The 57,671-nt window shown below is 62.6% G+C and carries 48 protein-coding genes (2 of these 48 only partly in view); 17 read left to right on the plus strand and 31 right to left on the minus strand.

Annotated features, from left to right (window positions below; genetic code table 11):
* Positions 1-1,204, plus strand: partial view of an IS256 family transposase gene (locus H045_RS10080; protein WP_015372286.1) — the 3' portion only. The gene continues 56 nt to the left of window position 1, outside the view; the window shows 1,204 of its 1,260 coding nt (coding positions 57-1,260); its start codon lies beyond the left edge, outside the window; it ends in the stop codon at positions 1,202-1,204.
* 100 nt (positions 1,205-1,304) lie between these two features.
* Here H045_RS10080 and H045_RS10085 read toward each other — a convergent pair whose 3' ends face one another.
* From H045_RS10085 to H045_RS10130, 10 genes are all read right to left on the minus strand, one after another.
* Positions 1,305-3,008 (minus strand): long-chain-fatty-acid--CoA ligase, encoded by a 1,704-nt coding sequence (locus H045_RS10085; protein ID WP_003238176.1) that lies wholly within the window; start codon positions 3,006-3,008, stop codon positions 1,305-1,307.
* 31 nt (positions 3,009-3,039) lie between these two features.
* Positions 3,040-4,338, minus strand: coding sequence for an acetyl-CoA C-acetyltransferase (locus H045_RS10090; RefSeq protein WP_015372287.1), 1,299 nt, complete (start codon positions 4,336-4,338; stop codon positions 3,040-3,042).
* Positions 4,335-5,225: a MaoC/PaaZ C-terminal domain-containing protein gene (locus H045_RS10095; protein WP_015372288.1), complete on the minus strand. Its 891-nt coding sequence runs from the start codon at positions 5,223-5,225 to the stop codon at positions 4,335-4,337. Before H045_RS10095 ends, H045_RS10090 begins: the two co-directional genes overlap by 4 nt.
* Before the next feature lie 3 nt (positions 5,226-5,228).
* Positions 5,229-6,572 carry a 3-oxoacyl-ACP reductase gene (locus tag H045_RS10100; RefSeq protein ID WP_015372289.1) on the minus strand — a complete coding sequence of 448 codons (1,344 nt, stop codon included), beginning with the start codon at positions 6,570-6,572 and terminating at the stop codon, positions 5,229-5,231.
* Positions 6,573-6,818: 246 nt separating this feature from the next.
* Positions 6,819-9,371, minus strand: a complete 2,553-nt coding sequence (locus H045_RS10105; protein ID WP_015372290.1) for an acyl-CoA dehydrogenase — start codon at positions 9,369-9,371, stop codon at positions 6,819-6,821.
* A gap of 154 nt (positions 9,372-9,525) precedes the next feature.
* Positions 9,526-10,935, minus strand: a complete 1,410-nt coding sequence (locus H045_RS10110; protein WP_003238166.1) for an outer membrane protein transport protein — start codon at positions 10,933-10,935, stop codon at positions 9,526-9,528.
* Positions 10,936-11,058: 123 nt separating this feature from the next.
* Positions 11,059-11,562: an alkane oxidation protein activator PraB gene (praB, locus tag H045_RS10115; RefSeq protein ID WP_032871525.1), complete on the minus strand. Its 504-nt coding sequence runs from the start codon at positions 11,560-11,562 to the stop codon at positions 11,059-11,061.
* Between the two features lie 133 nt (positions 11,563-11,695).
* The gene (gene praA / locus H045_RS10120) at positions 11,696-12,190 is read right to left on the minus strand and encodes an alkane oxidation protein activator PraA (protein WP_003238160.1); all 495 of its coding nucleotides are present in this window, start codon (positions 12,188-12,190) and stop codon (positions 11,696-11,698) included.
* Between the two features lie 58 nt (positions 12,191-12,248).
* Entirely contained in the window at positions 12,249-13,529 is a 1,281-nt protein-coding gene (locus H045_RS10125) for an alkane 1-monooxygenase (protein ID WP_015372291.1), read from the minus strand.
* Positions 13,530-13,711: 182 nt separating this feature from the next.
* A complete protein-coding gene (locus H045_RS10130; protein ID WP_015372292.1) occupies positions 13,712-14,752 on the minus strand; it encodes an alpha/beta fold hydrolase in 1,041 nt (346 codons plus the stop codon).
* 200 nt (positions 14,753-14,952) lie between these two features.
* Between H045_RS10130 and H045_RS10135 the strand changes: the two genes are divergently transcribed.
* From H045_RS10135 to H045_RS10175, 9 genes are all read left to right on the plus strand, one after another.
* Entirely contained in the window at positions 14,953-16,491 is a 1,539-nt protein-coding gene (locus H045_RS10135) for a flavin-containing monooxygenase (RefSeq protein WP_015372293.1), read from the plus strand.
* Positions 16,488-17,378 carry an SDR family NAD(P)-dependent oxidoreductase gene (locus tag H045_RS10140; RefSeq protein WP_003238153.1) on the plus strand — a complete coding sequence of 297 codons (891 nt, stop codon included), beginning with the start codon at positions 16,488-16,490 and terminating at the stop codon, positions 17,376-17,378. Before H045_RS10135 ends, H045_RS10140 begins: the two co-directional genes overlap by 4 nt.
* 15 nt (positions 17,379-17,393) lie before the next feature.
* Positions 17,394-18,242: a metal-dependent hydrolase gene (locus H045_RS10145; protein ID WP_003238151.1), complete on the plus strand. Its 849-nt coding sequence runs from the start codon at positions 17,394-17,396 to the stop codon at positions 18,240-18,242.
* Between the two features lie 160 nt (positions 18,243-18,402).
* The gene (locus tag H045_RS10150) at positions 18,403-18,684 is read left to right on the plus strand and encodes a peptidylprolyl isomerase (protein ID WP_003238149.1); all 282 of its coding nucleotides are present in this window, start codon (positions 18,403-18,405) and stop codon (positions 18,682-18,684) included.
* A 126-nt stretch (positions 18,685-18,810) separates the two neighbouring features.
* The gene (locus H045_RS10155; RefSeq protein WP_041931488.1) at positions 18,811-20,670 is read left to right on the plus strand and encodes an extracellular solute-binding protein; all 1,860 of its coding nucleotides are present in this window, start codon (positions 18,811-18,813) and stop codon (positions 20,668-20,670) included.
* A complete protein-coding gene (locus H045_RS10160; RefSeq protein ID WP_015372295.1) occupies positions 20,670-21,728 on the plus strand; it encodes a microcin C ABC transporter permease YejB in 1,059 nt (352 codons plus the stop codon). The genes H045_RS10155 and H045_RS10160 overlap by 1 nt, the downstream gene beginning before the upstream one ends.
* Positions 21,728-22,750, plus strand: a complete 1,023-nt coding sequence (locus tag H045_RS10165; protein WP_015372296.1) for an ABC transporter permease — start codon at positions 21,728-21,730, stop codon at positions 22,748-22,750. The genes H045_RS10160 and H045_RS10165 overlap by 1 nt, the downstream gene beginning before the upstream one ends.
* A 10-nt stretch (positions 22,751-22,760) precedes the next feature.
* Entirely contained in the window at positions 22,761-24,332 is a 1,572-nt protein-coding gene (locus H045_RS10170; RefSeq protein ID WP_015372297.1) for an ABC transporter ATP-binding protein, read from the plus strand.
* Positions 24,333-24,559: 227 nt separating this feature from the next.
* A complete protein-coding gene (locus H045_RS10175; protein WP_015372298.1) occupies positions 24,560-25,333 on the plus strand; it encodes a 3-hydroxybutyrate dehydrogenase in 774 nt (257 codons plus the stop codon).
* Between the two features lie 37 nt (positions 25,334-25,370).
* On the opposite strand, the gene H045_RS10180 is transcribed toward H045_RS10175, so the two are convergent.
* Complete coding sequence (locus tag H045_RS10180; protein ID WP_041931489.1) at positions 25,371-28,403, minus strand: hypothetical protein; 3,033 nt, start codon at positions 28,401-28,403, stop codon at positions 25,371-25,373.
* Entirely contained in the window at positions 28,400-30,037 is a 1,638-nt protein-coding gene (locus H045_RS10185; RefSeq protein WP_041931490.1) for a hypothetical protein, read from the minus strand. The genes H045_RS10180 and H045_RS10185 overlap by 4 nt, the downstream gene beginning before the upstream one ends.
* 214 nt (positions 30,038-30,251) lie before the next feature.
* On the opposite strand from H045_RS10185, the gene H045_RS10190 reads away from it, so the two are divergent.
* Both H045_RS10190 and H045_RS10195 read left to right on the plus strand, forming a co-directional pair.
* A complete protein-coding gene (locus H045_RS10190) occupies positions 30,252-32,789 on the plus strand; it encodes a PAS domain-containing hybrid sensor histidine kinase/response regulator (RefSeq protein ID WP_015372299.1) in 2,538 nt (845 codons plus the stop codon).
* 43 nt (positions 32,790-32,832) lie between these two features.
* On the plus strand, positions 32,833-33,108 hold the full coding sequence (locus H045_RS10195; protein ID WP_003174397.1) for a peptidylprolyl isomerase: 276 nt from the start codon (positions 32,833-32,835) through the stop codon (positions 33,106-33,108).
* A 108-nt stretch (positions 33,109-33,216) separates the two neighbouring features.
* On the opposite strand, the gene H045_RS10200 is transcribed toward H045_RS10195, so the two are convergent.
* From H045_RS10200 to H045_RS10235, 8 genes are all read right to left on the minus strand, one after another.
* Complete coding sequence (locus H045_RS10200) at positions 33,217-34,125, minus strand: sugar kinase (protein WP_015372300.1); 909 nt, start codon at positions 34,123-34,125, stop codon at positions 33,217-33,219.
* A 117-nt stretch (positions 34,126-34,242) separates the two neighbouring features.
* Complete coding sequence (locus H045_RS10205) at positions 34,243-35,451, minus strand: amino acid deaminase (RefSeq protein ID WP_003238131.1); 1,209 nt, start codon at positions 35,449-35,451, stop codon at positions 34,243-34,245.
* A gap of 10 nt (positions 35,452-35,461) precedes the next feature.
* A complete protein-coding gene (locus H045_RS10210; protein ID WP_003238129.1) occupies positions 35,462-36,226 on the minus strand; it encodes an IclR family transcriptional regulator in 765 nt (254 codons plus the stop codon).
* A 5-nt stretch (positions 36,227-36,231) separates the two neighbouring features.
* Entirely contained in the window at positions 36,232-36,621 is a 390-nt protein-coding gene (locus tag H045_RS10215; RefSeq protein ID WP_003238127.1) for a RidA family protein, read from the minus strand.
* 16 nt (positions 36,622-36,637) lie between these two features.
* Complete coding sequence (locus H045_RS10220; protein ID WP_003238125.1) at positions 36,638-37,420, minus strand: amino acid ABC transporter ATP-binding protein; 783 nt, start codon at positions 37,418-37,420, stop codon at positions 36,638-36,640.
* Positions 37,417-38,079: an amino acid ABC transporter permease gene (locus H045_RS10225; protein WP_003238123.1), complete on the minus strand. Its 663-nt coding sequence runs from the start codon at positions 38,077-38,079 to the stop codon at positions 37,417-37,419. Before H045_RS10225 ends, H045_RS10220 begins: the two co-directional genes overlap by 4 nt.
* An 11-nt stretch (positions 38,080-38,090) precedes the next feature.
* Entirely contained in the window at positions 38,091-38,753 is a 663-nt protein-coding gene (locus tag H045_RS10230; protein WP_015372301.1) for an amino acid ABC transporter permease, read from the minus strand.
* Between the two features lie 52 nt (positions 38,754-38,805).
* The gene (locus tag H045_RS10235) at positions 38,806-39,654 is read right to left on the minus strand and encodes a transporter substrate-binding domain-containing protein (protein ID WP_015372302.1); all 849 of its coding nucleotides are present in this window, start codon (positions 39,652-39,654) and stop codon (positions 38,806-38,808) included.
* A 320-nt stretch (positions 39,655-39,974) separates the two neighbouring features.
* On the opposite strand from H045_RS10235, the gene H045_RS10240 reads away from it, so the two are divergent.
* Together H045_RS10240 and H045_RS10245 are read left to right on the plus strand one after the other, a co-directional pair.
* Positions 39,975-40,223 carry a hypothetical protein gene (locus H045_RS10240; protein ID WP_003238117.1) on the plus strand — a complete coding sequence of 83 codons (249 nt, stop codon included), beginning with the start codon at positions 39,975-39,977 and terminating at the stop codon, positions 40,221-40,223.
* A gap of 90 nt (positions 40,224-40,313) precedes the next feature.
* Positions 40,314-40,667 carry a thioredoxin family protein gene (locus tag H045_RS10245; protein WP_015372303.1) on the plus strand — a complete coding sequence of 118 codons (354 nt, stop codon included), beginning with the start codon at positions 40,314-40,316 and terminating at the stop codon, positions 40,665-40,667.
* On the opposite strand, the gene H045_RS10250 is transcribed toward H045_RS10245, so the two are convergent.
* From H045_RS10250 to H045_RS10260, 3 genes are all read right to left on the minus strand, one after another.
* Entirely contained in the window at positions 40,627-42,192 is a 1,566-nt protein-coding gene (locus H045_RS10250) for a TerC family protein (RefSeq protein ID WP_015372304.1), read from the minus strand. The genes H045_RS10245 and H045_RS10250 overlap by 41 nt on opposite strands.
* A 535-nt stretch (positions 42,193-42,727) precedes the next feature.
* On the minus strand, positions 42,728-43,561 hold the full coding sequence (gene yghU, locus H045_RS10255) for a glutathione-dependent disulfide-bond oxidoreductase (protein WP_003238110.1): 834 nt from the start codon (positions 43,559-43,561) through the stop codon (positions 42,728-42,730).
* A gap of 90 nt (positions 43,562-43,651) precedes the next feature.
* Entirely contained in the window at positions 43,652-44,419 is a 768-nt protein-coding gene (locus H045_RS10260) for an SDR family NAD(P)-dependent oxidoreductase (RefSeq protein ID WP_003238108.1), read from the minus strand.
* Positions 44,420-44,556: 137 nt separating this feature from the next.
* Here H045_RS10260 and H045_RS10265 point away from each other — a divergent pair, with 137 nt between their 5' ends.
* Positions 44,557-45,705, plus strand: a complete 1,149-nt coding sequence (locus tag H045_RS10265; protein ID WP_015372305.1) for an aldose epimerase family protein — start codon at positions 44,557-44,559, stop codon at positions 45,703-45,705.
* Between the two features lie 54 nt (positions 45,706-45,759).
* On the opposite strand, the gene araH is transcribed toward H045_RS10265, so the two are convergent.
* Genes araH through H045_RS10300 form a run of 7 tightly spaced genes read right to left on the minus strand, consistent with a single transcriptional unit; the run spans position 45,760 to position 54,095 of the window.
* Positions 45,760-46,728: an L-arabinose ABC transporter permease AraH gene (araH, locus tag H045_RS10270; protein WP_015372306.1), complete on the minus strand. Its 969-nt coding sequence runs from the start codon at positions 46,726-46,728 to the stop codon at positions 45,760-45,762.
* Positions 46,729-46,737: 9 nt separating this feature from the next.
* Complete coding sequence (gene araG, locus H045_RS10275; RefSeq protein ID WP_041931491.1) at positions 46,738-48,240, minus strand: L-arabinose ABC transporter ATP-binding protein AraG; 1,503 nt, start codon at positions 48,238-48,240, stop codon at positions 46,738-46,740.
* Positions 48,237-49,241: a substrate-binding domain-containing protein gene (locus H045_RS10280; RefSeq protein WP_015372308.1), complete on the minus strand. Its 1,005-nt coding sequence runs from the start codon at positions 49,239-49,241 to the stop codon at positions 48,237-48,239. Before H045_RS10280 ends, araG begins: the two co-directional genes overlap by 4 nt.
* A gap of 44 nt (positions 49,242-49,285) precedes the next feature.
* Positions 49,286-50,149 carry an SMP-30/gluconolactonase/LRE family protein gene (locus tag H045_RS10285; RefSeq protein WP_015372309.1) on the minus strand — a complete coding sequence of 288 codons (864 nt, stop codon included), beginning with the start codon at positions 50,147-50,149 and terminating at the stop codon, positions 49,286-49,288.
* Positions 50,150-50,171: 22 nt separating this feature from the next.
* On the minus strand, positions 50,172-51,752 hold the full coding sequence (locus tag H045_RS10290) for an aldehyde dehydrogenase (NADP(+)) (protein WP_015372310.1): 1,581 nt from the start codon (positions 51,750-51,752) through the stop codon (positions 50,172-50,174).
* Between the two features lie 13 nt (positions 51,753-51,765).
* Positions 51,766-52,758 carry an AraD1 family protein gene (araD1, locus tag H045_RS10295; protein WP_015372311.1) on the minus strand — a complete coding sequence of 331 codons (993 nt, stop codon included), beginning with the start codon at positions 52,756-52,758 and terminating at the stop codon, positions 51,766-51,768.
* Complete coding sequence (locus H045_RS10300; RefSeq protein ID WP_015372312.1) at positions 52,749-54,095, minus strand: MFS transporter; 1,347 nt, start codon at positions 54,093-54,095, stop codon at positions 52,749-52,751. The genes araD1 and H045_RS10300 overlap by 10 nt, the downstream gene beginning before the upstream one ends.
* 192 nt (positions 54,096-54,287) lie before the next feature.
* On the opposite strand from H045_RS10300, the gene H045_RS10305 reads away from it, so the two are divergent.
* Positions 54,288-56,024: an IlvD/Edd family dehydratase gene (locus tag H045_RS10305; protein WP_003232000.1), complete on the plus strand. Its 1,737-nt coding sequence runs from the start codon at positions 54,288-54,290 to the stop codon at positions 56,022-56,024.
* A gap of 48 nt (positions 56,025-56,072) precedes the next feature.
* Positions 56,073-56,795 (plus strand): FadR/GntR family transcriptional regulator, encoded by a 723-nt coding sequence (locus tag H045_RS10310; protein ID WP_003232002.1) that lies wholly within the window; start codon positions 56,073-56,075, stop codon positions 56,793-56,795.
* 213 nt (positions 56,796-57,008) lie between these two features.
* Here H045_RS10310 and H045_RS10315 read toward each other — a convergent pair whose 3' ends face one another.
* A protein-coding gene (locus H045_RS10315; RefSeq protein ID WP_015372313.1) for a TonB-dependent siderophore receptor crosses the window boundary here: on the minus strand, positions 57,009-57,671 show its 3' portion. 1,470 nt of this gene lie beyond the right edge of the window; the window shows 663 of its 2,133 coding nt (coding positions 1,471-2,133); the start codon falls outside the window, past its right edge; it ends in the stop codon at positions 57,009-57,011.

Below are 57,671 nucleotides of genomic sequence, written 5' to 3' on the forward strand. Positions count from 1 at the left end.
CCAAGAGCTGATCGACCAGTTCGTCAGCGGCCCGATGAGTGCCGAAGCCATTCAGGATGCCTCGATGGCGTTCAAAAAGGCGCTGATCGAGCGAGCTCTTGGTGCCGAGTTGGGCCACCACCTTGGCTATCCTCAGGGCGCGGAGCGCCCTGAGGAATCGAGTAACCAGCGCAACGGCAAGAGTGGCAAGACGGTGCTAACCGATGACGGCCCGTTGCGTCTGGACATTCCCAGAGACCGTGATGGAAGCTTTGCTCCGATTCTGATCCCCAAACACGAACGGCGTTTTACCGGCTTCGATGACAAGATTATCGCGATGTATGCCCGAGGCATGACGGTTCGCGAAATCCGGGCGTTTCTCTCTGAACAGTACGGAACAGACGTCTCTCACGATTTCATCAGCTCCGTCACTGACGCAGTTTTGGAGGAGGTTACCGCCTGGCAACAGCGACCGCTTGAACCGATGTACCCGGTAATTTTCTTCGATGCATTGCGAGTCAAAATTCGCGACGAAGGCCTGGTTCGCAACAAAGCGATCTACTTGGCACTGGGAGTATTGCCGGACGGAACGCGAGATATTCTGGGCATTTGGATTGAAACAACCGAAGGCGCCAAATTTTGGATGAAGGTCTTTAACGACCTGAAAACCCGAGGCGTCGAAGACGTCTTGATCGCCGTAACTGACGGTCTCAAAGGCATGCCCGAAGCGCTGAGTGCTGTGTTTCCTGAGACGACGTTGCAGACCTGCATCGTCCACCTGATCCGTAACAGCCTCGATTACGCCCCGTGGGATAAGCGCCGTGAGCTGGCCAAGGCACTGAAACCGATCTATCAAGCACTCAATGCTGACGCCGCAGAACAAGCGCTACTGGCTTTCGAAGCCGGGCCTTGGGGTAAGCAATATCCGACAGTCGTATCGGCTTGGAAGCGTGCTTGGGATCGAGTTATCCCGTTCTTCGTGTTTCCCCCGGCGATACGCAAAGTGATCTACACAACCAATGCCATCGAGAGTATCAATGCCCAGTTGCGCAAGGTCATCAAAACGCGAGGCCACTTCCCAACGGATGAGGCCGCGACAAAGCTAATCTGGCTGGCATTACGAAATATCACCGCGAACTGGGGCAGTGCGGCTCATGATTGGAAGAAGGCAATGAATCAATTTGCGATTCTGTACGGAGATCGATTTATCAGGCCGACCTGGTAAAGATAGGGCCTGCCTGACGGCAGGCCTTAACCGGCCCGAACACAAAAAATCTGACACTCTCAATAACGGATATGTACCCGTAAAAAACCAGCCAAAAATCTCACCGCAAAGCCCTGCGCAACACCTTCCCCACCGTAGTCTTGGGCAACTCCGTACTTCGAAACTCCACATACCTGGGCACCTTGTACCCCGTCAAATACTCCCGACAATGCGCAAGAATCTGCGCCTGGCTCAGGCTGGGATCCTTGCGCACCACAATAATCTTGACCCTCTCCCCGGTAACCCCGTCCTCCACCCCAATGGCCGCCACTTCAGCCACCCCCGGATGCATCGCTACCACGTCTTCGATCTCGTTGGGATACACATTGAAACCCGAGACCAGAATCATGTCCTTCTTGCGATCCACCAGACGGATATACCCACGCTCATCCATCACCCCGATATCTCCGGTCGACAGCCACCCCTGCGCGTCCAGTACCTCTGCCGTTTCCCTGGGCCGTTTCCAGTATCCCTGCATCACCTGCGGGCCGCGCACTTGTAGTTCGCCCTGCTCGCCAATCTCGGCAATTTCGCCGTCTGCACGCACGAACCGCACCCAGGTCGACGGCAGCGGCACGCCGATGCTGCCGGTGAATTCCATCTCGCGCATGCGCGAAATATCGATGGGGCTGATGCTCACCACCGGCGAACATTCGGTGAGGCCGTACCCCTCGATGATCGGCAGCCCGGTGACTTCTTTCCAGCGCCTGGCCACCGCTGTGTGGGTGGCCATGCCGCCGGCGATCACCAGGCGCAAGGCAGAAAAATCCCGCGCACAGAAATCCTTGTTTTCCAGCAAACCGTTGAACAGCGTGTTCACCCCGGCTATCCCGTTGAAGCGTTCCTTGCGCAGGATCATCTGCACACGCTTCACGTCTCGAGGATTGGCGATCAGGATATTGCGCCCGCCCAGGCACATGAACATCAGGCAGTTCACCGTCAGCGAAAAGATGTGGTACAGCGGCAACAGGGTCACGTTGCTTTGCTGCTGCTCCTGGTCCAATTGATCGCCGACCCAGGCCTTGGCCTGCAACAGGTTGGCGATGATATTGCGGTGGCTGAGCATCACGCCCTTGGCATCGCCCGTGGTGCCGCCGGTGTATTGCAGGAAGGCCAGGTCATCCCGCTGCGTGGGCACCGGCAGGAGATTGAGCGCCCGTCCCTGCTTCAGCACCTGGTTGAAACGCACCGAACCGCGCAGGTTGAACGCCGGCACCTGCTGTTGCACACGGCGCAGGATGAAGTTCATCGCCGCGCCCTTGAAGGTGCCAAGCAGGTCGCCGATGGCCGCCACCACCACGCGTTTGACACTGCTGCCCTGCATGACTTTTTCCAGGGTGTGGGCGAAGTTTTCGAAGATCACCACGGTCTCGGCGCCGCTGTCCTTGAGCAGGTGCCTGAGTTCATGGGAGGTGTACAACGGGTTGACGTTGACCACCACCGCACCGGCCAGGATCGTGCCTAACAGGCAGATCGGGTACTGCAAGCAATTGGGCATCATCAGTGCCACGCGGTCGCCCTTTTTCACCCCCTGGCCCTGTAGCCAGGCAGCAAACGCAATGCCCTGCGCCTGCCAGTCGGCATAAGTCATCTCGGTGCCGATGCTGACGTAGGCCACGCGCCCGCTGAATTTTTCCAGGTGTTCGAGGAACACTTCGCGCAACGACGGGTAGGCCTCGATACCGGCCTCAATGTCTGCCGGAACCCCGGGCAGGTAAGCGTTCAACCAGATGCGTTCGGTCTGTTCCAGGCTGATAGCGTTCATGGCAGTTTCCCTGTTGTTGTTATGAGTAGCGCTATTTTTCAACGATGGCGGTGATGCCCAGGCCGCCCGCTGCGCAGATCGAGATCAGGCCGCGCCCGCCGCCGCGTTCATCAATGGCCTTGGCCAGCGCGGCGAGTTGCCGGCCTCCAGTGGCGGCGAAGGGGTGACCGCAGCCCAGCGAGCCGCCGTTGACGTTCATCTTCGCGCGGTCGATGGCGCCCAACGGAGCCTCCAAGCCCAGTCGTTCGCGGCAATAGTCGGGGTCTTCCCAGGCCTTGAGCGTGCACAGCACCTGGGCGGCGAATGCTTCGTGGATCTCGAAGAAATCGAAATCGGCAAAGCCCAGCCCTTCACGCTTGAGCATGCGCGGTACGGCGTAGGCCGGGGCCATCAGCAGGCCTTCGCTGCCGTCGACGAAATTCACTGCCGCGGTCTCGCCGGTACGCAGGTAGGCCAGCACCGGCCAGCCATTGGCGGCGGCCCAGGCTTCGCTGGCCAGCAGCACCACCGAGGCGCCGTCGGTGAGCGGCGTGGAGTTGCCGGCGGTGAGAGTGCCATGCTCGCGGTCATAGGCCGGCGCCAGGCCGGCGAGCTTTTCCAGGCTGGTATCGGCGCGCAGGTTATTGTCGCGGGTCAGGCCGCGATGGGGGCTGATCAGGTCGTCGAAAAAACCACGCGCGTAGGCGGCATCGAGACGCTGATGACTGGTGAGGGTCAATTCGTCCTGGGCCAGGCGCTTGATCTGCCAGCGCCTGGCCATTTCTTCGCAATGCTCGCCCATGGACAACCCGGTGCGCGGCTCGCCGTTGCGTGGCAGCAATGGCTTGAACAGCATCGCCGGGCGCACCTTGCGCAGCGCCTTCAGCTTGTCGCCCAGGCCTCTACCGCGATTGGCCGCCAGCAACACATGGCGCAGGGATTCGTTGATGCCGATGGGCGCGTCGGAGGTGGTGTCGGCGCCGCCGGCTATGCCCACCTCGATCTGGCCGAGGGCGATTTTATTCGCCACCAGCAACGCCGCTTCAAGCCCCGTGCCGCAGGCCTGCTGCACATCGTAGGCAGGCGTTTCAGGGGACAGCATGGTCGACAGTAACGACTCGCGCGCCAGGTTGAAGTCCCGCGAATGCTTGATCACCGCGCCTGCGGCAAACTCGCCGAGGCGCTGGCCGTGCAGGTTGTAGCGATCCACCAGGCCTTGCAGCGCGGCCACCAGCAAATCCTGATTGCTCTCGAAGGCATACACCGTGTTGGAGCGGGCGAACGGGATGCGGTTGCCGCCGATGATAGCCACGCGGCGGGTCGGCGCCGGGTTGAAGCTGTAGTCACTCATGCCAGGTTCTCTTTCCAGATAAACAGCCCGCGCATGTGCGGCTTGTCGCCCGCGACGTTGCGCACTTCGAATGCCCGGCGCGGGCCGCTCGCCGGATGGCTCCATAACGCGACCTGGCCGGGCAGAAAGATCGGCAACTTGAAGTCGCAATGGGCCTCGGCCGCCGCCAGCCCGCCCGGTGGTTGCCCGGCGGCCAGTGCCCGGCCCAGGGTCCACATGCCGTGGGCAATGGCGCGGCGAAAACCAAAGAGCTTCGCGCCGATCAGCGAGGTATGAATCGGATTGAAGTCCCCCGACACCCTGGCAAAACGGCGCCCCAGATCGGCGGGCAATACCCAGCGCTGGGTGCGTAACAGGCTTTCTTCCGGCAAGGGCAGCGCGTCGTCCCACGGCTCGCCGACGGGGTTTGCCACCTCGCGGCGCAAGTAAAGGCTGTCGCTTTCCCACACCAGGGCGTCTGCGCCGTAGGCGCGAGTGGCGATGCTCAGCGCCTGGCCCTTGGGGTGGGCCACCCAACGTTCGCAATACACTTCCAGGCGCAAGGCCTGGCCTTCGTGCAAACGCTGATGCTGACGGATGCGGTTGGCCAGGTGCACCATGCCGCCGGCCGGGTACGGAAAACTCGGCCGGGTCAGCAGCATCAGGTGCAAGGGAAACGCCAGTACGTGGGGATAGGACAGCGGCACGCCCTGCTCGCGTCGGAAACCACAGGCACGGCCATAGGCGCCGATGCCGACAGGCGACAGTTCCACTGCCGAACGCACCAGGCGCTGAGTGGGCAACGGCGGCGCGCCGTCGAGCGCCGGCTTGCGCAGGGCGCGCACCCCGTCCAGCAGCAGCCGGCTGCGCGACGGTGGCGGGTCGATGATCTGCGTCACGTAATCCATGGTTCAGGCTCCCAGCAGGCTTTGGCCGCACACCCGCACCACCTGGCCATTGACCCCGCCCGAAGCAGGATGGGCCAGCCAGGCGATCGTCTCGGCCACGTCGATGGGTTGACCGCCTTGGGACAGCGAATTCATGCGCCGCCCCGCTTCGCGGATCATCAGCGGAATCTTCGCAGTCATCCGGGTTTCGATAAACCCGGGCGCCACCGCATTCACCGTCACCTGCTGCGCCGCCGCCCGGGGTGCCAACGCCTGCACCAGCCCGATCACACCCGCCTTGGAGGTCGCGTAATTGCTCTGCCCCAGGTTGCCGGCGATGCCGGAAATCGACGACACGCAGACGATGCGCCCGCCGAGGTTCAGGCCCTGCTGGTCGAGCAGCGCCTGACTCAATTGCAACGGCGCTTGCAGGTTGACCGCGAGCACGCTGCGCCAGGCGTCCTCGCTCATTTTGGCGATGGTCTTGTCCCGTGTGATCCCAGCGTTATGCACCACCACATCAAAGGCGCCGTGCTGGCTGATGTGGTCCTGCAACGCTGCGGCGGCATCCGCGGCGGTAATGTCCAGCGCCAGGGCCGAACCGCCCACGCTGCTCGCCGCCTGTTGCAGTGCATCGCGGGCCTGGGGCACATCCACGCACACCACGTGGGCGCCGTCCCGGGCCAGTACCTGGGCGATGGCCAGGCCGATGCCCCGGCAGGCGCCGGTCACCAGCGCGCGGCGACCAGCGAGAGGCGCGTCCCAGTCGACCGCGACGTGGCCGTCCACCGGTTTCTCCAGGCGCACCACTTGCCCCGAGACATATGCAGAGCGGCGCGACAGGAAAAACCGCAGGCTGCTGTCGAGCGCACCTTCGGCGCCCGGCGCCACGTAGATCAACTGCACGGTGATCGCCCGGCGCAGCTCCTTGGCCAGCGAGCGCACCAGGCCCTCGAGGGCGCGTTGGGCGATGGACTGCGGCGGGGCCTGGCAGTGTTCCGGCGCAGTGCCGAGCACCACCACCCGTGACTGCGGCCCAAGACGCCGGGCGTTGGCGTGGAAGAACGCGTAGAGCGCGTCGAGCTGCTGCACGTCGGCCACGTCGGTGGCGTCGAACACGGCGCCCTGCACCTTCACCGTGGACGGCGCGTTGAGCGTCGCCGGGGTGGCAGCGACCGTGTCGGTGGCCGCAAAAAGGCGTTGCACAGGCTCGGCCAGACGCCCTGCCCCGGCGACGATCACCGGATTGACCAACGTGGCCAGACCGCTGCGATAGCGCAGCAAAGGCACGGGTTGCGGCAGGCCGGCGGCCTGGGCCATGCGGCGTCCCCAGGGGGAATTGACGAACGAAAGGTAGCGGTCACTCATAAATACATTCCTTGCACACTATTCGAAAACGGCTACATGGCTCTGTGGCGAGCAGGCTTGCCCTGCGTTGGGCTGCGCAGCAGCCCCAAAACCAGACGTTGAGCCGTATCAGGTACACCGCGTTTTGCTGGAGTGGGGGCGCTTCGCACCCCAACGCGGGGCAAGCCCGCTCGCCACAACAAGCCCACACATTTTCCTTAACTGAACGGCATTAGGGCTTGCCCCGCGCAAGACGAATGCGTGGTATCAGGCACTCCGCGTGGGCTGGTTTTGGGGCTGCTTTGCAGCCCAGCGCGGGGTAACCTCGCTCGCCACAGAGGCCGGCTCCAGCGTCTGTTTGCGCTGCTGCAGTGCCTCCAGCAGACCGAAGTCCTGCGGGAAGTCGTCCACCTGAATGGCGTGGTCGGCGTATTCCACATAGCGCCCGAGCAAGGTGTCTTCCTCGCCGCTGATCAGGTCCAGCGCCCGCGCCTTGACGCGCCAGGCGGTAAAGGCCGTGGCGCAAATCGGCATCGGTTCGAGCAGGCCCTGCTTGATCGCAGGTTTGAGCCGCGCCTCGATCAACTCCAGTTGAGGCAACAACCGGAACCCCAATTCGCCGTAAGCCAGCTTGTCGATTTCCGGGCGAGGAATATAGGAATCGGCGAGCAGACGCTCTCGGGTTTCGCAGGGCGTCTGCACCAGATCGGCGACCTCGGCCAGCAGGCGATCGGACGGTTTGCGCCGGGGAATGCCCAACGGAAAACTCAAGCCACGCAGCACCGCTGCCGCTGCTTTGGAGGGATAGTTGTCGAGCACTTCGTCCAGCGCTTCGTGGGCGCGCAGCAACGCGTCCCGGGCCGACCAATGCACCAGCGGCAAGTCCGCCCGGGGCCGACCGTCGTCTTCAAAACGCTTAAGCACACAGGACACTATGTACAACTGCGACAACACATCGCCCAGGCGCCCGGTGATGCTTTCCTTGCGCTTGAGGGCACCGCCCAGCACGCCCATGGAAACGTCCGACACCAGCGCCAACACCACCGACAGACGATTGGCCTGGCGGTAGTAGCACGCCAGCGCAGGCTCGGTGCGCGCGGGTGCGGCAATCAGCCGGCCACCGCTCAGCCCATGCACCGCCGCGCGTACGGTGTTGGCCAGCACAAAGCTGATATGGCCAAACATCGCGCTGTCGAACGCTTCCAGCGCCTTGCGCCGGTCCGGGTTGCGCGCGGCTTCCATTTCGCGAAATACGTAGGGATGGCAACGAATCAGGCCCTGGCCATAGATGATCAGGCAGCGGGTCATGATGTTCGCGCCTTCCACCGTGATGGCGATGGGGCTTTGCTGATAGGCACGGGCCAGGAAATTGTTGGGCCCCATGCAGATGCCCTTGCCCGCGACGATGTCCATGCCGTCGTTGACGATCATCCGCGCACGCTCGGTGACGTGGTACTTGGCGATGGCCGAGATCACCGAGGGTTTCTCCCCGGCATCCAACGACGCCACCGACACCTTGCGCACCGCGTCGCAGGCATACAGATGCCCGGCCATGCGCGCCAGCGGTGCCTGCACCCCTTCGAACTTGCCGATGGGCAGGCCGAACTGCTTGCGCATCGCCGCGTACGCCGTGGTGCCGCGCACCGCGACCTTGGCCAGGCCGACGTTGGCCGATGGCAGCGAAATCGCGCGCCCCGCCGCCAGGCATTCCATCAACATGCGCCAGCCATTGCCGACCTGTTCGCGACCGCCGATCACCCATTCCAGTGGAATGAACACATCCTTGCCGGTGGTGGGGCCGTTCTGGAACACCGCGTTCAACGGCCAGTGGCGACGGCCGCTGTTCACCCCGGGGTGCGAGGTGGGAATCAGCGCACAGGTGATGCCCAGCGCACCTGGCGCGCCGAGCAGGCCCTGCGGGTCTTCGGCGCGAAACGCCAGGCCAAGCACCGTGGCGATGGGGCCCAGGGTGATGTAGCGCTTGTCCCAGGTCACTTTGAAACCGAGGGTTTCCTGGCCCTCGTGCAGGCCTTTGCAGACGATGCCCAGGTCAGGAATCGCGCCGGCATCGGAGCCGGCATACGGGCTGGTCAGCGCAAAGCACGGGATGTCTTCGCCCCGCGCCAGGCGCGGCAGGTAATAGTTGCGCTGGGCATCGGTGCCGTAATGCAGCAGCAGTTCGGCCGGCCCCAGTGAGTTGGGCACCATCACTGAAATCGCCGCCGCCGAGCAGCGGGTGGACAGCTTCATCACCACCTGTGAATGGGCGTAGTGCGAGAAGCCTTTGCCGCCGTACTGCCGGGGAATGATCATGCCGAGGAACCCGGCATCCTTGGTGTACTGCCAGGCTTGCGGGGACATGTCCTGCCACACCTGGGTGGTTTCCCAGTCGTTGGCCATGTCGCACAGGGTTTCGACTTCGTTGTCGAGAAAGGCCTGCTCTTCGGCACTCAGGCTGGCCGGTGCGGCTTTCAAGAGGCGTTGCCAGTCGGGCTTGCCGCTGAACAGTTGGGCGTCCCACCACACGGTGCCGGACTCGATGGCCGCACGCTCGGTGTCGGACATGGCCGGCATGATCGTGCGAAACAGCGCCAGCGCCTTGCCGGTCAACAGCGCACGGCGCAGGGGTTTGATCGCCAGCAGCAACGCGGGCACCACCGCCAGCAGCACCGCAAGGGTGATGCCCACGCCCGCCACCACGTTGAACAGGTAACCCATCGCCAGCCATGCCAGGCTGATGCCGAGCCACAGCGCGGCGGCGGCTTGTCGATACGCCAGGACAATCGCGGCGGCGAAACCCACCAATAACCAGATAACCATGGGAGACCTCTCTCGATTTCAGGATGGAGCAAATTCAAATTAAACTTTGAAATTTTTATTTAATGCCTGGACCAAAAAAAGCAGCCGACCCTGTCAGCCGCCTCTCACTCAATTGACACGCCATGGATCGCCTGTGCGCGCCATGGCGACAGAATCAGAACGCGTAGGTCGCCGACAGGCTGACCACTTCGCCCTTCGCATCGGCCTTGCCGTCCAACGTGGCACCACCGAGACGATCCTGGTTTTGCGTCCTGAGTTTGGCTTTCTCGACGAATTGCCGCGAGTAGGCACCGTCGATGCTCAAACCGGGAATGGCGCGGATGTTGTAGCCAAAGCCCAGGGACGCAAAAATCCGGTCCCCGTCGGGGATACGCGGGTCGCGCGTGGAGTTGCGCGTGGGCGTCTGGTCGGTGGCCACGCCTGCGCGGAAGGTGAAGTCGTCGGTGAATTTGTAGTCACCGCCCAGCGACACCATCCAGGCGTCCTTGTAGTTGTAGGGAATGGACACGATCTGTTCGCCGTCGGACTTCAAGGTCAGCGCCTTGAACGACGACCACTGGGTCCAGGTGACGCTGGCGCCCAATGTCAGGCGGTCATTGAACTGGTGCACCCAGTCGACGGAGGCGTTGGCCGGTACGTCCAGTTGCGCCGAGGCATTGGCGCCGTTGGCATTGAGGTTCAGCCCGGGATAGGCCAGCGACGGCAGGCCGCTTTCGATCAGCGTCCTGTTGGCCTCGTCGGCGTAGATGTTGTATTTGCCCTCCAGCTTGTTCTTGATTTTGGCGTGGTAATTCAGGCCCAGGGTGTCGAACTCGGTCGGTTTCCAGACCACACCGGCGAACCAGCCCACCGAGGTGTTATCCACCTTCACGCGCATCAACGCGGAGCCGACGCCGGAGGGAAACGGCAGACCGATGTTCGGCGACAGGGCCGCGGCCGAATACAGGTCGAGGTTCTGGCTCACGAAGCCCTTGGTGTGCTGCACGATGGCGCCGCCACCCACCGAGAACTGATCGTTGACCTTGAACGACAGGGAGCCGGTGACACCGACCGTTTCAATGCGGGTGTCGACGGCAAAGTCGCGGCCGATCCAATCCTGGTCCCACGTGGTACGCGCGCCCATGGGCACCACTTGGCTCAAGCCGAAGGCAAAGCGATCGTTGATCGGCATCACCATGAAGCCGGTTGGCAGCCACGCGGTAAAACCGCCCTGGCCACCATCGCCGGTGCGGGGCGTGGAACTGAAATCCGTGGGGTCGACGCTGGCCGGTTCATTGCCGGCATAGTCCTTGGCCGTGCCCTTGTATTTGACGTTGATGCGCGCGTAATCAACGGTGAACTGCGAAATATTACGATCGATAAAGGCCATGGCCGCCGGGTTGTTATAGGCCGCCGAAGGATCGTTCTGGAACAGCGAGCCGCCACCAAAGGCACGCCCCCATCCGGGAGCGCCGAAGGTCGGCGTTGCAAAACCGCCGGCTTGCGTCTGCCCTGTCGCACCGATAAGGCCGCCGAGGACTGCCAGGCTCAACAATGTGCGGGCCTGCCGTTTCTTGTTATTCATGCTCCACTCCTTATTTTTATCCTCCAGGCTCGGCTGTCCCGACCTGGCCTGCCGCAGCAAGTGCCTCTTGCGAGGCACTTGCGTGTTTCAACGTGTGATCATCACGTCAAGCGCTCCGGGCCCTCATGGCGTCACGGTGAACGCAGGGTTAGGCACGGCGGTCAGCGCAGTGATCTTGCAGCGGCCCACGGTCTGGGCGCTCGGCACGCTCAGGGTGTTGGTGGAGTTGCTCCAGTTCACACTGATGGTGACTGGCGCAGAGGAGCAGTCGTTGAGGATCTTGAAGTTCACCCCGGCAACCGTGCCGGTAAAGGCGTCCGGGCCACCGCTGGCGACGCTCAGCGTCCAGGGCAGGCCTTGCAGCACCGGCACACTGCACAGGGAGTTGGAGCCACTGACCGAGGCGCCGGTGATCGCGGCACTCGCACCGTTGGCGGCGACGGTCCCGGTGAAGGTGATGTTGCACGTGACCGGCAGGTTCAACGAGGCAGGCGACGTCACCGTGATGGAGCCTGCTGTCGAGAAGCCGGCGCCGGCAGGCGCGATCGTTGCCGCATTCGCCATCGACGCCGCGCTAAAGCACAGGGCAAACGAAGTTGCACAAACGAGGGTTTTCAAGCTTTTCATTGTTTTTCCTCACATGTTGTGGCGAATCATTTCGCCAGGGGTAATGGCCATGAACGAGAGGTCACGGTGAAACTGCAGAACTTCCCTTTCCAGCCAAATTTCAATGCATTTACCGCTTAACAAATCGGAGTACTCAATCGACCACTTTGAAGGTGGGCGGCATCTTGATCGACACGGACTTGATCCTGCAGTCTTCGCCAATCGGCACATCGCGGGCTTCCAGCTTGCCGGTGGCGTTATCCCAGGTGCCCTCGGCGGTCGATGGGCCGCACTTGCCGCCCAGACCGAAGGCGTGCACGTCGACGCTGATTCTGGACATGGCGCCGCTTTGCGTGTCCCTGGCGACCAGCACCCACGGCAGGTTGATAGCCTCGACGCGGCTGCACTTGAGGCCGCCGTCGAACTCGACCTTGTCGACATTCACGGAGGAGCCATCGGCCGCGACCTTACCGGCGACCTTGATGGTGCAGTCGGCGCTGATCAGCTTGCCCTTGGAAAAACTGATTGGGCCCTGGGCCGTGAAGGCACTGCCGGCGGGCTCGATGCGCGCGGCCTGCGCCTGGTGATAGACGATCAGGCCCAACGCGGCCAGAACGGTGTGGGTGATGAACCTGGCAGGTGTTTGCATGGTGGATGTCCTTCCCTTGAAATTATTGTTGTTCGGGTCATACAAGGTTGTTGCGACCTCACAGGGGCGCAGCGCTTCGACCGTACTTGTGCAGATACTTCGCGCGCTGTGACGGCTGAAGATTGGTCAGGGAAATATCACCGGCGTAATGCTTGAGCACGCGGTGGTCCATGCGGCGGCGCCACAGGTACGGCACATAGGCCCAGACGATCATGCTGGCGTAGCCGTAGGGCAGTTGCGGCGACTCATCGAAGTGACGCAGCGACTGGTAACTGCGGGTGGGATTGGCGTGATGGTCCGAATGCCGCTGCAACTGGAACAGAAAGATATTGGTGACGATGCGATTGCTGTTCCACGAATGGCGCGGCGAGCAACGTTCGTAACGGCCATTGGGCAACTTCTGGCGCTTGAGGCCGTAGTGCTCGACATAGTTGACCACCTCCAGCAGCGACAAGCCGTACACGCCCTGAATGATCAGGAACGGAATCACCGCAGCCCCCAGCCAGGCAATCATCGCGCCCCACAACACCACGCTGTACATCCACGCGCTCAACACGGCGTTTTTCCAGTGCCAGGCTGGCAGGCCGAGTTTGCGCAAGCGTTCACGCTCCAGGTTCCACGCCGAGCGGGCGCTGAACCACACCGAACGCGGCAGGAAGGCCCAGAAACTTTCGCCCAGCCGGGAACTGGCAGGGTCTTCCGGGGTGGCAACCCGTACGTGATGGCCACGGTTGTGTTCGGTGTAAAAGTGCCCGTAGAAGGTCGGCGCCAGGGTCACTTTGGCCAGAAACACCTCGAGCGGGCGAGGCTTGTGGCCCAGCTCATGGGCCGTATTGATGGCAATGCCGGTGGCCGCGCCGGTGGACATCGCCATGCCCAGGTAGGTGAACCAGCTGATCGCGCCGTGCAACTCGGTGCGCGCGGTAATAAAGGCGGCGGCTTTTGCCAACCCGCTCGCGGGGTCCAGCGTCGCGGTGGCACGTAGCAGGCCGCCGTTGATGATCCAGTCGATGCCGCCGGCCGCGAGCCAACCGGTGACCACCACCGAAGCGATCACGAACAGCACACCGATGTAGACGATCCAGCGGTAGTAGCTTTGGCTTTCGAGGTGACTGACGGCGGATTCGGGCGGGTTGCTGATGTCTTCGCCGAGCAGACCGTCGATGAGGGGGATCAGACCGAAGATCACCAGCACACCCACCCACCACAACGATTGCACGCCGGTGGCGATGGCCAGGGCACCGGAGAGCAAGGGCGTGGCCAGCGGCATGATGCCCAGCCACCACAGGAGGCGCTTGCCGTCGGTCCACACGCCGGGCGCTGCCAAGGTCTGATTCATGGCAACCTCCGCGCACGCTGAGCGGCAAGCGGGTTCAGGAAGCACCGACGATCTACTGCGGTCGGCCATGCGATAAAAGGCGTTTTTTTCATTATTTTATTCGCTCTTAGGCATTGCAAAAACTGTTTCAAATTACACATTGAAATAATTTTTTAAATAAATAGCGCGGAACCGTTAGGTCGTCAACCAGTTTCTTGAACCCTTTTTGCGTGACCGGGCAGTCGCCTCGCGACCTGCTCCACCAATGCCGCCACGCGTTCGCTGGCCGTGATCGGCAGCATGTGCCCACACCCCTCCACCACCTGCAGTTTGAGCCCGGGCACCTTGCTGGCCAGGGCCTGGCCGTGTTTGCGCAAGTCGAGCACCTTGTCCTGCGCGCCATAGATCAGCCCGATCGGCAGGGTCAGTTGCGCATAGCGCGCCACCATGTGCGGCAGGTCCTTGTTGACCTGGTTGATCTCGGTGGAGGCCGCGTAGAAATTGTCCGCACGCATGCCCAGCAAGCCGCCGCCTCGGGTGGCGAAATCGGCCGGTGCGGCATCAGGCGCGAACACGCCCCTGACCACCGAGCGTTGCGTCAACAGGCCGATGGGCAGGGTCAGCGTGTGCGACACCCAGCGGCGCAACCACGCCGGGCGCACGGCCAGGGACAGGAATACCGGCGGCAACAGGCGCTGGGGATGCGTCAACGGCGCCACCAGAATGAGGCCGGACACCGTCTCGGGATGGTCAAGGGCCAGCGCCAGGGCAATCGCGCCGCCAAGGGAATGGCCCAGCACCAGCGGTTTATCCAGGCCCAATGTGTTTATAAAGTCGCCGATCTGCCGCGCCTGGGCCGGCAGGTTCGCCGCCGTGCCTTTACCTCGGGTGGAATAGCCGGAGCCCGGGCGGTCGATGCTGATCACGCGAAAATGCGCACTCAACCGGCCGGACAAGGCGTAGGTGAGGTTGCGACTGCTGCCCATCAGCCCGTGAATCATCACCAGCGGCGGTCCGCTGCCCTCCTCGACGTAATGAAAGCGCTCGCCATTGACCTCCACCACCCGCCCGTTGCGCGGCACGGCCGCTTCTATGCGCCGCGTCATCCAGGCACTCAAGCCCCACAACACCGCGCTGGCGCCGGCAAACACCGCCGCAGCCACACTCCATTCGACAGCCATCGCTTCGTCCTCCGCTTCCCTGGGGCTGGCGACCCGACCGGTATTGATCGAGGCCTCAGCCATCGTCCTTGCCTGCTGCCGGGCGTCATTCATGGCGTGCGCGTCCGTCGGACGAGGCGCACATACCAAACAAGGTCCTGGCGTGGGCGAATTTTTCAGGTAGATTATTTAAAATCTTTTTTAAAATATGTAATTCAAAATTACTTTGCAATGGTGTTTCATCCAGCGACAGGAGCACACCCGATGCCTACGAGGGACTGCCCATGAATACCCAGCGTGAATCGATCGACATTGCCATCATCGGCTCAGGCTTTGCCGGCCTGTGCATGGCTATCCAACTCAAGCAGGCCGGCTTCACTGACTTTTTCGTTGCCGAGCAGGCCAAGACGCTCGGCGGCACCTGGCGCGACAACCACTACCCCGGCTGCGCCTGCGATGTGCAGTCCCACGTGTACTCGTTTTCGTTCGCGCCCAACCCGCACTGGTCGCGGCAATTTGCGCCGCAGGCCGAGATCCGCGCCTATCTTGAGCAGTGCGCGCAGCGCTTTGCGCTGGCGCCCTACCTGCGATTCGGCATGGGCCTGCAACGCGCGGTGTTTGATGAACACCAGCAGCGCTGGCAACTGAGCTTCAGCGATGGCCGTCAAATGAGCGCGCGGGTGCTGGTGTCGGGCATGGGCGGGCTGTCGCGCCCGGCACTGCCGGACATCCCGGGTCTGGAAAGCTTCAAGGGCAAGCGCTTCCACTCCCAGCAGTGGGATCACGACTATTCCCTGAAGGGCAAGCGTGTCGCGGTGATCGGCACCGGGGCCAGCGCCATCCAGTTCGTGCCGCAGATTGCGCCGCAGGTGGCGCACCTGGACCTGTTCCAGCGCACCCCGCCGTGGATCATGCCCAAGCCCGACCGACCGATCTCAGCCACCGAACGCTGGCTGTTCAAGCACCTGCCCTTCACCCAGCGCCTGGTGCGCAGCGCCTTTTACTGGGCGCTAGAAGGGCGCGTGGTGGGCTTTGCCCTGCATCCACGTCTGATGAAAATGGTGCAGAAAATCGCCCTGCGTCACTTGCGCAGGCAAGTTGCGCGACCATCCCTGCGCAAGACCCTCACGCCGGACTACACCATCGGCTGCAAGCGCGTGCTGATCTCCAACGACTACTACCCGGCGCTGTCGCGCAGCAATGTCGAGGTGGTGACCGACCCGGTGTTGCGCATCGAAGCCGACGGCGTGATCACCGCCGACGGCATCAAGCACCCGGCCGACTGCCTGATCTTCGGCACCGGTTTCCAGGCCAGCGATCCCCTGCCCCGCGACTGCATCATCGGTCGCCACGGCATTGACCTGATGGACGCCTGGCGCGAGGGCGCACACGCCTATAAAGGCACCACGGTACCGGGCTATCCGAACCTGTTTTTGATCGTCGGGCCCAACACCGGACTGGGACATAACTCGATGATTCTGATGATCGAGGCCCAGGTCGCCTACATCCTCGACGCGCTGCGCCAGATGCAGCGCAAGCGCATCGCCACGGTGGACGTCAAGCCTGCCGTGGAACAGGCCTGGAACAGCCAGTTGCAGGACAGGCTCAAGCGCACCATCTGGAACACCGGCGGCTGCCAGAGCTGGTACCTCGACCCGCGCACCGGCAAGAACACCACGTTGTGGCCGGGCTCCACCTGGCGCTTCAGGCAGCTCACCCGGCACTTTGCGCTCAAGGACTATGGCATCGATCTGGCGCCCGTCCCGGCGTCCACGCGCGCAACGCCCGCGCCCCATCCCACTGCAGAAGGCAGCCTGTCATGAAGTCATTCAACGGCCGCGTGGCGGCGATCACTGGCGCGGCGTCCGGCATGGGCCGCGCATTGGCCCTGGCGCTGGCGCGAGAAGGTTGCCACCTGGCGCTGGCGGACGTGAACCGCGAGGGCCTGGAACACACCGTGACGCTGATCCGGTCCTCGACGCTGTCGCCGGTGCGGGTCACCACTGAAGTGCTGGATGTGTCCGACCGCCAGGCAGTGGACGCGTGGGCCGCGCGCTGCGCAGCGGAGCATGGCGCCGTCAACCTGGTGTTCAACAATGCCGGCGTGGCGTTGTCGAGCACCGTCGAAGGCGTGAGCTACAGCGACCTGGAATGGATCCTCGGCATCAACTTCTGGGGCGTGGTGCACGGCACCAAGGCATTCCTGCCGCACCTCAAGGCCAGCGGCGACGGGCATGTCATCAACACCTCCAGCGTGTTCGGCCTGTTCGCCCAGCCTGGCATGAGCGGCTACAACGCCAGCAAATTTGCCGTGCGCGGTTTTACCGAAGCGCTGCGTCAGGAGCTGGATCTGCAACGCTGCGGCGTGTCCGCCACCTGCGTGCACCCCGGCGGCATCCGCACCGACATCTGCCGCAGCAGCCGCATCGACGCGAACATGACCGGTTTTCTGATCCACAGCGAGCAACAGGCCCGCGCCGACTTCGAAAAACTCTTCATCACCGACGCCGACCAGGCCGCCAGGGTGATCCTGCAAGGCGTACGCAAAAACAAGCGCCGTGTACTGATCGGCCGCGACGCGTATTTCCTCGACCTGCTCGCCCGCTGCCTGCCGGCCGCCTACCAGGCGCTGGTGGTGTTCGCCAGCAAACGCATGGCGCCCAAGCCGCGCAGGCCCGTATTTGAACCCAATGACGAGCCCCGTCTCTGAAAAGGAGCACGCACCATGCTGCCTATCCGTCGCGATATCCGTTTTGCCTTGCCTGCCGAGCGCATCAAGAACTGGCATGAACAGGGCCCGTTCGTCACGCATTTCTTCAATGCGCTGTCGCTGCTGTTTCCCCAGGGCGAGCTGTTTTTCATGGACAGCGTGCGCCACTACCGCTCGCGCATCGACGATCCCGCGCTGAAAAAGGAAATCCAGGGGTTTATCGGCCAGGAAGCCATGCACAGTCGCGAACATGTGGCCTACAACAACCTGCTGGAGGCGGCGGGATTGCCGGCGCATAAACTGGACCGCCGCCTCAAGGTGATCCTCGACCTGCAGAAAAAACACCTGCCGCCGTCCTTCAACCTGGCGGTGACCATCGCCCTTGAGCACTACACCGCGATGCTCGCGGAAATCCTCCTCAGCGACCCTTCGCGCTTCGGCGATTCACTCAAGGGCTACCAGCAGATGTGGTACTGGCACGCCCTCGAAGAAACCGAGCACAAGGCCGTGGCATTCGACGTGTGGAACCGCGTCATCAAGCCCGGCCCCAAGCGCTACCTGCTGCGCACCGGCACCATGCTGTTCACGACCCTGTTCTTCTGGCTGGTGGTGCTGGATTTTCACGTGCGCCTGCTGTTTGCCGACCGCAAGGCCGGCGGTCATCTGAAGGGTTTCTGGCGCATGTGCAAATTCCTCTACGGCCCCAAAGGGGTATTCCCGCGGATGCTGGTGCCGTGGCTGCACTACTTCAAACCCGGCTTTCACCCCTGGGACCATGACAACCGTGCCCGCCTGGCGGGCATCGACGGGCTGGTCGAAGAGATCGAACAGACGCGCAACACCTACGAATCCGCCAGCCTGTAACACCCCTCAAATACCGCGTTGAACATTCCTGTGGCGAGCGGATGCGCCACAGGGCCGGCGCGCGCTCGTCCGCCCAATTGGAAACCCCGTGGAACTTTGCCAACAAATAACCACCTGAATCCAGTACGCTCACCCTTTTTACATCAAGGAGTTATCTCAAATGGCCAAAGCTACCGCCCGCCACATCCTCGTTTCCACTGAAGAAAAGTGCAACGAACTGAAATCCCAAATCGAAGGCGGCGCCGATTTCGCAGAAGTCGCCAAAGCCAACTCCAGCTGCCCATCCAGCCGTCAGGGCGGTGACCTGGGTTCGTTCGGTCCGGGCCAGATGGTCAAGGAATTCGACAGCGTGGTATTCAGCGCCCCGGTCAACACCGTGCAAGGCCCGGTGAAAACCCAGTTCGGCTACCACCTGCTGGAAGTCACCAGCCGCCAGGACTGATCCTGCCAGCGCTGATGCACCAAACGACGGCCCACCTTCTGGTGGGCCGTTGTGCATGGGGTGACGCACGCCCCGTAAGCCGCTAACGTACAGCCCTCATTCCTTACCCGGCGCTCAAGGCTGACCATGCGATTGGCTTTTACCCCACTGCTCGGCTCCCTCCTGGCCCTGCTGCTGACCAGCACCGCCGTGAACGCGGCACCTCAGCCCTACCTTACGGTCTACGGCGAGACGCCCAAGTACTCCGCCGGTTTCAGCCACTTCGACTACGCCAACCCAGATGCGCCCAAGGGCGGTAAGCTGCGCCGCTCGGCGTTGGAGATCGGCCGCTTCGACCATGTGCTGCCCTATATCGACAAAGGCATCGGCGTGTCCCAGGTCGACGGCTGGCTCTACTCGCCGCTGGCCCAGCGCTCGCTGGATGAGCCCTACACGGTCTACGGCCTGGTCGCAGAAAAAATGGAACGCGCCGACGATGGCCTGTCATTGCGTTTTTACCTCAACCCCAAGGCGCGGTTTGCCGACGGTACGCCGATCACCGCCGAAGACGTGCGCTACAGCTACAACCTGCTGATGACCCAGGGCAGCCTGCGGTTTCGCACGCTGTTCGCCGACGTCAAACAGGTCGAGGTCGAAGGCGAGCGTCAGGTGCGCTTCGACTTTTCCAGCAACGAGAACCGCACCCTGCCCCTGGATCTGGCCACCCTGCCGGTGCTGCCCGAACACTGGTGGAAAACCCGCGACTTCGCCAACGGCGGCGGCTATGAAGCGCCATTGGGCAGCGGCCCGTACAAGGTCAGCAAGATCGATTCGGGCAGCACCATCACCTTTACCCGCGACCCTGACTGGTGGGGCAAGGACCTGCCGGTCAGCCGTGGCCTGTACAACTTCGATCACCTGAGCCTGGAATACTTCGGCGACACCGAAGTGGCACGCCAGGTGCTGCGCGGCGGCGCCTACGATTTCAACCGTGAGTTCTCCGCCACCGGTTATTCCATCGGCTACAACGGCCCGGCACTGGACGATGGCCGCCTGCAACGCGCGCACCTGGCCAAAGAGATGCCGCAACCGGCCCAGGGCTACGTGTTCAATGTGCAAAATCCGCTGTTCAAGGACCGCCGCGTGCGCAAAGCGTTGGCGATGCTGTGGGACTTCGAGTGGGCCAACCGGCAGATGATGCACAACCTCTACATTCGCCAGCAGAGCTACTTCTCCAACAGCCCGTTGGCCGCCACCCAGTTACCCACCAAAGAAGAACTGGCGATTCTCGAACCGCTGCGCGGCCAGGTGCCCGACGAAGTGTTCACACAGGTGTTCAAGGCACCGGTCACCGACGGCAGCGGCGTGATCCGCGACAAGCAGTTGCAAGCCCTGGCCCTGTTGGAAGAAGCCGGCTGGAAACCCGAGGGCGACAAGCTGGTGAACGCCCAGGGCGAACCGCTGGAGTTCACCTTTCTCAACACCCAGGCCGGCATGGAACGCCTGCTGTTGCCCTACAAGCGTAACCTGGCGCAGATCGGCATCACCCTGAACATTCGCCGCATCGATTCCTCGCAGTACGTCAACCGCGTGATGGCGCGGGACTACGACATGATCGTCACAGGTTTTCCAGTCACGACATCGCCCGGCATGGAGCTGTACAACTTCTTCGGCTCGGCCGCCGCCCATGACCCCGGCGCCAACAACTACATGGTGCTCAAGGACCCGGCCGTCGACAGCCTGATCAAAGGCCTGGTCAAGGCCGACACCCAGGCGCAGATGCTCACCTACGCCCACGCCCTGGACCGGGTGCTGCAATGGAACTACCTGTGGATCCCCAATTACTACCCGCCCGGCACATCCGCCGCGTGGTGGAACCGCTTTGGCCGGCCGGCCATCGAGGCCAAAAATGACGAAGCCCTGGAAACCTGGTGGGAAATCAGTCCCACGCCGCTGACCCATGAACAAATGACCGCCGAACTGAAAAAACGCGCAGGTGCCCACTGATGTTTGCCTATATCGTGCGGCGCCTGCTGCTGATCATCCCGACCCTGGTGATCATCCTGCTGGTGAATTTCGTGATCGTACAGGCCGCGCCCGGCGGGCCGGTGGAACAGGCCATCGCCCACCTGCAGGGGATCGGCGGGGGCGGCGTGGGGTCAGGCGCCGGTGAAAGCGTCGGCGCCTCGCGGGCCAGCCGCGGCCTGGACCCCAAGCTGATCAAAGACATCGAAAAGCAGTACGGCTTCGACAAATCCGCCCCGGAGCGTCTGTGGCTGATGCTCAGGAACTACGCCCAACTGGACTTCGGCAACAGCTTCTTTCGCGGCAAAACCGTGATCGAGCTGATCCTGGAGAAGATGCCGGTAACCCTTTCCCTCGGCCTGTGGGCCACCTTGATCACCTATCTGGTGTCGATTCCCCTGGGCATCCGCAAGGCGGTGCGCCACGGCAGCAGCTTCGATGTGTGGAGCAGCACCGCCATCGTGATCGGCTACGCAATGCCGGCGTTTCTGTTCGCGATGTTCCTGATCGTGGTGTTCGCCGGCGGCACCTCGCTGAACTGGTTCCCGGTGCGCGGCCTGGTCTCGGACAACTTCGACGAACTGAGCACCGTGGGCAAGGTGGCCGATTACTTCTGGCACCTGGTGCTGCCGGTCACCGCGCTGGTGATCGGCGGGTTCGCCACGCTGACTATCCTCACCAAGAACTCGTTTCTCAATGAAATCACCCGCCAATACGTGGTGACGGCCCGCGCCAAGGGCCTGAGCGAACGCCGGGTGCTCTACGGCCACGTGTTTCGCAACGCGATGCTGCTGGTGATTTCGGGCATTCCCCAGGCGTTCATCAGCGTGTTCTTCGCCGGCTCCCTGCTGATCGAGGTGATTTTCTCCCTCGACGGACTGGGCCGCATGAGCTACGAAGCGGCGGTATCGCGGGACTACCCGGTGGTATTCGGCTCGCTGTTCATCTTCACCCTGTTCGGCCTGCTGATAAAACTCATCGGTGACCTCTGCTACACCCTGGTGGACCCGCGTATCGACTTCGCCGCGAGGAACGCCTGATGCTCAATCTGTCTCCCGTGGCACGCCGGCGCTTCGAGCGTTTCAAGAAAAACCGCCGGGGCTGGTGGTCGCTGTGGCTGTTCATCGGCCTGTTCATCCTCACCCTCGGCGGCGAGCTGATCGCCAACGACAAACCGCTGGTGCTGAGCTTCAAGAACGAGCTGTATTTTCCGGTGTTCAAGCGTTACACCGAGCAGCAGTTCGGCGGGCAGTTGCCGTTCCAGGCCGACTACCGCAGTGACTACGTGCAAACACTGATCAAGCAGAACGACGGCTGGATGCTGTTCCCGCCGATCCCGTTCAGCGACGACACGCCCAACTACGAACTGACCCGCCCTGCCCCCAGCCCGCCCTCGGCGGTGAACTGGCTGGGCACCGATGACCAGTCCCGCGATGTGCTGGCGCGGGTGATCTTCGGCGCGCGCGTATCGATCCTGTTTGCCTTGGCGCTCACCGTCATCAGCGCGGCCATCGGCATTGCTGCCGGGGCCCTGCAGGGTTACTACGGCGGCTGGGTGGACCTGCTCGGGCAACGCATCCTTGAAGTGTGGTCGGGGCTGCCGGTGCTGTACCTGCTGATCATCCTGTCGGGGTTTGTGGAGCCCAACTTCTGGTGGCTGCTGGGGATCATGGCGCTGTTTTCCTGGCTGGCCCTGGTAGACGTGGTGCGCGCCGAGTTCCTGCGCGGGCGCAACCTGGAATACGTCAAGGCCGCGCGGGCCCTGGGGCTGGGCGACGGCAAGATCATCAGGCGGCATATCCTGCCCAATGCGATGACCGCCACCTTGAGCTACCTGCCGTTTATCCTCACCGGCGCGATTTCCACCTTGAGCGCGCTGGATTTCCTCGGCTTCGGCATGCCCGCCGGCAGCGCGTCGCTGGGCGAGCTGATCGCCCAGGGCAAGCAGAACCTGCAGGCGCCGTGGCTGGGCCTGACGGCGTTTTTTACCCTGGCGCTGATCCTGTCGTTGCTGGTGTTTATCGGCGAGGCCCTGCGGGATGCCTTCGACCCCCGCTCATGAGTGACTGCCTATGAACCTCATCGAAATCCGCGACCTGTGCGTCGCGTTCAACGGCCAGACCGTGGTGCACACCCTCAGCCTGGACGTGCGCGAGGGCGAATGCCTGGCGCTGGTGGGCGAGTCGGGTTCGGGCAAATCGGTGACCGCCCACTCGATCCTGCAACTGCTGCCCGATGCCGGCACCCACACCACCGGCTCGGTGAAATACCGTGACCAGCAATTGATCGGCGCAGCGCCGGCCACCTTGCAGAAACTGCGCGGCAACCGCATTGCAATGATCTTCCAGGAGCCGATGACCTCGCTCAACCCGCTGCACAGCATCGAAAAGCAGATCGGCGAAACCCTGCTGTTGCACAAGGGCCTGGGCGGCAAGGCGGCGCAGGCGCGCATTCTCGAACTGCTCGAACTGGTGGGCATTCAAAAACCCCGGGAGCGCCTCAAGGCCTATCCGCACCAACTGTCCGGCGGCCAGCGCCAGCGGGTGATGATCGCCATGGCCCTGGCCTGCGAGCCGCAACTGCTGATCGCCGACGAACCCACCACCGCGCTGGACGTGACCGTGCAGCGCAAGATCCTGCTGCTGCTCAAGTCGCTGCAGCAGCGCCTGGGCATGTCGCTGCTGCTGATCAGTCACGACCTCAACCTGGTGCGCAGCATTGCCCAGCGCGTGTGCGTGATGCGGGCCGGCGAGATTGTCGAGCAGGCCGACTGCGAAACCTTGTTCACCGCGCCGCAGCACCCTTACAGCCGGTTGCTGCTCGACGCCGAGCCCTCGGGTGAAGCCTTGGGCAGCGATACCCGCGAAACCGTGTTGCAGGTGGACGACCTGAGCGTGAAATTTGCCTTGGGCGCAGGGCTGTTTCGCCGCAAGACGTACCTGCAGGCGGTGGACGCCATCAGCCTCAGCGTGCAACGCGGCAAGACCCTGGGCATCGTCGGCGAATCGGGATCGGGCAAATCCACCCTGGGCCAGGCGATTCTGCGCTTGCTCGATTCCACCGGCAGCATTCGCTTCCAGGGCGAAGCCCTCGATCCCCTCAGCCATCAGCAGATGCGCCCGTGGCGCAAACAGATGCAGGTGGTGTTCCAGGACCCTTATGGCAGCCTCAGCCCGCGCCTGTCGGTGCAGCAGATCATCAGCGAAGGGCTGGAAGTGCACGCACCGTGCAGCCTGGCCGAACGCGACGCGCAAGTGATCCAGGTGCTCAAGGACGTGGGCCTGGACCCGGCCAGCCGGCATCGCTACCCCCACGAATTCTCCGGCGGCCAGCGCCAACGCATCGCCATCGCCCGCGCGCTGGTGCTCAAGCCCGCGCTGATGCTGCTGGACGAGCCCACCTCGGCGCTGGACCGCACGGTGCAGAAACAGGTGGTGGCGCTACTGCGCGAGCTTCAGGAAAAATACGGCCTGACGTATCTGTTTATCAGCCATGACCTGGCGGTGGTACGCGCCATGGCCCACGACATGATCGTGGTCAAGGACGGCAAGGTGGTGGAACGCGGGCCCAGCCGTCAGGTGTTCGACGCGCCGCAGCACCCTTACACCCGGGAACTCCTGGCCGCCGCGCACATTGCGCAGTAAGAAAGACAGGAAACCCACCACTTGTGGCGAGCGGGCTTGCCCCGCGTTGGGGTGCGAAGCGCCCCCAATCCAGCAAAACGCGGTGTACCTGATCCGGCTCAGCACCTGGTTTTGGGGCTGCTGCGCAGCCCAACGCAGGACAAGCCTGCTCGCCACAGGGAATCTGCGCTTAACTCAACGGCAGTAGGACAAGCCCGCTCGCCACCACGCAATTATGTGAGGTTCTTATGACGAATTTGCATGGCAGGACCGCCCTGGTCACCGGCTCCACCAGCGGCATCGGTCTGGGAATCGCGCTGAGCCTGGCCGAGGCCGGTGCCGACTTGATCCTCAATGGCTTCGGCGACGCCGCCGCAGTGATCGCCCAGGTGCAGGCGTTCGGCGGCAAGGCGGGGCATCACCCGGCCGACGTCAGTGACCCCGCGCAACTGGCCGACCTGTTCGCCTACGCTGAGCGCGAATTCGGCGGGGTGGATATTCTGGTCAACAATGCCGGCATCCAACACGTGGCGGCGGTGGAGGATTTCCCGGTGGAGCGCTGGGATTCGATCATCGCAATCAACCTGTCCTCGGTGTTCCACACCACGCGCCTGAGCCTGCCGGGCATGAAGGCCAAAGGCTGGGGGCGCATCGTCAATATTGCGTCGGTGCATGGTCAGGTCGGTTCGGTGGGCAAGGCGGCGTATGTGGCGGCCAAGCACGGCGTGATCGGCCTGACCAAGGTGGTGGGCCTGGAGACGGCTGCCAGCAACGTCACCTGCAATGCGATCTGCCCGGGCTGGGTGTTGACCCCGCTGGTGCAAAAGCAGATCGATGATCGCATCGCCGAGGGCGCCGACCCGCAGCAGGCGCAGCATGACTTGCTCGCCGAAAAACAGCCGTCGCTTGAGTTCGTCACGCCGCCGCAGTTGGGTGAGCTGGTGCTGTTCTTGTGCAGCGACGCCGGTAGCCAGGTACGCGGCGCCGCGTGGAATATTGACGGTGGCTGGCTGGCGCAATGAACCCCCGACCTGCAAGAGGCGGGGGCCAAGGTCAGCCTTATGAAAAGTGACGCGGTACGTAGTTGATTTTCTGCAGGGCATGTTTGGGCGGCTGACCCACGCCCGCCGTGTTGATCAAGATCAAATCACCGTGCCTCTTTTCCACGTGTTGCGTGACTTTGTTGACAAAATCACGCTTCAACTGGCTGTCAGCGAGCTGTTGCGCGGCAACGTCCGTCAGGCCCGGGTACTGGTTGGCATAGTGGCTCAGCAATTGGTTACGGGAGGACGTGATGGACGTCGACCCGTTGTGAATCGCCACCGTCCCCTCGAACGCTTTCACCGGTCGGTTGATTGCTTTTTGAAACTGGCTTGCGAACGAGTGTCCCTTGCCTTCTGCCGAGTGACAGATCAACAGCCGCACATTGTCAAAATCAGCAGGGTCAACGCCTTTGTTTTTCAGCAGATCTACCATCTGATTGGCGTTATAGGCTTTTCCATCGATCACTACCTCGGAGCCATTGCGCAACAGCTTGTCGACCCAATCGCGTCGAGTGCCGTGGGCCACGATGTTAAGACGTTTACGCCCTTTATAAACGTCGGTGAAGGTGTGGACTTCGCTGCCAATGAATTTCAGGTCTTTCATCGCGCCTCCCATCTGTATGACGTTGTCCTGTGCCAAACCGCGATCCAGCAAGGTAGCGGCACCGGGCGTCAGCGCGGGTTCGGCGGCCAGTGGCGCAGAGGTCTCGGGGGTGAAATCACTCAGCGGCGGGCCATAGGCCTGAGCCGTCTGTGCATCATAGGCGTACCATTTTTGCGAGGCGTCATCGAATTGCGCGACAACGGAGATGGGTTCACCGCCTGCCCCCACGGATCCCATGGCAATATCCGGTCGCTGTGCAAGCTCATTCAACTGCAAAGGGCTCAAGCGATGCTGACGGTTGATGTCATAGCCACCCGCCGACAATTCGCCAATGTTGTCGACCAGCGCCACCTTTGACGCGATTTTCGTCTCGGCGCCTGCCTCACTCAACGACCCGACAAGCTTGCTGCCGGCTTTCACTAAAAGCCCCTCACCTTCTTCGGCGAGTTTGTATTCGGGGACCAGAAACCCGAACACATCGAGCCCCGCGTCTGCAAAGGCCTCGACATAGTTGCCCTCTTTCGCTGCCTGCGCGGCTGCCACGAACGGAATCATCCTGAAGAGGGTATCTTTGATGTCTTTTTCAGACTTCTCCACGCGCTCATAGTGGGTGACGCCTTTCGCTTCGTTCTTGAGCGTTTCAAGGTTGAAAAGAAAAAAATCAGCGGCGCTTTGCGCCAGTTTTTTCGTGTTGCGGGTGAAAAAACTTCTCGGAACACTGTCGGTATCGGCGGGTTCATCACTGGATAGCGACTGTGCGTCCTCTTTGGCCGAAACGCGAACCTCGTCAAGAATAATATTTGTATATACCGAACGCGTCCTGGGGCTTGTCCCCTCCTGGTAAGCCTTGAAGTCAAGTGCAAAAGGCTGGCCAGCTTCCTCGCCCTGCGTCACCCCGCCGCTGAACACCATGGGGGCCTCATTGGCGTTGCTCGGGCCCAACGGGAGCGGGTCCGGCAAGCCGGTTTTTTTCTGCAATATGCCCTTGCCCGGAAACAGTTCGTAGTCTGTTGGCGGTGATGTTCTTCGAGTACGGATGATCAAGCCGTAATGCCCTTTATGTGAGGCAGCCTGATCGGCATAGTCCTCGCGCGAGTTAACGAAAAACCCTTCGCGAGCCGAATATAACGTGGGGGTGCCAAATTCAAAGTTTCTGCGATCCTTCAGCGGCAAACGGGCAATCATGTTCTGGATATTCACGGCCACAGAGCTTTTCAGCTTTTCACTGTAGCGATCCATACTTTCATCAAAACGTTGTCCGATAACCGGCAGCGTGCTGGCGGCATTTTTTATACGATCAAACGGAATTTTCTCATCATCGGGTACCCACTTGGCGTCTGGATTATCCAACACGCCCGCCATGTAGAGCTCCAGAATTGAAAAATGCTCGGCCCACACATCCTCCAACTGGAATATCAGGCTCATCTGGATGCCAAGCAGCTCTGGCCGGGTCAGAGAGGGCGCGTGCCTGATCGACCGTTTTTCGTAGTCGATGGTGTCACCGAACGTGGCTTTCAATTGCGCCAGCGCCATGTCCCTGCGTGAGGGCACGGCCGCCTGCTGGGCATTACTGGCCGCGATCAGTTGGGAGAGTTGTTGGTTGAATCGGCTTCGCGCCAGTTCGATCTCTGCGTTCGAATAGGTGTCGTCCGAGCGTTTCGCAATCATTCCATTGACGACACCCCAATCCACCATCGCATTGCGTTGCGCTTCAGCCTGCATGACGTGCTCACTGGGCGAAATCGGCTGAGTGCTGCCGAACGTCATGATCTGCTTGAAGGTCATGGATTGTGACGCGCCAGGGAATATTTTTTCGATACGCGCCACGGCGATGCTGAAGCTGGCCCATGTGTGAGAGCCATAGACCAGGTCGGCGGGCACATCCGCAACCAGAAGCTCAGGGGCGGTTCCGGCCAGCAGCAATCGGGTCGCGACAGGCGCCATTGACTGGCTGACGCTGCCTTCAACGACCAGATGCCTGGTCAGATCGTCGACAATGGCTGCCGGCGTCTTGCCCCAATTGCCCTGCCCGGCCAGATCGTAGCCGGCCACCCTGTTACGTTGCGTGCCGGCCAGCGGATCCAGACTGAGTACGATTGCCGCCGCCGCCCACTCCGCACCGCCCGCCGCATCGGCTTTACCTTGCAGCGTGACCCGCAACGATTCGCCCAGCGCATTGGCCTGAGGGCTGGACACCAGCTGTTTGAGTCTCTGAGCAGTCGGATAGTGCTCACGGGTTTGGTCAGTTTCCTCAAAGACCCGCTTGTACAGGGCGGAGTCAAGCGCCTGAGTGCTCCAGGTCTGAATCAGTGCTCTTGGCTCGCGGCTAAAGGTAAATGGGCTTAACAACCGCCAATAATTATCCCGCGCTGACGGTTTGGGCAGCGGCGAAGCCAGCACGGTGAGAAGGTTCGCCACCTGCTCACGGTTGCCTGGGACGCTCAAGCCACTGCCCTGAAGAAACTGTCTGAGGCTGACCGTATGACCCGGCTGGACGCTGTGGGACTGCCCGAATGATGAATGTGGATGCACGTCAAACGTTGTGCTAGAGCAGGCCATTCAAATTGCTCGCCGCTTGAGGCGGCAGTGACGTGACAACCCTGGTAAGGCCCTGGATCAGGTTGTAGCGGTCGCGAGCATTGGCCAATGCCAGTTGCTGAGTGCCGAGCGCCGAGCGCCTCCAGTGAATATCGTTCGCCGCGCTGGCGGGGCCCCAGGGTCAAGCTGGGCGTGCCAGCGATCCGGTCCGCCGCAGAAGCGGCCTGTTCTTTGGTGAAGTTCTGGGCGTCTTGACCCAGAAAATTGCCCACCACCCTCAACGGGGGCGAGTTGTCAGGATAGCCGGAAGGTGGCTTGATCAAATTGTCGTGCCGATCGAACACAACACCCGCGGCATTCAGGATCGGAGCCGCCACACTCGCCCAACCCGCGTCGCTGTCCAGGCTTCTGACTTCGAACTCGTCATTGAAAGCGCCGGACACCTCCTTGGTAATCGGAGAAATGACCATCGTTGACAGGTCAAGGCCACTCTCCTTTACCCAATGCTGGAATTGCGGGTTATTAAAGGCATCACAGTAAAGTTGCCACCAGTGGCCCAGCGTCGACCGCATGGGGATGTCGTCCAGGCGCGTGCTCTCGGTGAGGTGGCCGCTCCAGGAAGCATTGCGCAGGGCTGCGACGTACTGAGCAGCCAATGCCTTGTCTGCCTTGGCACGAGAGGACTTATCCGGCTCACCCATGACAACGCTGTAGTGGTCATCGATATCTGCCAGCACTTGCTGCTGCGCCCCAAGCGCCTGCGGGCCACGCATGGTTTGCGAGCGCTCTGGATCGCTGGCAGGAATGGCCGCGAACACACCGGTCGCGCTCATCTGGACGGCCCTTGCCCGAGCCTGCTCCCGGGTTGGATTTTCGGTGTTGGGTTCACCGTAAAAATTACCAATGGCTTCAAGATGCGCGGGGGCAGTCGGCGGCCCAAGAACGACGCGAGTGCCAGTGCGTGAAGGTGCGAGTACTCTCGCCACGCTGAGGATGGGGCCCGAAACCTCTTTCCACCCCGCATCCGTTTCGGGTCGCAGAAACTCTCTTTTACCGTTGAAGAAAGCCGAAAGGAAGCCGGCGTGGGGCTCCAGCAGGATGCTGGAAACGTCGAGCCCGCGTGTCTTGGCCCACTGCACGAAGTTGGGGTTGTTCATGGCATCGCGATACTGTTGCCACCATTTGCCGAAGGTTGATCTGGCCGGGATATCCGCAAGCTCAGTGTCTAGATAGCCGCTTTGGTTGGTCCATCGCGCGGACGACAGCGCCTGGATGTAATTGGCAGCCAGTTGCCGGTCCGAAGCGTCGAGCGAAGTCGCCAACTGCGCCGCAGGTGGCGCGCCGGATGTTGTGGAGCGGGCGACGCGCGAGGGTGAGGCCACCACGCCCCCTTGGCGCTGTACATCAGGAAATCGGTGCTCGTCGGCGGGATAAGTATTCGAAAAACCTGTGTTGGAGATCAGCATCAGAACGGTACTCGGATAGTTGACGTACGCTTGATTGGTAAAAAATCCAAAATAGGTTGCCGACCAGTAGTACAAAAGTATGTAACTTTTCTCACGCTGGGATCTGCGATCAGATCGCGGTTGGCGTACTGCGTCGAACTGGCCAGAAGATGAAAGGTTTCAGCCCAAAGGCGGGGTTTTGCAGAAAAATCTTCAGGGCATGCTATTTTCCGAGGGTAGTCACCCGGCCGTTTCCCACGGGATAATGGGTGTTGTCATTTTTCAAAGCGTCAGGCTCAGGGCTTTTTTCATGAATGGAACATCCACCGGTAGCGAAGCCGGCGCATTGATTGCGCGGCTGGACTGGGCACGAAGCCCCCTCGGTGAGGCCAATGACTGGCCGCAAAGCCTGCGTACAGCGGTGGATATTGTCGTGCACTCGCCGATGCCGATGCTCCTGCTGTGGGGCCACCACCTCATCCAGCTGTATAACGATGGCTTTGCCCAACTGGTCGGCAACAAGCACCCGCACGCATTGGGGCAGCCGGCGCACCTCACCTGGCCGGAACTGCAGGACTTCACCGCACCGATCTACGACGCCGTACTCGGCGGCCAGGTGCGTACCTTCAGCGACCAGCGCTTTGTGCTGCAACGCGAAGGGCGCGACACCGAGATCTGGCTCGACCTCACCTACAGCCCGGTGCGCGATGAAAGCCGACAGGTCGCTGGCATCCTGGTCACCGCCATCGAGACCAACGAGCGCCGCCTCAAGGCCATCGAGCTGCAACAGCGCTCCGAAGACAGCCTCAAGGCCCAGCACAACACCGAGCAACGTCTGCAACTGGCACTGGCGGCGACCGACGCGGTGGGCACCTGGGACTGGGACATCGGCGAAGACCGCTTTATCGCCGACGCGCATTTTGCCTTCCTGCACGGCGTCGACCCCGATCAGGCCAGCCTGCTGCCGATCAGCGATTACCTGCTGGGCGTGCACCCCGAAGACCGGGGCATGGTCACGCGCAGCATCAAGCATTGCATCACCTTCGGTACCGAATACGCCGAGGAATACCGCCTGATGCAGGCCGACGGCGAAGTGCGCTGGGTGTTCGCCCGGGGGCGTTGCTACAAGGACCCTCAGGGCCGACCGGCGCGCTTCCTCGGCGCCGCGCTGGACCTCACCGAACGCAAGCACACCGAACAAGCCCTGCGCCAAAGCCAGACCGAGCTGCAACTGATCATCAACGCGATGCCGGTGCTGATCGGCTACGTCGATCATGAACAACGGTTTCGCCTGAACAACAGCGCCTACCTTGAGTGGTACGGCATGACGCCCCAGGAGCTGTACGGCAAGACCATCCGCGAAGTGCTCGGCGACGAGGTGTATGCCGGGCGCCAGGACAAGATCGCCGCAGCCCTGCGCGGCAAGGCCTGCAGCTTCATGACCCTCACGCCCCACCGCGACGGGCGGCCACGGCATGCGCTGATGAAGTACCTGCCGCGCTTCAGTAACGACGGTTCGGTCAATGGCTTTTATATCTTTGTGATCGACGAGACCGAACGCAAGCTCACCGAAGAAGCCCTGCGCCACCTCAACGAGAACCTCGAAGAACGTGTGGCCCAACGCACCCAGGCGCTGGCCGAGGCCAACCAGCGCCTGCAGAACGAGATGTACGAACGCGAGCGCGCCGAAGACGCACTGCGCCACGCGCAAAAAATGGAAGCGGTGGGCCAGCTCACCGGCGGCATCGCCCATGACTTCAACAACATGCTCACCGGCATCATCGGCAGCCTCGACCTGATGCAGCGCTACATCGCCGGCGGGCGCAGCGAAGAGATCGGCCGCTTTGCCGATGCTGCCGTGTCCTCCGCCCACCGCGCGGCCGCCCTCACCCACCGGCTGCTGGCGTTCTCGCGGCGCCAATCGCTCGACCGTCAGCCCACCGACCCCAACCAGCTGGTGGCGTCGCTGGAGGATCTTTTCCAACGGACCAAAGGCGCGCACATCTCGCTCAAGGTGCAACTGGGCCAGGACATCTGGCCGGTCAATACCGACGCCAGCCAGTTGGAAAATGCCCTGCTCAACCTGGTGATCAACGCCCGCGATGCGATGCCCGATGGCGGCGAACTGCTGATCGAAACCGCCAACAGCTACCTGGACGGCACCGATATCACTACCCTCGAACCGGTCAAGGCCGGCGACTACGTGATGCTGGGCGTGAGCGACAACGGCAGCGGCATGGCGCCGAAAATCCTCGCCAAGGCGTTCGATCCGTTCTTCACCACCAAGCCCATCGGCCAGGGCACCGGCCTGGGTTTGTCGATGATCTACGGGTTTGCCCAGCAGTCCGGCGGCCACGTCACCATCCACAGCGAACCGGGCCAGGGCACCTGCGTGCGCCTGTACTTGCCGCGCCTGCACGGCACCGCGCTGGAAAACAGTTTGCCGGCGCACTTGAGCGAAGCGCCGGTGGCCCTGGCCGGTGAAGCGGTGGTGGTGGTCGAGGACGACGCGGCGGTGCGCATGCTGGTGGTCAATGTGCTCGACGAACTCGGCTACACCGCGCACCAGGCGGCGGATGCCCGTGCGGCGCTGCCGTTGCTGGAGTCGGACTTGCGCGTCGACCTGTTGGTGACCGACGTCGGCCTGCCAGGCATGAACGGCCGGCAACTGGCGGAAATAGCACGCCAGCATCGCCCCGGTCTGCGCGTATTGTTCATGACCGGTTACGCCGAGAAAGCCGCCGAGCGCCAGGGCTTTCTGGAGGACGGCATGGACATGGTGGCCAAGCCGTTTTCCATCGACCTGCTGGCCACCAAGATCCGCAGCATGCTCGGCGTGGCCGACTGAGTTCAGGCATAATCGCGCGCCGTCGCCCACCTGGTAGAACACGATGAAAGCCCAAGCCCGTCATATCCTGGTGAAAACCAGCGAAGAAGCCGAACAACTCAAGCAGCGCATCGCCAAGGGCGAAGCCTTCGATGTGCTGGCCAAGAAGTATTCCACCTGCCCATCGGGCAAGCGCGGCGGTGATTTGGGTGAAGTGCGACCTGGGCAAATGGTGGGGGCGATTGATGCGGTGATCTTCAAGAAGCCCGTAAAGGTGGTGCACGGGCCGATCAAGAGCAAGTTCGGGTATCACCTGGTGCAGGTGTTTTACCGCGACTGAGGGGTTGGCTTTACACCGCTATCGGGGGCAAGCCCCTCCTACACTTGAAGGTGTTCACCATTCAAATGGTGGGAGGGGGCTTGCTCCCGATCCGCCACAGGCGGCCATTCACTCTCTGGGTATCAGCGCACCCGGCACCTGAATCACGCGGCTCGCCAACCGATGCCCCGCCAACGCAGCCTCCTGCGGCGAACCGCCCTTGAGCCGGGAGGCAAGGTACGCCGCGCTGAACGAATCCCCCGCCGCTGTCGTGTCCACCACCTTTTCGACCTTCAACGCCGGCACGGCAACGCGCACGCCCTCGCAGCGAATCCGACACTCATCCGCGCCGCGCTTGAGCACCACCTCGGTAATCGCCGGGTACGCCGCGAACACCTGCTCGCTGTCGGTATAACCAAACAACGCCTGCTCGTCATCTTCGGTGAGCAAGGCGATGTCCACCTCGGCCATGACCTTGCGATACGCCTCCCGCGCCGCCTCGACACTGGTCCACAGGCGTGGCCGGTAGTTGTTGTCGAACACCACCTTGCCGCCCCTGCGCCGGGTTGCGGCCAGCGCCTGCAACAAACGCTCGCGGCCGATCTCACCCAATACCGCCAGGGTGATGCCGCTGAAATACACAAGGTCATAGCCCGGCAACGCCGCCAGGATCGGCTCGGCCGCGGGCGTGGTGAAACAGTCGCGCACGGCCGCCTCGTTGCGCCAGTAGAGAAATTTGCGTTCGCCATTGGCGTCGGTCTGGATGCAATACAAACCCGGCAGGCGCCCCGGCAGACGCTGGACCCTGCCCAGCCCCAAGCCCTCGTCGGCCCATTGCTGGCACATGGCATCGCTGAAACTGTCATCGCCCAGGGCGGTGACGTAGTCGACCGTGCCCACCGCTCCCAGCTCGCGGCGCAGGTACACCGCCGTGTTCAGGGTGTCACCGCCGAAGCTCTGGTGCAGGCTGCCGTCGGCGCGTTGTTGCAGTTCGATCATGCATTCGCCGATCAGGGCGATGCGCGGTTGGATGGTCATGGCGATGCTCTCCGGTGTGGCGAAAGGCCTCATCGCAGGCAAGCCAGCTCCCACAGCTGAAGGTATTCACAATTCAAAATGTGGGAGCTGGCTTGTCTGCGCTGAAGGCGACTCGGTCTAGAAACAGGTCTGCAGGGACTCGATCACGCGCAACTCGTCATCCACCAGGCACCCCACCTGCCACTTGTCGAAGGTCAGGCAAGGGTGTGACGTGCCGAACGAAATGATGTCGCCAATGCGCAGCTCAACCTGCGGCGCCACGGTCATGAACGCATGCTGGTCCATCACCGCAGTGACCTGGCACGCACTCACGTCATCGCCCTCGGCCGGCACGATGCCGGCCCGATAGCGCTTGAGCGGCACCGGCAGGCCGGCGTCATAAGCCACGTCGCGCTTGCCCAGGGCAATCACCGCAAAGCCGGGCTCGGGCAGCGACTGCACGTGGGCCCAGACTTCCATGGCCGGTCGCAGCCCTTCGTCGAGGTCGTTGCGCCGGTCGAGTACGCAGCATTGCGCGTCCTTGTAGATGCCATGGTCATGGGCCACGTAGCTGCCGGGGCGCAACACGCTGAGGAAACGCCCGGCGGCGTTCTGCTGTTCGAAGGACTCGGCGATCAGGTCGTACCACGCCGAGCCCGACGCGGTGACGATGGGCTTGGCCAGGTCGAATGCGCCGTTGTCCTGCAGGTCCACCGCCAGCCGCACCAGGCTCGCGGCGAAGTCGCGGATACCGCTGATGGCGTGCTCGCCGTGGATCACACCTTCGTAGCCTTCGATTCCGGTGAGGGCCAGGGCCGACTGCGCCTTGATCGCGGCAGCCAGCTCGCGCACCTGCTGCTCACTGCGGCAACCGCAGCGGCCACCGACCACGCCGTATTCGATCATCACGTTCAGGCGCAGGCCGCGCGCGGCGAAGAACAGGCCCAGGTCGGCGACGTTGTCCGGGTGGTCGACCATGCAATGGAAGTCGAACTGCGGGTCCTCCAGCAACTCGGCGATCAGCGCCATGTTCGGCGCGCCTACCAGTTGGTTGGCCATCAACACGCGGCGCACGCCACCGGCGTAGGCGGCGCGGGTCTGCACCGCATTGGCCAGGGTGATGCCCCAGGCACCGGCGGCGAGCTGACGCTGAAACAGCGCCGGCATCATGCTGGTCTTGCCGTGGGGCGCAAGTTCGGCGCCGCTGTTGCCGACGAAATCCTGCATCCAGCGAATGTTGTGCTCCAGGGCATCGCGGTGCAGGACCAGGGCCGGCAGGCTGACGTCACGGACCAGATGGGCGCCGACGGCGGCGGCGCCTTTTGCAACGGCGTTGAGGGCGGACATGCAAAAACTCCTATTCGTTGATGCGCCGGGCCAACTGGTTGGCGCTGTCGATCAACACCCGGCGGTAGTCGTTGTAGTGGGTGATTGCATCGGCCCGTGGCGCGACGATGCACAGGGTGGCAATGCTCACCCCCTGGGCGTCCCGTACCGGCGCGGCGAAGCAATGGGTGAAGGTGTCGGCCACGCTGTCGAAGGAAAAGAAGCCGTCGAGGGTGGCCTGGCGAATCTGCGCCAGGAAGGTGTCCAGCGCCAGGCGCTGGCCGTCTGGCAGGATGAAGTCGTCGGGGTCGATCAGGTCGACGATCTGCTGGTCGCTCAGGTGCCCGAGCAGCAGGCGCCCGGAGGCGGTCCACGGGATCGGCGCGTTTTCACCGATGTCCGAGGAAATACGGAAATGCCGCTCGCCCTCGCGCATCAGCGCCACCGTGTATTTGCGCCCGTTGAGCAGGCACATCTGCGCGGTTTCACGGGTCTGGCTGACGATTGCCTGCAAGGCGTGGTCGGCCTCGCGGGTCAGGTCGAAATGGCGCAGGTGCGCCTGGCCGAGGAAGTACAGCTGGCGACCCAGATAGACGTGGCCGTCCTTGCCCACGGTCTCCAGAATGCGCCGCTCCAGCAGCGAGGCGACCAGTTCGTAGACCGTGGATTTGGGGCTGCCAATGCCGCTGGCAATATCATTCGGGCGCAGGGGCTGACCGACCTCCTTGAGAAAATCGAGGATATCGAATGCGCGATCCAGGCCCTTGGCGCGGCGTTTGATGGGGTCTTCGGTCATGGCAGTCAGCCCTTTTTCCTGTAGGCCACGCAATCGATCTCCACCTTGCAATCCACCATCATGCTGGCCTGCACACAGGCCCGTGCCGGGGCGTGTTCCGGGGTGAAGTATTCGCCGAAGACCTTGTTGAAACTCCAGAAGTCGCGCGGGTCTTCCAGCCAGACGCCGACACGTACCACGTCTTTCAATTCGTAACCGGCCTCTTCGAGGATCGCCACCACATTGCGCATAGTCTGCCGGGTTTGCTCGATGATCCCGCCGGTGATGATTTCACCGTCCACCGCAGGTACCTGGCCCGACACATAGAGCCAACCGTCGGCTTCCACGGCGCGGGCAAAAGGACGAGGCTGACCACCTCCGGCGGTGCTGCCGGCTCCGTAACGAGTAATGCTCATAAAAACAGGCTCCTGATTAAAAACGAATGTTCTTTAAAAATTCTGCCAGGCGCGGCGATTGCGGGCGCTCGAACACGTCTTTCGCGCTGCCCTGCTCTTCAATGCGGCCCTGGTTCATAAACACGATTTTGTCCGAGACTTCGTAGGCAAAGCGCATTTCATGGGTGACCAGCAACATGGTCATGCCCTCCTCGGCCAGGCCCTTGATCACACTGAGCACCTCGCCCACCAGCTCCGGGTCGAGGGCCGAGGTGACTTCGTCGAACAGCATCAGGCTGGGGTTCATCGCAATGGCCCGGGCAATCGCCACCCGCTGCTGCTGACCGCCGGACAACTGGCCGGGAAAGTGATTGCGCCGCTCCAGCAGCCCCACGCGGTCCAGCCACTTCTCGGCCAGTGCCACCGCTTCGTCCCTGGGCATCTTCTTGACCTTCAACAAGCCCAGGGTGACGTTCTGCAACGCCGTCAGATGGGGGAACAGGTTGAACTGCTGGAACGCCATGCCGGTCATCGCGCGGTGCCGGGCGATCATACGCTCCGGGTGGCGCACGCGCTTGCCGCTGGCTTCGCTGTAACCGATGGACTCACCCTCCAGGGTGATCTGCCCGCCCTGGAATTCTTCGAGCAGGTTGACGCAGCGCAGCAGCGTGGTCTTGCCCGAGCCGCTGGAGCCGATCAGCGTGACCACGTTACCGCGTTGCAGGCTCAGGTCGACGCCCTTGAGCACTTCGAGCGCGCCGTAGTGTTTGTGCAGGCCGCGAATGTCCAACAGCGGTTGGGTTGTTTGAGGCTGGTTCATGGCAAGGCCACCCGTTTTTCAATGTAGCGCCCGAATAATTCAATGGCGTAGTTGATGACAAAGAACAGAAAGCCTGCGAACAGGTAGAACTCCAGGGTCATGAAGGTGCGCGCGATCACTTGCTGGGTGCTGAGCAGCAACTCGGCCACGCCGATCACCGAGAGCAGCGTCGAGGCCTTGACGATTTCCGTGGACGAGTTGACCCAGGTCGGCAGGATCTGGCGCAGCGCCTGGGGCAACAGCACATAGCCCAGAGACTGGTAGAACGTCAGACCAATCGCCCGGCCCGCCTCCAGTTGCCCACGGGGAATGGCCTGCAAGGCGCCGCGCACGATTTCCGCCACATGGGAGCCGCAGAACAGCGTGAGCCCGACCGCACCGGCCTGGAACGCGCTGATCTGCCAGCCGAGCGCCGGCAGCATGTAGAAACACGCCAGCACCAGCACGAACACCGGCGTGCCGCGGATCAGGTCAACATACAGACGAAACGGCGCGCGCATCCAGAACCTGCCGTAGGTGAGGATCAAGCCGGCGACAATGCCGATCAGGGTGCCGAAAAGTATTGCCAGGGCCGACACGTAGACGCTGGCCTGGAAGCCGGCCCACAGCGTGTCACGGGCGATCCACAATTCCTGCAGCCAACTGGGGGATTGATACATGGAGGCCGCTCCTAACGACGGATCGCCAGACGCTGTTCCAGGTAGCGGAGCAGCATGGCGATGAGGTAACAGGCAGCCACGTAGAGCGCCGTCGTGACCAGCCAGGTTTCGATCACCCGGTAGCTTTCGACATTGATCTTACGGGCGTAATAAGTCAGTTCAGGCACCGCGATGGCGGCCGCCAGCGACGTGTCCTTGAACAGCGAGATAAAGTTGTTCGACAGCGCCGGCAGCACGTTGCGCAGCATCACCGGCACGCTGATGTAGGCACGAATGCGCCACTCGCCCAGGCCGATTGCCAGCCCGGCTTCGCGCAGGCCCTTGGGGATATTCAACAACCCGGCGCGGAACACTTCGGTGAGGTAGGCACCGGCGTACAGCGACAGCGTGATGATGAACGAGGGGATCTTGTCCAGGCGGATGCCCAAGCTCGGCAAGGCAAAGTAGATCAACAGGATCAGCACCAGGATCGGCGTATTGCGCACCACCGTCACGTACACCGAGGCGAGGATGCGCAGGGCGCGGTGCCGAGACAGCATGGCGAAGGCCATCAACAGGCCAATCACACAGCCGATGGCGATCGAGATCAACGCCAGCGTCAGGCCCAGGCCGAGCCCCGCCAGCAAAGTGTCGAAGTCGCGCCACACGGCGGCAAAGTTCAACTGATAGTTCATGGTTGGCAGCACCTGCTCGGGGCGTCGTCGGCGACGCCCCAGGGTTTACGATTTACTTGAACTCAACCGGGAAGCCGATGGCGGGTTCCGGCAGGTCCACGCCGAACCACTGCTTGAACGAGGCCTTGTAGGTGGGAAACTCCACACCGGTCATGGCTTCATGCAGGGCGGTGTTGACGAAGTTCAGCCAGTCCTGGTCGCCACGCTTGACCGCGCACGCGTAGGTCTGCGGGCTCCAGGCGTAGGTCGGGCTGCGGTAACGGCCAGGGTTCTGCACCATCAGGTACTTGACCGAGGACTGGTCGGTGGCGGCGGCATCGGCGCGCCCTGAGTTCACCGCCTGGTACATCAGGTCGACGCTGTCGTACTGGTCAACTTTGGCCTTGGGCAGCGCCTGGTGCACCAACTCTTCGGCGTACACGTTCTGCAGCACGGCCACGGTGACACTGTCGCCTGCGGCCTGCAGGTCTTCGATCTCTTTATATTTGCTGTTGTTGGGCAGCAGCAGGCCCACGCCTTCGCGGTAGTACGGCAGGGTGAAGGCCACCTGTTGCGCACGGCTGGCGGTGACGGTGATGAACTGGCACGTCATGTCGACCTTGTCGGTGAGCAGGTTGGGAATGCGCGCATCCGATGACTGCACCACGAACTCGACCTTGCTCGGGTCGTTGAACAGCCCTTTGGCGACCATACGGCCGATATCGATATCGAACCCCTGCAACTTGCCATCAGCGCCCTGGAAGTGCCACGGCGCATTGGTGCTGCCGGTGCCCACGATCAGGTGCCCGCGCTTGAGCACGGCATCGAGCTTGCTGTCCGCCGCTTGCGCGAGGCTGGCAAGGGACGCCGAGGCGGCAAAAAGAAAAACACACGCTTTGAACACGAAAGGTCGGTGATGCATGGCGAGCACTCCAGGGCTGTTTAGTCCGCTATACCGGAACTTGGTATGTAACAACGGAATAGATAGCAGAAAGTGTGCCACTGGCCGTAACAGAAAAATGTGGCAGGAATAAAACTGTTGTTAATCAATCAGATGAATCAGAAGACGGAACGCGGCAGTGCGTCGGCATTGCCAGTAGCGGTGCTACCCATGGCCCCATACAGGGATGACGGCGCCAAGCCAGTGCGTCACCGCCCCGTTACCGCGCGCAGCGCCGTCTGGAAAAATCCCGGCGCTGGACTAGCCTTTGGCACACCTCCGACGACAAGGAATGCACCCCGATGAAGCTTCGTCTCACCCTGGTATTGCTCACCCTGCTGGCAGCCGGCAGCGCCTGGGCCAGCAACGACCGCCGCGAATGCAAGGAAGAGCTGCAGAAACTCAAGGAGGCGTTCAACGTCGACTACACCAGCCAGAACCACCACGGCTACCGCGAGGCGAAGGCGTCCCGTGACAATGAGGAGTACCGCAAATGCGCCGGCCAGGCGCGCAAGGCGCGCGAACGCATAGAGCGTGACCGCGACGCTTGATACCTGTGAAAGTTGACAGTAGACGCTGACGATCGGCCGATTTAGCGTACCGGCAATGGCTTTTCAGGCCGCGTACGCAAGGAGATCGTCATGGGCGTTGCAAATACGGTGATCAATGACCTCAAGGAATACGAGAGCATTCTGAAAGAACATTCTCTGGTCATCGCGTTGTTCACCTCACTCTATTGCCCGGCCTGCATGGGCGCCTGCCAACGCTTTGAGCGGGTTGCCGAAAAATACGGCCACGGCACCAAGACCATGGTGCTGGACACGACGCAGACCCCGTACATCGAAGGCGTGGACGGCACGCCAACGCTGGTGGTGTACAAAAATGCCCTGGAGGTCAAAAACCTCAAGGGCATTGGTGAACCGCAGGATCAGGAAAAAATCCTGGAAGCCGTATTCAAGGAGTGGGTTGCAACGGCACCAGCAACACCTGTGTGACCCGCCGCTCTTCCACCGCCGCCACCGTCAGGTGCCAGCCCTCATGCTCCAGGCTATCGCCCAGCACCGGCAGGCGGTCGAGCAGGCTCATCACCAGCCCGGCCAGGGTCTGATAGTCCTCGGTCGCGGCCGCTTTGAAACCGGTGCGCTGACGCACCTGGTTCAGGCTCAACGCACCATTGGCACGAAAGCCCGCGCCCTCCTCGACAATATCCGGCCCTTCGATTTCGCTGGCGTCCGGCAACTCGCCGGCAATGGACTCGAGAATGTCGGTCATGCTCAACACCCCCATGAAGTCGCCGAACTCGTTGATCACGAAGGCGATGTGAGTGGACTCCTGGCGCATCTGCTCCAGGGCATTAAGGATCGAAAAACTGTCCAGCAGGTTGATCGCTCGACGTGCGAGGTGTTCCAGATTCGGCTCGTTGCCGGCCAGGTATTCCTTGAGCAGTTCCTTCTTGTGCACAAAGCCCAGCGGTTCATCCACCGCGCCGTTGCGGATCAGCGGCAGGCGCGAATAGGACGAATGCATGAGTGTTCGACGAATCGTCTCGGCGTCGTCCGCCAGATCGATGCAGTCGACCTTGGCCCGTGGCGTCATCAGGGTACGGATCGGCCGCTCGGCCAGTTGCAGCACGCCGCTGATCATCACCCGTTCGCGTCGGTCGAACAGCGGGCCCTGGGCAGCATCCGCTTCACCCAGCAGGTCGGCGACGTCATCACCCACCTCTTCCACCGCCAGACCGCGGCCACCCAGCAGGCGCATCACCGCATGGGCGGTCCGCTCACGCACCGGCAACACGCCCTGCGCCGACTTCTTGCGACGTGCTCGCGCGATCTGGTTGAACACCTCGATCAGGATCGAGAAACCAATCGCGGCGTACAGGTAGCCCTTGGGAATATGGAACCCCAGGCCTTCGGCGGTCAGCGCGAAGCCGATCATCATCAAAAAGCCCAGGCATAGCATGATCACCGTGGGGTGTGCGTTGACGAAGCGGGTCAGCGGCTTGCTGGCCACGATCATCAGGCCGATGGAGACGATCACCGCAATCATCATCACCGCCAGTTCATCGACCATGCCCACGGCGGTAATCACCGCGTCGAGGGAGAACACCGCGTCGAGCACCACGATCTGCGCCACGATCGGCCAGAACATCGCATAGGCCACATTGCCGCTGCGCTGGGCCACATGGCCTTCGAGGCGCTCGTGCAACTCCATGGTGGCCTTGAACAGCAGGAACACACCGCCAAACAGCATGATCAGGTCACGGCCGGAGAAGCTCTTGTCGAACACCTCGAACAACGGCTGAGTGAGGGTGACCAGCCAGGAAATACTCGCCAGCAGGCCCAGGCGCATCAGCAGCGCCAGGGACAAGCCGATCAACCGCGCACGGTCGCGCTGCTCCGGCGGCAGCTTGTCCGCCAGGATCGCGATAAACACCAGGTTGTCGATGCCCAGCACCAGTTCCAGCACAATCAGGGTCGCCAGGCCAAGCCAGGCCGTAGGGTCCGCTAACCATTCCATTTCTATAAGTCTCTGTGTTCAGTTTTCAGGAGGCCGGGCACGGCAATGCGCGATCAGTGGACCGGGACAAGGCTGTCAGTCGGAATACGGGGTGTTTGAGCGGGAACAGCGACGGTGCGTGTCTTGAGGAAAGACGACTGGGAGGCTCCGAGAGGGTGTTCATGCAAGTCCTGCGATGGGAAAAGGACTTGAATCCTACAGCCGAAACATAAATTTCCCACAACGCAAAACTATTACAAGATCTGTAAACCGCTGTGGCAACGGGGCCCGCAGCAGGGAGCGGGCTTCTGTGGCGAGCGGGCTTGCCCCGCGTTGGGGTGCGAAGCACCCCCAATCCAGCAAAACGCGGAGTACCTGATACGGCTCAGCGCCTGGTTTTGGGGCTGCTGCGCAGCCCAACGCAGGACAAGCCTGCTCGCCACAAGGAATCTGCGCTTAACTGAACGGCATTGGGGCAAGCCCGCTCGCCACAACACATCCATTCACCACAATAATCCATTCGCCACAACGAGCCCGGCAGCCAAAGCCGGTGAAATCAATCCAGGTCCGCAGCCTCATGCCGCTCCGCCAGTTGCTCGGACACCTCGCCAAACACCCGGTTGACCCGACGCCCGCGCTTGACCGCCGGTCGTGCATCGATCGCCTTGGCCCAGCGCATCACGTGGGTGTACTCGTGCACCGAGAGAAACTCCGCAGCGTCATACAAGCGCCCCAACACCAACCCGCCGTACCAGGGCCAGATCGCAATATCGGCAATGCTGTACTCATCCCCGGCTATGTACTCACTTTCGGCCAGTCGCTTGTCCAGTACATCCAGCTGACGCTTGGCCTCCATGGCGAAGCGGTTGATCGGGTACTCCATCTTGCTCGGCGCATAGGCATAAAAATGTCCGAAGCCGCCGCCCAGATAAGGCGCACTGCCCATCTGCCAGAACAGCCACGACAGGCACTCCGCGCGCGCCGCCGGCTCGGTGGGCAGCAACGCGCCGAACTTCTCGGCCAGGTACTGCAGGATCGCGCCGGATTCAAATATGCGAATCGGCGTGGGGCCGCTGTGGTCCATCAGCGCGGGGATCTTCGAGTTCGGGTTCACCGCCACAAAACCGCTGCCGAACTGGTCGCCGTCACCGATCTTGATCAGCCACGCGTCGTATTCGGCGCCGCTGTGCCCCAGCGCCAGGAGTTCTTCCAGCAGGATCGTGACCTTCTGCCCATTGGGCGTGGCCAGGGAATACAGCTGCAGCGGATGCTTGCCCACCGGCAGCGCCTTGTCATGGGTGGCACCGGCAATGGGCCGGTTGGTGCTGGCAAAGGTGCCGCCATTTTCAGCGTCCCAGGTCCAGACTTTCGGCGGCTGGTAGTCAGTCATGCTCGGTTCTCCCGTGGGTTGCAACAGTAGGTTGGAAACATTTCGATACTGCCAGCCGGCCGACGTTCCATCCAGCACCAATCCGCGTGCCTACACCCAGCCCCCGTCGACGATGAAGTTCTGCGCCGAACACATCGCTGCCGCATCCGACGCCAGGAACAACGCCATGTTGGCGATATGCTCCGGCAGCACGCTGCCCGGCAGGCACTGGCTGCGCGCGATCAAGTCCCTGGCCGCATCGTCCACCCACATTGCCAGTTGCTTCTCGGTCATCACCCAGCCCGGCACCAGCGTGTTCACGCGGATATGGCTGGGCCCCAGCTCACGCGCCAGGGCGCGGGTCATGCCATGGGCCGCCGCTTTGCTGGCGGCGTACACCGGGTAGCCGGCCGACGCCATCATCCAGCCGACGGAGCCCAGGTTGATGATCGAACCGCCGCCCGCCTCTTTCATGCCCGGCACCACCGCCTTGGCGGCAAAGAAGGCGTGCTTGAGGTTAACCGCGATCAAGCGGTCGAAGGTCTGCGAATCGACCTCCTCCAGGGTGTGGCGTACATCATTGGCGGCATTGTTCACCAGCACCGTGATCGGCCCCAGCGACTGCTCGAAGCGGCCGATGGCGGCGCGATAGCCGATCTCGTCGGTGATGTCGCAGCACACGAACTCGACGGTATGCCCCTGCGAACTCAACAGCGCCGCCAGGCGTTCGCCCTGGCTCTGCGCGCGGTCCACAAACGCGACCTTGGCGCCCTGCGCGGCAAAGGCACGCACCATGAACTCACCAATGCCCGAGGCACCGCCGGACACCAGCACGGTTTTGCCCTTGAGGTCGGGATACACAGCCTGCGCAATACTCATATAACGGTTGCCTCGATCAATTAGTCTTATTTTATTTTACGAAATCGGCGTTAAAGGCTATAAATTCGCTGTCACACCGACAAAATATCGCTATTAGTAGAACTATTCCACTCAAAACAACAAAAGGAAGTTCGACCATGAAGCACCCTCGATACCTGCTCTCCGGCCTCTCCCTGTCCATGCTGGTTGCCAGTGGCGGCGCCCAGGCGGCAGGCCTGAGCAGTGAGCACAAGCCGTTCGGCAAGACCAATGACGGCACACCCGTCGAACAGTACATCCTGCGCAACAGCCACGGCATGCAAGCCACGGTTATCACCTACGGCGGCGTGTTGCAGTCGTTGAAGGTGCCGGACAAGCACGGCAAGGTCGACGACGTGGTGCTCGGGTTTGACGACGTGCAAGGCTACCAGGCCGGCACCGCGTTCTTTGGCGCGACCATCGGCCGTTTCGGCAACCGCCTGGCCGGCGGCGCCTTTGAACTCGACGGCAAGCGCTTCCAGGTACCGCTCAACGATGGCCCCAACTCGCTGCATGGCGGCGCCCAGGGCTTCGACAAGCACGTGTGGAAAGCGGCGCAGGTCAAGGACAAGGACTCGGTGGGCGTCACCCTCACCTACCTGTCCAAAGACGGCGAAATGGGCTTCCCCGGTAACCTGAAGACCGAAGTCACCTACCGCCTCAACGACAAAAACGAACTGCACATCGACTACAAGGCGACCACCGACAAACCGACGGTGCTCAACCTCACCAACCACAGCTACTTCAACCTGGCCGGCGCCGGGAATGGTGACATCCTCAAGCAGGTCGCCACCCTGCACGCCAGCCATTACACGCCGGTGAACGCCACGCTGATTCCGACCGGCGAACTGGCACCGGTGGCCGACACGCCGATGGATTTTCTCAAACCCACGCCTATCGGCAAGCACATCAAGGACGATCATCCGCAACTCAAGTTCGCCGAACCCAAGCAAGGTGGGTTCGACTTCAACTGGGCGCTGGATACCAAGGGCGACGTCAAGCAACTCGCTGCCGAGGTGCATGACCCTGAGTCGGGCCGCCGCCTGCAGCTCTACACCAGCGAGCCGGGAGTGCAGTTCTACACCAGCAACTTCCTCGATGGTTCGGTGAAGGGCAAGGCCGGCAAGACGTATCTGCACTGGAGCGGGTTTACCCTGGAAACCCAGCACTTTCCGGATGCACCCAACCAGCCCAACTTTGCCTCGACCCGCCTGAACCCGGGGCAGACCTACACCCAGAACACGATTTTCAAGTTCTCCGCTGACTAAAACTGTGGGAGGGGGCTTGCCCCCTCCCACATTGATTCCTCGCAGAGCTTGAGGTCAGCGTTGCTTCATGCGGTCTATCACCACCGCCAGCAACAGGATCGAGCCGCGGATCACGTATTGGTAAAACGTGTCGATGTTCTTCAGGTTCATCGCGTTTTCGATGATCGCCAAAATCAGTACCCCGGCAATCACATGGCGGATCATGCCGATGCCGCCGCTCAGCGATACCCCGCCCAGCACGCACGCCGAAATCACTGTCAGCTCGAAACCCTGGCCGATCATCGGCTGGCCCGAGGTCATGCGCGAGGCGAGGATCACCCCGGCCAGCGCGCCGATCAGGCCGTGCACGGCGAAGATGATGATCTTGGTGCGGTCCACATTGACCCCGGCCAGCAGCGCCGCTTCCGGGTTGCCGCCGATGGCCATGGTGTTGCGCCCGTAGGTGGTGTAGTTGAGCAGCCAGCCGAAGAACACGAAGCACACGATGGTAATCAGGATCGGCACCGGCACGCCCAGCAACTGGCCGTTGCCGAAGATGAAGAACTGATCCTGGGACACGCCCACCGCCTTGCCGTCGGCAAAGATGTAGGCCAGGCCGCGCACGATCTGCATGGTCGCAAGCGTGGTGATCAACGCATTGACCCGCAGCTTGGCGATCACGATGCCGTTGATCAGCCCTACCAGCAGGCCCATGCCCAAGGCGGCGCCGATGCCCAGCATCACGCTGTCGGTGTCACGCATTACAATCGCCGCCACCACGCCGGCACAGGCGATCACCGAGCCCACCGACAGGTCGAAGTGCCCCGACGCCAGGCAGAACAGCATGGTGCAGGCGGCGATGCCCACCGTGGAAATCGCCAGGCCCAGGCCGCGCATGTTCAGCGGCGAGAGGAAGTTGTCGATGAGCAAGGCGCACAGCACGAAGATGCTCACCGCCGCCATAAGCATCGCCCAGTTATCCAGCAGCGCGCGCAGGTCCAGGGGTTTGCGCGCTTTGGGCAACGCGTTGTCTTGGGTTGTCATAGTCGTCTCTCAGTGGGCCGGGCCGCGCGGCAAGGCCAGCTGCAGCAAGTTGGATTCAGTGGCGTGTTCACGCCGTTGTTCGCCGCGCAGAGCGCCTTCGCACAGCACCAGAATGCGGTCGGAAATCCCCATCACTTCCATCAGGTCGCTGGACACCACGATCACCGCAATGCCGCTGGCGGCCAGGTTGTGGATGATCTGGTAGATCTCCGACTTGGCGCCGATATCGATGCCCCGCGTCGGCTCATCGAGCAGCAGCACCTTCATCGGCATCGACAGCCAGCGACCCAGAATGGCCTTCTGCTGATTGCCGCCGGACAGGTACATGATTTTCTGCTCGGCGTTGGGCGTCTTCACCTTCATCGCCTGGATCTGCTGGCCGGCGTTGCCCTTTTCCCAGCTGTCGCGCAGCAGCCAGCCAAACGAGGCGTGGGCGCCACGGGCGCTGATATTGATGTTTTCCGCCACGCTGGACAGCGGGATGATGCCTTCCTTCTTGCGGTCTTCCGGGCACAGCAGCACGCCGGCGTCGATGGCATCGCGCGGGGAGCGCAGGTGCAGGGTTTCGCCGCACAGTTCCAGCTGCCCCGCCGTGCTGCGCTCCAGCCCGCAGAGCAGCCGGAACAGCTCGGTGCGCCCTGCCCCCACCAGCCCGAACAGCCCCAGAATCTCGCCCTTGCGCACCGCGAAGCTGACCGGTTCGCGCAGGCCCGGCCCGAGCAGCCCGTCGACCTTGAGCGCCACCTCGCCATGCTCGCGCGGGCGGTAGTCGTAGATGTCCTGGATATCGCGCCCGACCATGCAGGTCACCAACTGGTCGTGGGTCAGCGCGCTCATGTCCTCGAACGTGCGCACGTAGCGCCCGTCCTTGAACACCGTGACCGCGTCGCAGATGCGGAACACCTCTTCCATGCGGTGCGACACGTAGAGCACCACTTTGCCCTCATCGCGCAGGCGCGCGATGATCGCCATCAGTCGGTCGATTTCCCGCGCCGAGAGGCTGCTGGTGGGTTCATCGAAGGCGATCACATGGGCGCCACGGGACAGCGCCTTGGCGATTTCCACCAATTGGCGCTGGCCCAGGGACAGGCGGCCGAGCTTTTCGTCCGGGTCGATCTCGTCGGCCAGGCCCTTGAGGCAGGCCAGCGCCTGCTTGCGCAGCAGGCCGCCGTTGACCACGCCAAAACGCGACGGCAGGTGGCCGAGGAACAGGTTCTCCGCCACGCTCATTTCCGGCACCAGGTGCAGCTCCTGATGGATCACCGCCACGCCGCTGGCAATGCTGTCAGCGGCGCATTTGAAGGCCATGGTCTGCGCGCCGATCTGCACCGAGCCACTGCTGGGAATGTAGGCGCCGCCGAGGATTTTCAGCAGCGTCGACTTGCCCGCGCCGTTCTCGCCCATCAGCGCATGCACCTGCCCCGGGTGGGCGGTAAAACAGATGCCGTCCAGCGCCTTGACCCCGGGAAAGGTTTTGCCGATACCCTCAAAACGCAGGGCGGCCGCACTCATTTCCACAGCCCGATTTTGGTCAGTTCTTCCTTGAAGTTTTCCCGGGTGATCAGCGTCACTTCATCCATCGCCGTGTATTTGGGCGGTTCGGTGCCCTTGGTCACCCACTCGTACATCATCAGCGCGGTGTTGTAGCCCTCGATGTGCGGGCTGGGCAGCATCGAGCCGAAGAAACCGCTGTTGGCCTTCTTCAATTCGCCGATGGCGTCGGTGCCGTTGATGCCGATACCGATCACGTTGGCGGCGGCAAACCCGGCGCTTTCGGTGGCGCGCACGCCGCCGAGCACGGTGTTGTCGTTCATGCCGCCGATGATCAGGTTTTTCGCGCCGCTGGGCAGCTTGACCAGCGCCGAGTTGGTGGCGTCCATGCTGCCCGGAACGTCCAGGGTTTTCAGCGCGGCGGTGAGGATGTGGTCCTTGGGAATGCCGGCTTCTTCAAGGGATTTGATCGACCCGTCGGTGCGTTTTTTACCGGTGTCGAGTTCGTTGAAGGTGTTGATCACCGCGTAGGTGTCCTTCCAGTCCCAGCCACGTTTTTTCGCTTCGGCGGCCATCGCGGCGCCCTGCTTCTGGCCCACTTCAAACGCAGCCATGCCCAGGTACGGCACGTCTTCCATGAACGCGCCCTTGGCGTCGACGAAACGGTCGTCCACGGCAATCACCTTGAGGCCGTTGGCCTTGGCCTTGGCGACAATGGCCGGGCCAAGGGACACGTCCGGCGGGCAGATCACAAAGCCCTTGGCGCCGTTGGCGGCAAGGCTGTCGATGGCCGACAGGGTTTTCTCGCCATCGGGCACGGCGATCTTGATCACGGTGAAGCCGTGTTCCTTGCCGGCTTTTTCGGCAAAGGCCCATTCGGTCTGGAACCAGGGTTCTTCGGCCTGTTTGACCAGGAAGCCGATTTTTACTTCTTCAGCGGCCAGCAGCAGGCCGCTCAGGCTCATGGCCGACACCGCGACAGCGGCGCAGCAGAGGGAACGCAAACCACGACGACGATTCATAGGGTGACTCCTTGTTGTTGTTTTTGAATGTTCGTTTTAAAGGTTTATCCGGCAAAGCGGTGACAGGGTTTGCCTGGCACGTCGACGTCCATGGCCAGCAGCGCGCCATCCAGCGGATGGCCCAAGGGGCTGGCGGCACTGGTGATGTACAGCGTGGTGAGATCCGGCCCGCCGAACACGCAACTGGTGGGGCGGCTGACGGGCAGCTCGACGATACGATCGACCTCCCCGGCAGGCGTCAGACGCAGCAGGCAACTGCCGTCCCAACGGGCGTTCCAGATATACCCCTCGGCGTCCATGGCCGAGCCGTCAGGCCCGCCCCGCGCGTGCGGGCCGAACCACAGCTGCGCCGGATCAAGCTGACCGTCCGCCTGGATACCGTGCTGATACAGCGTGGCGTCCAGGCTGTCGCCAAAATGCACCTGACGACCGTCGTCGCTCCACAGCAAGGTGTTTGGAATGCCCAGCCCGCTCAGCAACGGCGTGACCGTCGCATCGGCGTCGATGCGAAACAGCCCGCCGGACCGTCGGGTGATGGGCAGGTCTTCACCTTGCTCGCCGATGTTGTTCTGCATGGTGCCCAGCCACAGCCGGCCCTGGGCATCGCAGCGCGCTTCATTGCCACGGTTGCCCGCCTGCGGGTCGGCCACGCACAGCAGGGTCAGCGCTTCGGTGACCAGGTCAAGGCGATACACGCCACTGCTCAAGGTCACCAGCGCGTCACCGCTTGCGCACGGGATAAACGCCGAAACGTGCTCGGGCAATTGCCACACTTGCAGTTGCCCGCCCATCAGGCGCAGCGCCTGTTTGCCGGCGATATTCACCCAGTACAGCGCCTGGGTGGGCACGTCCCAGAACGGCCCCTCGCCCAACTGCGCGCGGTGCGGGGTTACGGCGATTAACGACATGACGCCTCCTGATCCGGGTTGTTTACAGCGCCTCGCGCGACGGCGTGCCGTCCACCAGCCGCTGGATACGCAGCGGGTTGGCATTCTTCAGCGCGTCGGGCAGCAGGCTGTCGGGGTAGTTCTGGAAACACACCGGGCGCAGGAAGCGGTCGATCGCCAGGGTGCCCACCGAGGTGCCACGGGCATCGGACGTCGCCGGGTACGGGCCGCCGTGCACCATCGAGTCGCAGACTTCCACGCCGGTCGGGTAGCCGTTGAGCAGGATGCGCCCGACTTTCTGCTCCAGCAGTGGCGTGAGTTCGGCGAACTGTTGCAGGTCGGCCGGCTCACCAATCACCGTCGCAGTGAGTTGACCGTGCAGGCCGTGCAAGGCAGCGCTGAGCTGCGCCTGGTCAGCGACCTCGACGAATACGGTAGTCGGGCCGAACACTTCTTCCTGCAGCACTTCATCGCCATCGATCAGCAGGCTCGCGTCGGCCTTGAACAGTTGCGGCTGTGCCTGGTTACCGGACTGAGCAGTGCCCGCCAAGTGGTGGATGCCAGGATGCGCCAGGAGCTTTTCCAGGCCTTTGCCATAGCTGCCCAGGGTGCCGGCATTGAGCATGGTTTGCGCCGGTTGTTCGCCGATCAATTGCGCCACCTGCTGGGTGAACGCGGTAAAGGCCGGCGACGCAATGCCGATCACCAGGCCCGGGTTGGTGCAGAACTGGCCGCACCCCTGCACCACCGAGGCAGTGAGGTCGCGGGCAACGGTGTCAGCGCGGGCCGCGAGTGCCTGGGGCAGCACGATCACCGGGTTGATGCTCGACATCTCGGCAAACACCGGGATCGGTTGCGGGCGCGCCGCCGCCATGTCGCACAGTGCGCGGCCGCCCTTGAGCGAGCCGGTAAAGCCCACAGCCTGGATCGCCGGGTGCTTGACCAACGCTTCGCCGACGCCGCCGCCGAAGATCATATTGAACACACCGGCCGGCATCTCGGTGGCCTCGGCCGCACGGATGATCGCATTGGCGACCTGCTCGGCCGTGGCCATGTGGCCGCTGTGGGCCTTGAATACTACCGGGCAACCGGCGGCCAGCGCCGCGGCGGTGTCGCCGCCGGCGGTGGAGAATGCCAGCGGAAAGTTGCTCGCACCGAACACCGAGACCGGACCAAGGCCGATGCGGTATTGGCGCAGGTCCGGGCGCGGCATGGGCTGACGGTCCGGCAGTGCCTTGTCGATTCGCGCACCATAGAAGTCGCCCCGGCGCAGCACCGTGGCGAACAGGCGCATCTGGCCGCTGGTACGCCCGCGCTCACCTTTGATACGCGCGGCCGGCAGTGCGGTTTCGCGGCATACCAGCTCGATGAAGTTGTCGCTCAGCCCATCCAGCTCATCGGCGATCGCATCGAGGAACTGCGCCCGGCGTGCGGCGCTCAAGGCACGGTAAGCCGGGTAAGCCTGGGCGGCGGCTCGGGCGGCGGCGTCGACCTCCTCGGGGGTGGCCTGGTAGAAATCCTGGGGCAAGGCCTCGCCGGTGGTCGCGTCGACGCTGTGCAGCTTGACGCTGCCGTTGGCGCTGCGCTGGCCGCCGATGTAGTTGTGGCCGAGGTACTGGGTCATGGTGAGGTCTCCTTTAAAGGGTGATGACGTTGCCGGGTTCGAAGGCCGCAGCGCTGCTGCCGACACGGTTGACCAGCGGCGCGCCGAATTCGGCCTGGCTGATCTCGAACACATCGCCGGCCTGGGTACGTATACCGTCGGCGAATGACAGCGTGGCGGTGCCGAAGAAATGAATGTGCACGTCGCCGGGCTTGAGGAACTGGCGATACTTGAAGTGGTGGTATTCAAGATTTTCCAGGCTGTGGCACATATTGGCCTCGCCGCTGAGGAATTCGTTCCGCCAGATTTCTTCACCGTTGCGCAGAATGCGGCTGGTGCCGGCCAGATGCTGGGGCAGTTCGCCCACGCGCAACTCCGGGCCGTAGCTGCAACTGCGCAGTTTGGAATGGGCCAGGTAAAGGTAGTTCTTGCGCTCCATGATGTGGTCGGAGAACTCGTTACCCACCGCAAACCCGAGGCGATATGGCTTGCTGTCGGGACCGATGACATACAGGCCACCGATCTCCGGTTCTTCACCGGCGTCTTCGGCAAACGGCGGCACCGGGAAGGCTTCGCCCGGGCGCACCACGGTGCTGCCGTCGCCCTTGTAGAACCACTCCGGTTGCACCCCCGCCTGACCGGCTGCGGGTTTGCCGCCCTCCACGCCCCATTTGAAAATGCGCATGGTGTCGGTCATCGCGCCTTCGTCGCCGGCCTGCTGGTGCATCTTGTCGCGCGCCGAGGCACTGCCCAGGTGGGTCAGGCCGGTGCCGCTGATCAGCATATGCGCCGGGTCCGGGTGGTCCAGCGGCGGCAGGATCTTCAGGTCGGCGAGCAGTGCCGGGTAGTCGTGGCTGTCGCCCAGGCCCAGGCGCTCGACCTGCTGCGCCAGGCCCACGCCTGCGTCGATGGCCGCCAGGGCCAAGTCGCGCACGCTGTGGGCGCCCTGCACTTCACGCAAGGTGTCGCCGTCGACAACGCCGACACGACGCTCACCGTTGTGCAATTCGAACTGGACTAAACGCATGTGAATTCTCCTGAGTAAGTACGTGTGGCGCCACGGGCGCTGGCGGCGAACTGGTCGACAGGCAGTACATGTCGGCGTTCGAGCAGACGATAGACCACCAGAGTCAGCACCAGCCCGAACAGCATCACCGCAGACAAAAAGTACAGGCCCGACGCCAGATTACCGGTGTATTCCTTCAGCGCGCCGATCACGAACGGGCCGATGTAGCCACCGAGGTTGCCCACCGAGTTGATCAGCGCAATGCCCGCCGCCGCACTGGCGCCGGCAAAGAACCGCCCGGGCAAGGTCCAGAACACCGCCGTGCAGGAAAACATCGCGAACGCCGCCAGGCACAGCGCGGCCATCTGCAACACGGGCGCACTCAGCCAGGCGCTGAAGAACAGGCCGATGGCGCCCAACACGTAGAGCACGGCGAGGTGACCGTAGCGATCATTGAGTCGGTCGGAGCTGCGCGGTATGAGCAGCAGGCCGATGATGCCGAATAGATAGGGCACGGCAGAGATAAAGCCGGTGGTGAGATCGCTGCCGCCGAACTGCTTGATCAGGGTCGGCAGCCACAGGCCCAGGCCGTAGATGCTCAGGGTCACCGGCAGGTAGAACAGCGCCAGCAGCAGCACGCGCGCGTCCTTGAGGGCATGCAACGGGTTGCCGTGACGGGTCTGGCCGTAGGCTTGCAGGTCTTTGGCCAGCTCGCCGCTGAGCCAGGCTTTTTCGTCCTCGCTCATCCACTTGACCTGATGCGGGCCGTCCGGCAGGTAGCGCAGCACCGGCCAGGTGAGCAGGAGCGCCGGGGTGCCGATCACGATGAACAGCCATTGCCAGCCGTGCAGGCCGAGGATGCCGTCCATGCCGAGCAGACCGCCGGACACGGGGCCGGTGATCATCATCGCAATCGGCTGGGACAGGATGAACAGCCCGAGGATCTTGCCGCGATGGCGCACCGGGAACCACTGGGTGATGTAATAAAGCACTCCGGGAAAGAACCCCGCCTCCGCCGCGCCGAGCAGAAAGCGCATCACGTAGAAGCTGTGCGGGCCTTGCACGAAGGCCATGCCGATGGTGATGGCACCCCAGGTGATCATGATGCGCGCGAACCAGCGCCGCGCGCCGAAGCGGTCGAGCATCAGGTTGCTGGGGATCTCGAACAGAAAGTAGCCAATGAAGAACAGCCCCGCGCCCAGGCCGTAGGCCGCGTCGCCGATGCCCACGTCGGCGCCCATGTGCAGCTTGGCAAAACCCACGGCGGAACGGTCCACGTAGGCGATCAGGTACAGCAGGATCAGAAAGGGAATCAGTTTCAGCGTGATGCGCCGAATAAGCCGCAGTTCCTGGCTCATGGGGGTCGATCTCCGTTTGTTGTTCTTATAGAAGCTCGGGGACGCCTCTGACGAAAAAACGCCAGGGTCATACCTCAATTGAGGCTGACTATATAGTAGGACTATTTACAAAACAACACTTCCAAAGCGGTGAATTTGCGCTTATGTTTAGCCGCAGATAGAACATATAGTCATACAATAAGAGAATCGATCATGCCTGACAAAAAGCCCGGCCTACGCTCCGCCCAGTGGTTTGGTACCGCCGACAAGAACGGCTTCATGTACCGCAGCTGGATGAAGAATCAGGGCATCGCCGACCATCAGTTCCATGGCAAGCCGATCATCGGTATCTGCAATACCTGGTCGGAGCTGACCCCGTGCAACGCGCATTTCCGCCAGATTGCCGAGCACGTCAAGCGCGGCGTGATCGAGGCCGGCGGCTTCCCGGTGGAGTTCCCGGTGTTCTCCAACGGCGAATCCAACCTGCGCCCCACCGCCATGCTCACCCGCAACCTGGCGAGCATGGACGTGGAAGAAGCCATTCGCGGCAACCCGATTGACGGCGTGGTGCTGCTGACCGGTTGCGACAAGACCACCCCGGCGCTGCTGATGGGCGCCGCCAGTTGTGACGTGCCGGCCATCGTGGTTACCGGTGGGCCGATGCTCAACGGCAAGCACAAGGGTCAGGACATCGGTTCGGGCACCGTGGTGTGGCAGCTCAGTGAACAGGTCAAGGCCGGCACCATTACCCTGGATGATTTCCTCGCGGCCGAAGCCGGCATGTCGCGTTCGGCAGGCACCTGCAACACCATGGGCACCGCTTCGACCATGGCCTGCATGGCCGAGGCACTGGGCACGTCGCTGCCGCACAACGCGGCGATCCCGGCGGTGGATGCGCGACGTTATGTACTGGCGCACATGTCCGGCATGCGCGCGGTGGAGATGGTGCGCGAAGACTTGCGGCTGTCGAAGATCCTCACCAAAGAGGCGTTCGAGAACGCGATCCGCGTGAACGCGGCCATCGGCGGTTCGACCAACGCGGTGATCCACTTGAAGGCCATTGCCGGGCGCATCGGTGTCGAACTCGACCTGGACGACTGGACCCGCATCGGCCGGGGCATGCCGACCATTGTCGACCTGCAGCCCTCGGGCCGCTTCCTGATGGAAGAGTTCTATTACGCCGGCGGCCTGCCGGCGGTGCTGCGCCGCCTGGGTGAAGCCAATCTGATCCCGCACCCGAACGCGCTGACCGTCAACGGCAAGTCCCTGGGCGAGAACACCAAGGACTCGCCGATCTACGGCCAGGACGAGGTGATCCGCACCCTCGACAACCCGATCCGCGCCGACGGCGGCATTTGCGTGCTGCGCGGCAACCTGGCGCCGCTGGGTGCGGTGCTCAAGCCCTCGGCGGCGAGTGCCGAGCTGATGCAACATCGCGGCCGCGCGGTGGTGTTCGAGAACTTCGACATGTACAAGGCGCGCATCAACGACCCGGAACTGGACGTGGATGCCAACTCGATCCTGGTGATGAAGAACTGCGGGCCCAAGGGTTATCCGGGCATGGCCGAGGTGGGCAACATGGGCTTGCCGGCCAAGCTGCTGGCTCAGGGTGTGACGGACATGGTGCGTATTTCCGATGCACGCATGAGCGGCACCGCGTACGGCACGGTGGTGTTGCACGTGGCTCCTGAAGCCGCTGCGGGCGGGCCGCTGGCCACGGTGCAGGAAGGTGACTGGATCGAACTGGACTGCGCCAATGGCCGCCTGCACCTGGACATCTCCGACGCCGAACTGGCGGCGCGCATGGCCGACCTCAAGCCTGCGCAGAACCTGATCGTCGGCGGCTATCGCCAGCTGTACATCGACCATGTGCTGCAGGCGGACCAGGGCTGCGACTTCGACTTTCTGGTGGGTTGCCGCGGTGCCGAAGTCCCACGGCACTCCCATTAATCGGGATGTTATGATGCGCCGAATCTAAGCCAGAGCCTGCCTGTCGTTATGGATCACCAGCCGCCCAAGCCGCGCAAAAGCATGCATGCCCAGATCGTTCAGGACTTGGGCATGCACATCGTCTCCGGTCGCTTCAAGCCCGAAGAGCGGCTGCCCATGGAAGCCACGCTGTGCGAGGAATACAAGGTCAGCCGCTCGGTCCTGCGCGAGGCCACCCGGGTGCTGAGCGCCAAGGGCCTGGTGTATTCCAAACCACGGGTGGGCGCGGTGGTGCGGCCCCGGCTGAAGTGGCACCTGCTCGACCCGGACGTGTTGTCCTGGTTGATGCAGTCCACGCCCCACAGTGAGTTTTTCAACACGCTGGCCGGCGTGCGGCGCATCCTCGAACCGGAAATCGCCGCGATGGCCGCGACCACTGCCACCGACGAAGACATCGCCGGCATCGAGCAGGCCTACCAGGGCATGGAAACCGCGAAAACCCACGACGAACTGCTGCAGGCCGACCTGGATTTCCACCGCGCCATCGCCGACGCCACGCGTAACGACCTGCTTGCCTATATGTGCAACATGCTGTCGCTGCCGTTGCGCGAATCGATCAACATCACCAACCGCCGCCCGGATATCCAGGGCCTGAGCCTGCCCCGGCACAAGGCAATCCTCACCGCGATCCAGAACCGCGACGCCCTCGGCGCGCGGCACGCCTCGCTGGTGCAACTGGATGACACCCGCGTGGCGCTGGATACGGTGATGAACGTGTTGACGCCGCTTTAGACTGGCTCCCGGCCCTGTGGGAACAGGGTTGTCGTGGCGAGCAGACTTGTCCTGCGTTGGGCTGCGCAGCAGCCCCAAAACCAGGCGCTGAGCCGTATCAGGTACACCGCGTTTTCCTTGATTGGGGGCGCTTAGCACCCCAACGCGGGGCAAGCCCGCTCGCCACAGCAAGCCTACTTGCCACAATAAGCCCGCGCGTCATGGAGATAAGGGTTAGAGGGTGTAGGAGATTCCCACCTGCACGGTGCGTGGCTCACCCGGATACGCATAGAAGTTCAGGAACGAACCCTCTTCGTACTCACGGTTGAACAGGTTCTTCACGTCCAGGTTCAGCCTGACCTTGTCATTGACCTTGTAGTAACCGAGCAGGTCAACCACGGTGTAGGACCCCATGGTGAACGTCGAGTTGCTGGTCTGCCCGGCACGTTCGGCGACGTACTTGCCGCCTGCGCCAAGACCCAGCCCCTTGAGCGTGCCGTCCTGGAACTCATACACGTTGAGCAGGCTGAAGCTGTTGCGCGGGATGTTGGCCAGGCGCGTGCCGGTGCGCACTGTGGTGTCCTTGGTAACGGCGGCATCCACGTAGGCATAGCCGCCGATCACCCGCCACTCCGGCGTCAGGTTGCCGGCCACGTTCAGGTCGAACCCGCGGCTGCGCACCTGGCCCGTCGCGACGTTGAAAGCTGAGTCGAGCGGGTCGGTGCCCTGCACGTTTTTCTTCTCGATCTGGTAGATCGCCGCGTCGACGCTCAACTGCTCCAGCGCCTCCCACTTGACGCCCATCTCATAGGACTTGCCCTGCTCCGGATCGAACCCGCCACCCAGGCGGCTGGCCCCGGTGTTGGGCTTGAACGAACGCGCGGCATCGGCGTAAAG

The sequence above is a fragment of the Pseudomonas poae RE*1-1-14 genome (assembly GCF_000336465.1).
Classification (GTDB): Bacteria; Pseudomonadota; Gammaproteobacteria; order Pseudomonadales; family Pseudomonadaceae; genus Aquipseudomonas; species Aquipseudomonas poae.

Excerpts from the sequence above, each read along its gene's own strand:
- H045_RS10085 (WP_003238176.1), bottom strand. The coding sequence starts at position 3,008 with ATGAACGCTATCAGCCTGGAACAGACCGAACGCATCTGGTTGAACGCT.
- H045_RS10090 (WP_015372287.1), bottom strand. The coding sequence starts at position 4,338 with ATGAGTGACTACAGCTTCAACCCGGCGCCGACCCGCCGCGTGGCTATC.
- H045_RS10095 (WP_015372288.1), bottom strand. The coding sequence starts at position 5,225 with ATGGATTACGTGACGCAGATCATCGACCCGCCACCGTCGCGCAGCCGG.
- H045_RS10100 (WP_015372289.1), bottom strand. The coding sequence starts at position 6,572 with ATGAGTGACCGCTACCTTTCGTTCGTCAATTCCCCCTGGGGACGCCGC.
- H045_RS10105 (WP_015372290.1), bottom strand. The coding sequence starts at position 9,371 with ATGGTTATCTGGTTATTGGTGGGTTTCGCCGCCGCGATTGTCCTGGCG.
- H045_RS10110 (WP_003238166.1), bottom strand. The coding sequence starts at position 10,935 with ATGAATAACAAGAAACGGCAGGCCCGCACATTGTTGAGCCTGGCAGTC.
- praB (WP_032871525.1), bottom strand. The coding sequence starts at position 11,562 with ATGAAAAGCTTGAAAACCCTCGTTTGTGCAACTTCGTTTGCCCTGTGC.
- praA (WP_003238160.1), bottom strand. The coding sequence starts at position 12,190 with ATGCAAACACCTGCCAGGTTCATCACCCACACCGTTCTGGCCGCGTTG.
- H045_RS10125 (WP_015372291.1), bottom strand. The coding sequence starts at position 13,529 with ATGAATCAGACCTTGGCAGCGCCCGGCGTGTGGACCGACGGCAAGCGC.
- H045_RS10130 (WP_015372292.1), bottom strand. The coding sequence starts at position 14,752 with ATGGCTGAGGCCTCGATCAATACCGGTCGGGTCGCCAGCCCCAGGGAA.
- H045_RS10135 (WP_015372293.1), top strand. The coding sequence starts at position 14,953 with ATGAATACCCAGCGTGAATCGATCGACATTGCCATCATCGGCTCAGGC.
- H045_RS10140 (WP_003238153.1), top strand. The coding sequence starts at position 16,488 with ATGAAGTCATTCAACGGCCGCGTGGCGGCGATCACTGGCGCGGCGTCC.
- H045_RS10145 (WP_003238151.1), top strand. The coding sequence starts at position 17,394 with ATGCTGCCTATCCGTCGCGATATCCGTTTTGCCTTGCCTGCCGAGCGC.
- H045_RS10150 (WP_003238149.1), top strand. The coding sequence starts at position 18,403 with ATGGCCAAAGCTACCGCCCGCCACATCCTCGTTTCCACTGAAGAAAAG.
- H045_RS10155 (WP_041931488.1), top strand. The coding sequence starts at position 18,811 with ATGCGATTGGCTTTTACCCCACTGCTCGGCTCCCTCCTGGCCCTGCTG.
- H045_RS10160 (WP_015372295.1), top strand. The coding sequence starts at position 20,670 with ATGTTTGCCTATATCGTGCGGCGCCTGCTGCTGATCATCCCGACCCTG.
- H045_RS10165 (WP_015372296.1), top strand. The coding sequence starts at position 21,728 with ATGCTCAATCTGTCTCCCGTGGCACGCCGGCGCTTCGAGCGTTTCAAG.
- H045_RS10170 (WP_015372297.1), top strand. The coding sequence starts at position 22,761 with ATGAACCTCATCGAAATCCGCGACCTGTGCGTCGCGTTCAACGGCCAG.
- H045_RS10175 (WP_015372298.1), top strand. The coding sequence starts at position 24,560 with ATGACGAATTTGCATGGCAGGACCGCCCTGGTCACCGGCTCCACCAGC.
- H045_RS10190 (WP_015372299.1), top strand. The coding sequence starts at position 30,252 with ATGAATGGAACATCCACCGGTAGCGAAGCCGGCGCATTGATTGCGCGG.
- H045_RS10195 (WP_003174397.1), top strand. The coding sequence starts at position 32,833 with ATGAAAGCCCAAGCCCGTCATATCCTGGTGAAAACCAGCGAAGAAGCC.
- H045_RS10200 (WP_015372300.1), bottom strand. The coding sequence starts at position 34,125 with ATGACCATCCAACCGCGCATCGCCCTGATCGGCGAATGCATGATCGAA.
- H045_RS10205 (WP_003238131.1), bottom strand. The coding sequence starts at position 35,451 with ATGTCCGCCCTCAACGCCGTTGCAAAAGGCGCCGCCGCCGTCGGCGCC.
- H045_RS10210 (WP_003238129.1), bottom strand. The coding sequence starts at position 36,226 with ATGACCGAAGACCCCATCAAACGCCGCGCCAAGGGCCTGGATCGCGCA.
- H045_RS10215 (WP_003238127.1), bottom strand. The coding sequence starts at position 36,621 with ATGAGCATTACTCGTTACGGAGCCGGCAGCACCGCCGGAGGTGGTCAG.
- H045_RS10220 (WP_003238125.1), bottom strand. The coding sequence starts at position 37,420 with ATGAACCAGCCTCAAACAACCCAACCGCTGTTGGACATTCGCGGCCTG.
- H045_RS10225 (WP_003238123.1), bottom strand. The coding sequence starts at position 38,079 with ATGTATCAATCCCCCAGTTGGCTGCAGGAATTGTGGATCGCCCGTGAC.
- H045_RS10230 (WP_015372301.1), bottom strand. The coding sequence starts at position 38,753 with ATGAACTATCAGTTGAACTTTGCCGCCGTGTGGCGCGACTTCGACACT.
- H045_RS10235 (WP_015372302.1), bottom strand. The coding sequence starts at position 39,654 with ATGCATCACCGACCTTTCGTGTTCAAAGCGTGTGTTTTTCTTTTTGCC.
- H045_RS10240 (WP_003238117.1), top strand. The coding sequence starts at position 39,975 with ATGAAGCTTCGTCTCACCCTGGTATTGCTCACCCTGCTGGCAGCCGGC.
- H045_RS10245 (WP_015372303.1), top strand. The coding sequence starts at position 40,314 with ATGGGCGTTGCAAATACGGTGATCAATGACCTCAAGGAATACGAGAGC.
- H045_RS10250 (WP_015372304.1), bottom strand. The coding sequence starts at position 42,192 with ATGGAATGGTTAGCGGACCCTACGGCCTGGCTTGGCCTGGCGACCCTG.
- yghU (WP_003238110.1), bottom strand. The coding sequence starts at position 43,561 with ATGACTGACTACCAGCCGCCGAAAGTCTGGACCTGGGACGCTGAAAAT.
- H045_RS10260 (WP_003238108.1), bottom strand. The coding sequence starts at position 44,419 with ATGAGTATTGCGCAGGCTGTGTATCCCGACCTCAAGGGCAAAACCGTG.
- H045_RS10265 (WP_015372305.1), top strand. The coding sequence starts at position 44,557 with ATGAAGCACCCTCGATACCTGCTCTCCGGCCTCTCCCTGTCCATGCTG.
- araH (WP_015372306.1), bottom strand. The coding sequence starts at position 46,728 with ATGACAACCCAAGACAACGCGTTGCCCAAAGCGCGCAAACCCCTGGAC.
- araG (WP_041931491.1), bottom strand. The coding sequence starts at position 48,240 with ATGAGTGCGGCCGCCCTGCGTTTTGAGGGTATCGGCAAAACCTTTCCC.
- H045_RS10280 (WP_015372308.1), bottom strand. The coding sequence starts at position 49,241 with ATGAATCGTCGTCGTGGTTTGCGTTCCCTCTGCTGCGCCGCTGTCGCG.
- H045_RS10285 (WP_015372309.1), bottom strand. The coding sequence starts at position 50,149 with ATGTCGTTAATCGCCGTAACCCCGCACCGCGCGCAGTTGGGCGAGGGG.
- H045_RS10290 (WP_015372310.1), bottom strand. The coding sequence starts at position 51,752 with ATGACCCAGTACCTCGGCCACAACTACATCGGCGGCCAGCGCAGCGCC.
- araD1 (WP_015372311.1), bottom strand. The coding sequence starts at position 52,758 with ATGCGTTTAGTCCAGTTCGAATTGCACAACGGTGAGCGTCGTGTCGGC.
- H045_RS10300 (WP_015372312.1), bottom strand. The coding sequence starts at position 54,095 with ATGAGCCAGGAACTGCGGCTTATTCGGCGCATCACGCTGAAACTGATT.
- H045_RS10305 (WP_003232000.1), top strand. The coding sequence starts at position 54,288 with ATGCCTGACAAAAAGCCCGGCCTACGCTCCGCCCAGTGGTTTGGTACC.
- H045_RS10310 (WP_003232002.1), top strand. The coding sequence starts at position 56,073 with ATGGATCACCAGCCGCCCAAGCCGCGCAAAAGCATGCATGCCCAGATC.